This window comes from Halalkalibaculum sp. DA384, assembly GCF_043951955.1.
GTDB lineage: Bacteria > Bacteroidota > Rhodothermia > Balneolales > Balneolaceae > JAMQKA01.
In genome coordinates, this window is the sequence record NZ_JBINJE010000028.1 from 1 (window position 1) to 54650 (window position 54650).

General features: G+C 50.1%; 38 protein-coding genes and 1 pseudogene. 14 read left to right on the top strand and 25 right to left on the bottom strand.

Annotation, left to right across the window (positions count from 1 at the left end; genetic code table 11):
- Both ACG2E4_RS14230 and ACG2E4_RS14235 read right to left on the bottom strand, forming a co-directional pair.
- Nucleotides 1-422, bottom strand: a pseudogene (locus ACG2E4_RS14230) (dehydrogenase); the annotation flags it as partial.
- Nucleotides 423-897: 475 nt separating this feature from the next.
- Nucleotides 898-1944 carry a formylglycine-generating enzyme family protein gene (locus tag ACG2E4_RS14235; RefSeq protein ID WP_395276947.1) on the bottom strand — a complete coding sequence of 349 codons (1047 nt, stop codon included), beginning with the start codon at nucleotides 1942-1944 and terminating at the stop codon, nucleotides 898-900.
- Nucleotides 1945-2838: 894 nt separating this feature from the next.
- On the opposite strand from ACG2E4_RS14235, the gene thrS reads away from it, so the two are divergent.
- The 11 genes from thrS (at nucleotide 2839) to ACG2E4_RS14290 (ending at nucleotide 13202) form a co-directional block, all read left to right on the top strand.
- A complete protein-coding gene (gene thrS / locus ACG2E4_RS14240) occupies nucleotides 2839-4797 on the top strand; it encodes a threonine--tRNA ligase (protein ID WP_395262189.1) in 1959 nt (652 codons plus the stop codon).
- A gap of 18 nt (nucleotides 4798-4815) precedes the next feature.
- Nucleotides 4816-5361, top strand: a complete 546-nt coding sequence (gene infC / locus ACG2E4_RS14245; RefSeq protein WP_395276966.1) for a translation initiation factor IF-3 — start codon at nucleotides 4816-4818, stop codon at nucleotides 5359-5361.
- A gap of 138 nt (nucleotides 5362-5499) precedes the next feature.
- A complete protein-coding gene (gene rpmI / locus ACG2E4_RS14250; RefSeq protein ID WP_395262187.1) occupies nucleotides 5500-5697 on the top strand; it encodes a 50S ribosomal protein L35 in 198 nt (65 codons plus the stop codon).
- A gap of 36 nt (nucleotides 5698-5733) precedes the next feature.
- On the top strand, nucleotides 5734-6081 hold the full coding sequence (rplT, locus tag ACG2E4_RS14255; RefSeq protein WP_395262185.1) for a 50S ribosomal protein L20: 348 nt from the start codon (nucleotides 5734-5736) through the stop codon (nucleotides 6079-6081).
- A 319-nt stretch (nucleotides 6082-6400) separates the two neighbouring features.
- Entirely contained in the window at nucleotides 6401-7408 is a 1008-nt protein-coding gene (pheS, locus tag ACG2E4_RS14260) for a phenylalanine--tRNA ligase subunit alpha (RefSeq protein WP_395262184.1), read from the top strand.
- A gap of 115 nt (nucleotides 7409-7523) precedes the next feature.
- Nucleotides 7524-9932, top strand: coding sequence for a phenylalanine--tRNA ligase subunit beta (gene pheT / locus ACG2E4_RS14265; RefSeq protein ID WP_395276948.1), 2409 nt, complete (start codon nucleotides 7524-7526; stop codon nucleotides 9930-9932).
- Between the two features lie 11 nt (nucleotides 9933-9943).
- Complete coding sequence (locus ACG2E4_RS14270) at nucleotides 9944-10204, top strand: hypothetical protein (protein WP_395276949.1); 261 nt, start codon at nucleotides 9944-9946, stop codon at nucleotides 10202-10204.
- Nucleotides 10201-10506 carry a cell division protein ZapA gene (locus ACG2E4_RS14275; RefSeq protein WP_395262181.1) on the top strand — a complete coding sequence of 102 codons (306 nt, stop codon included), beginning with the start codon at nucleotides 10201-10203 and terminating at the stop codon, nucleotides 10504-10506. Before ACG2E4_RS14270 ends, ACG2E4_RS14275 begins: the two co-directional genes overlap by 4 nt.
- 308 nt (nucleotides 10507-10814) lie before the next feature.
- Nucleotides 10815-11633 carry a TIGR00282 family metallophosphoesterase gene (locus ACG2E4_RS14280; protein WP_395262180.1) on the top strand — a complete coding sequence of 273 codons (819 nt, stop codon included), beginning with the start codon at nucleotides 10815-10817 and terminating at the stop codon, nucleotides 11631-11633.
- Nucleotides 11634-11638: 5 nt separating this feature from the next.
- Nucleotides 11639-12334, top strand: a complete 696-nt coding sequence (locus ACG2E4_RS14285; RefSeq protein WP_395276950.1) for an ABC transporter ATP-binding protein — start codon at nucleotides 11639-11641, stop codon at nucleotides 12332-12334.
- Between the two features lie 175 nt (nucleotides 12335-12509).
- The gene (locus ACG2E4_RS14290; RefSeq protein ID WP_395262178.1) at nucleotides 12510-13202 is read left to right on the top strand and encodes a tetratricopeptide repeat protein; all 693 of its coding nucleotides are present in this window, start codon (nucleotides 12510-12512) and stop codon (nucleotides 13200-13202) included.
- 401 nt (nucleotides 13203-13603) lie between these two features.
- Here the strand turns inward: ACG2E4_RS14290 and ACG2E4_RS14295 are convergent, their stop codons facing one another.
- A complete protein-coding gene (locus tag ACG2E4_RS14295) occupies nucleotides 13604-14767 on the bottom strand; it encodes a Gfo/Idh/MocA family protein (protein WP_395276951.1) in 1164 nt (387 codons plus the stop codon).
- A 201-nt stretch (nucleotides 14768-14968) separates the two neighbouring features.
- On the opposite strand from ACG2E4_RS14295, the gene ACG2E4_RS14300 reads away from it, so the two are divergent.
- Both ACG2E4_RS14300 and ACG2E4_RS14305 read left to right on the top strand, forming a co-directional pair.
- A complete protein-coding gene (locus ACG2E4_RS14300) occupies nucleotides 14969-16675 on the top strand; it encodes a GMC oxidoreductase (RefSeq protein ID WP_395276952.1) in 1707 nt (568 codons plus the stop codon).
- A 105-nt stretch (nucleotides 16676-16780) separates the two neighbouring features.
- Nucleotides 16781-17356 (top strand): gluconate 2-dehydrogenase subunit 3 family protein, encoded by a 576-nt coding sequence (locus ACG2E4_RS14305; protein WP_395276953.1) that lies wholly within the window; start codon nucleotides 16781-16783, stop codon nucleotides 17354-17356.
- 234 nt (nucleotides 17357-17590) lie between these two features.
- On the opposite strand, the gene ACG2E4_RS14310 is transcribed toward ACG2E4_RS14305, so the two are convergent.
- From ACG2E4_RS14310 to ACG2E4_RS14330, 5 genes are all read right to left on the bottom strand, one after another.
- Nucleotides 17591-18316 (bottom strand): DUF1080 domain-containing protein, encoded by a 726-nt coding sequence (locus tag ACG2E4_RS14310; protein WP_395276954.1) that lies wholly within the window; start codon nucleotides 18314-18316, stop codon nucleotides 17591-17593.
- A gap of 64 nt (nucleotides 18317-18380) precedes the next feature.
- Entirely contained in the window at nucleotides 18381-18989 is a 609-nt protein-coding gene (locus tag ACG2E4_RS14315; protein WP_395262173.1) for a gluconate 2-dehydrogenase subunit 3 family protein, read from the bottom strand.
- A 100-nt stretch (nucleotides 18990-19089) separates the two neighbouring features.
- Nucleotides 19090-20802: a GMC family oxidoreductase gene (locus ACG2E4_RS14320; RefSeq protein ID WP_395262172.1), complete on the bottom strand. Its 1713-nt coding sequence runs from the start codon at nucleotides 20800-20802 to the stop codon at nucleotides 19090-19092.
- A gap of 117 nt (nucleotides 20803-20919) precedes the next feature.
- Nucleotides 20920-21831, bottom strand: a complete 912-nt coding sequence (locus tag ACG2E4_RS14325; protein WP_395276955.1) for a sugar phosphate isomerase/epimerase family protein — start codon at nucleotides 21829-21831, stop codon at nucleotides 20920-20922.
- A 279-nt stretch (nucleotides 21832-22110) separates the two neighbouring features.
- Entirely contained in the window at nucleotides 22111-23151 is a 1041-nt protein-coding gene (locus ACG2E4_RS14330; RefSeq protein ID WP_395276956.1) for a phosphotriesterase, read from the bottom strand.
- 375 nt (nucleotides 23152-23526) lie between these two features.
- Here ACG2E4_RS14330 and ACG2E4_RS14335 point away from each other — a divergent pair, with 375 nt between their 5' ends.
- Complete coding sequence (locus ACG2E4_RS14335) at nucleotides 23527-26952, top strand: HEAT repeat domain-containing protein (RefSeq protein WP_395276957.1); 3426 nt, start codon at nucleotides 23527-23529, stop codon at nucleotides 26950-26952.
- Between the two features lie 469 nt (nucleotides 26953-27421).
- Here ACG2E4_RS14335 and ACG2E4_RS14340 read toward each other — a convergent pair whose 3' ends face one another.
- From ACG2E4_RS14340 to ACG2E4_RS14420, 17 genes are all read right to left on the bottom strand, one after another.
- Entirely contained in the window at nucleotides 27422-28294 is an 873-nt protein-coding gene (locus ACG2E4_RS14340; RefSeq protein WP_395276958.1) for a hypothetical protein, read from the bottom strand.
- A 12-nt stretch (nucleotides 28295-28306) separates the two neighbouring features.
- The gene (locus ACG2E4_RS14345) at nucleotides 28307-31030 is read right to left on the bottom strand and encodes an IPT/TIG domain-containing protein (protein WP_395276959.1); all 2724 of its coding nucleotides are present in this window, start codon (nucleotides 31028-31030) and stop codon (nucleotides 28307-28309) included.
- A 157-nt stretch (nucleotides 31031-31187) separates the two neighbouring features.
- Entirely contained in the window at nucleotides 31188-32579 is a 1392-nt protein-coding gene (locus tag ACG2E4_RS14350) for an alkaline phosphatase family protein (protein WP_395260054.1), read from the bottom strand.
- A 68-nt stretch (nucleotides 32580-32647) separates the two neighbouring features.
- Nucleotides 32648-33874 (bottom strand): metabolite traffic protein EboE, encoded by a 1227-nt coding sequence (gene eboE, locus ACG2E4_RS14355; RefSeq protein ID WP_395260052.1) that lies wholly within the window; start codon nucleotides 33872-33874, stop codon nucleotides 32648-32650.
- A 133-nt stretch (nucleotides 33875-34007) separates the two neighbouring features.
- Nucleotides 34008-35195 carry a 3-dehydroquinate synthase gene (locus ACG2E4_RS14360; RefSeq protein ID WP_395260051.1) on the bottom strand — a complete coding sequence of 396 codons (1188 nt, stop codon included), beginning with the start codon at nucleotides 35193-35195 and terminating at the stop codon, nucleotides 34008-34010.
- 202 nt (nucleotides 35196-35397) lie between these two features.
- Nucleotides 35398-36216 (bottom strand): hydroxypyruvate isomerase family protein, encoded by an 819-nt coding sequence (locus ACG2E4_RS14365; protein WP_395260062.1) that lies wholly within the window; start codon nucleotides 36214-36216, stop codon nucleotides 35398-35400.
- 106 nt (nucleotides 36217-36322) lie between these two features.
- Nucleotides 36323-39313: a PVC-type heme-binding CxxCH protein gene (locus ACG2E4_RS14370; protein ID WP_395276960.1), complete on the bottom strand. Its 2991-nt coding sequence runs from the start codon at nucleotides 39311-39313 to the stop codon at nucleotides 36323-36325.
- A gap of 488 nt (nucleotides 39314-39801) precedes the next feature.
- On the bottom strand, nucleotides 39802-41595 hold the full coding sequence (locus ACG2E4_RS14375; RefSeq protein ID WP_395276961.1) for a RagB/SusD family nutrient uptake outer membrane protein: 1794 nt from the start codon (nucleotides 41593-41595) through the stop codon (nucleotides 39802-39804).
- A gap of 11 nt (nucleotides 41596-41606) precedes the next feature.
- Nucleotides 41607-44981: a SusC/RagA family TonB-linked outer membrane protein gene (locus tag ACG2E4_RS14380; protein ID WP_395276962.1), complete on the bottom strand. Its 3375-nt coding sequence runs from the start codon at nucleotides 44979-44981 to the stop codon at nucleotides 41607-41609.
- Nucleotides 44982-45046: 65 nt separating this feature from the next.
- On the bottom strand, nucleotides 45047-46102 hold the full coding sequence (locus tag ACG2E4_RS14385) for a FecR family protein (protein ID WP_395260044.1): 1056 nt from the start codon (nucleotides 46100-46102) through the stop codon (nucleotides 45047-45049).
- Nucleotides 46103-46282: 180 nt separating this feature from the next.
- The gene (locus ACG2E4_RS14390; RefSeq protein ID WP_395260042.1) at nucleotides 46283-46870 is read right to left on the bottom strand and encodes an RNA polymerase sigma factor; all 588 of its coding nucleotides are present in this window, start codon (nucleotides 46868-46870) and stop codon (nucleotides 46283-46285) included.
- 371 nt (nucleotides 46871-47241) lie between these two features.
- Nucleotides 47242-48261: a family 43 glycosylhydrolase gene (locus ACG2E4_RS14395; protein ID WP_395260041.1), complete on the bottom strand. Its 1020-nt coding sequence runs from the start codon at nucleotides 48259-48261 to the stop codon at nucleotides 47242-47244.
- A 139-nt stretch (nucleotides 48262-48400) separates the two neighbouring features.
- Nucleotides 48401-51553, bottom strand: coding sequence for a PVC-type heme-binding CxxCH protein (locus tag ACG2E4_RS14400; RefSeq protein WP_395260040.1), 3153 nt, complete (start codon nucleotides 51551-51553; stop codon nucleotides 48401-48403).
- Between the two features lie 53 nt (nucleotides 51554-51606).
- Nucleotides 51607-52443: a phosphoenolpyruvate hydrolase family protein gene (locus ACG2E4_RS14405; protein WP_395260038.1), complete on the bottom strand. Its 837-nt coding sequence runs from the start codon at nucleotides 52441-52443 to the stop codon at nucleotides 51607-51609.
- A gap of 3 nt (nucleotides 52444-52446) precedes the next feature.
- A complete protein-coding gene (locus ACG2E4_RS14410) occupies nucleotides 52447-53679 on the bottom strand; it encodes a Tm-1-like ATP-binding domain-containing protein (protein ID WP_395276963.1) in 1233 nt (410 codons plus the stop codon).
- Nucleotides 53680-53730: 51 nt separating this feature from the next.
- The gene (locus ACG2E4_RS14415; protein ID WP_395276964.1) at nucleotides 53731-54147 is read right to left on the bottom strand and encodes a cupin domain-containing protein; all 417 of its coding nucleotides are present in this window, start codon (nucleotides 54145-54147) and stop codon (nucleotides 53731-53733) included.
- A gap of 57 nt (nucleotides 54148-54204) precedes the next feature.
- A partial coding sequence (locus tag ACG2E4_RS14420) for a transposase (protein WP_395276965.1) occupies nucleotides 54205-54650 on the bottom strand: 446 nt, incomplete at its 5' end.

Genomic DNA, 54650 nt, shown 5'->3' on the forward strand with positions numbered 1-54650 from the left:
ATCGGGCGGAATCCGGGAGGTGTGGCCAGGATCACCACATCGGCCAGCTCAATGGCATTTTTGTAGGCGTCAAAACCCACAAACTTGTGCTCTTCCGGCACGTTCAGCTTTTCCGGCTGATCGGAAAACACCTTCCCAAGGGTGCTCAGGCTGTCGTCCAGCCGATCGCGGAACGCATCGGCCATGGCCACCAGCTGCACCCCGTCTCCCGTGCTCAGCGCCTGCCGGGCGGCGCCGGTCCCACGCCCGCCACAGCCGATAAGGGCTACCTTCAGCGTAGCACTGCCCCCGGCATAGGCACCCGCTCCCACCGGAAGCGAACTCAGTAATAGGCCGCCCGCCGCCAGCGACGAAGAGGTCTTTACAAAATCACGTCTCGAAATATTCCGTTTGCTGTTGTTCTGATCTTTTTGATTACTCATAATATCCGACTCATGGTTAAAGTTTACACTCCGCGATCCGTAACAGTCCCATCGGCGGGAGCGATATATTTATTTAAAAGAGGTCTTTGTAAAACCGTTCTTTTGTCCAATTTCTGCATTTTTGAACCTGGACAAAACTCCTGGTCTTTCAAAGCCCTCTTGGAAAGACACTGTCATTCCGGTTGTAAATTCAAATTTGGTTACCAACACACAGATATATTTATGTTAAGTATTTATTTTCAATTTGTTCTTGTTGTTCTTGGAAAATCTCAATTACAATAAACGACTGCGAACTAAGGTAACTGATCCAGGGTAACACGGGTAACACAGCAACCTGGATTTCGGCCCTTTCCCACAGAATGCAGATTATGCCGATCATGGAACGTTACTGTTTGAACCGATATTCCGTGGAAGTCTACAGCATCATGACATCTGTCTTTATGGTAAAGCTGAAAGTTCATGGTTGAAATCGGCACTAGTTATAATCCTCAATTGCATCAATCCAGTACTGTTCCATCTCTTCCGGGGGCGGTGGGTCGGCCGGCCGGACTACCCGAAAGCCCACAAAGGGGGCATCCGTCAGCCACCAACGACTTTTGGGCAATTGCGGATCCCTGCGTTTCCACCGCTTGACCGAGTGTTGCCGGCTGGCACATCGAAGTTCCGCGGACTCCTGCGACCACCCGCCCCCGCGCAGTGATCGGGGATACAGCTGGTCCGGGAGAAAAAGCGGGTTTTCAGCACCTTCCTCAATTCGGTCGAAATAGTCTTCGTGATACTGGTCCATCGTCCACTCCGCCACGTTCCCGTGCATGTCGTAGAGTCCCAGTTCATTGGGCTTTTTCTCTCCCACATGGTGATACTGGCCGTCACTGTTGCCTTCGTACCAGCCGTATTCGTCCAGGGCCGCAACATCTTCACCAAAAGAATATGCCGTGTTACTCCCCGCGCGGCAGGCGTATTCCCATTCCGCTTCGGTGGGCAACCGGTAGAAGTGCCCGGTCTTTGCCGTCAGCCACTTGGTATACATAACAGCGGCGTAGTGGGTCATATTAATAGCGGGATATCCTTCGCGACCCATCCCGAAACTCATGTCCACATAAGGCGGGGTGGGAAGCGACACCGCATCCGCCTGCAGGGCAACGTCTCCCGAGGCCGGCAGCTGTCCCTTCAGGTCTTCGATCTCTTCTTTTACAAACAGATCATACTGATCCCATGTAATTTCGTGAATCCCCATCCAGAAGGAATCGACAGACACTTTTTTGGGCGGCCCTTCATCCTCTTCACGCCCCGTCTCCTCCGGGGGACTGCCCATCACAAACGTGCCACCCGGGACCGGTGTCATCTGAATCGCCTGATCAGAGCCGGGTATCGGTTCAGTATATGGCTCAAAATCTTCTGATACCGGCAGATTGCCGGCTTTTTCAGGATAGATGGTGGAAGCCACCAAAATAATTCCGAATACGAGGTACCACGCCCGAGGAAGGAACTGCTTCCGAAAAAAATTGTGAAATGTAGTCAAAATTATGTGTTGCTAGTGGATTGAGATGGTTACGATGGATATCCGTTTTATCGATTTCCATACATTATAATTAAAGCAAGCTGTTAACGCCACAAGTAAAGAGCATGAAAGAGAACCGTTGTAATGGATTTTTTAGAAGAAGCCAACAAGACTGCGATCAACCGTTTGCTTCACGACCAAAAAATAAATAATAAGAAGAAACACATATTAACCCGGATTTTTCACGAAATAGATTATCTGTTTACAGAAATATCCGGTCTTAAAATATAAGAGCAGCATTTAATTTCAACTCGTTGTGAAGTTTTTCATGTGAACCTTAACATTCGGGGCGATAATTCACGTTTCCCATCTTTAACGCGAACTACATGCTAAAAACAGGTGATTACCATACATGCTAATTAACGAGCTCTTTTCGGGGATTCCCATTCCTGATTTCATATTAACATTTTCGTTAAATACCCGCACCCGAAAGTGCACGTTGGAATATCCTTCCTCAAAAAGTCTTTTGGCTTCATCTGATATTGACATACTGATCAGGCCATTTTTCATTTAGCCCGCATTTCTCGCCAAGATATTTGTTTTTCAGCAAGTCGAAGGGCAAATGGCCGTGCAGACGTACGTTGGTACGTTGAGCAGGTGATTTGTCCTTCAACGCAGCTAAAAGGCCCATTTCGCAGCTTGTTACAGACTGTAATGATAATTTGGTAGAAAATTTTTTATAACCTTAAGTTATTGCCATCCATGAAGTTACATGATTTTATCCAAAATACTCGTGAGAAATCCGGGTTAGCGCGACTGAGGTAAAAAATATGGGGTAAAATTCTCTTTAGCTCTCCTCTATTTTTTATATTTTTACCAGCTCTCAAACTTGGTAACAGTTTTTAAATTGAATTCATGTCTGAAGAAAAAATTACGATAACCTTCCCCGACGGTTCCCAAAAAGAATACCGCAAAGGAATTACCGGCTACGAGGTCGCAGAATCTATTTCAAAAGGTCTGGCGCGCGAGGCTCTCAGCATTACGCTTGATGATGAAATTATGGACCTGGACCGGCCCATAGAGAAAGATGGAACCATTACGATTAATACATGGGATAGCGAAGACGGCAAATATACGTTTTGGCATTCTTCAGCCCACCTGCTGGCAGAAGCGATCCAGGAGCTGTATCCAGAGGCAAAATTTGGGATCGGTCCCCCGATCGAAAATGGCTTTTATTACGATATCGACTTTGGCGATCAGGCCGTGGGAAAAGATGATCTTGAAAAGATAGAGCAGAAGATTATTGAAAAGGCTCGTCAGAAATCGGAGTTTGAGCGGCAAAAAGTTTCGAAACAGGAAGCGCTCGAGTTTTACAGGAAAAAAGATAACGAATATAAAGTTGACCTGATCCAGGATCTTGAAGACGGAAATATCACCTTTTACACGCAGGGGGATTTTACGGACCTCTGCCGGGGGCCCCACATCCCGGATACGGGGCGGGTGAAAGCCGTTAAGCTCACCAATGTGGCCGGGGCTTACTGGCGCGGCGACGTGGACAGCAAGCAGCTGACACGGATCTACGGGATCTCTTTTCCAAAACAGAAACTGTTGAAGGAGTATGTCCACCAGATGGAGGAAGCCAAGCGCCGCGACCACCGCAAGCTCGGCAAGGAACTTGATCTATACATGATGGATTCGATGGTGGGCCAGGGCCTGCCGGTCTGGAAGCCCAAAGGCACCGTACTGCGAAGAACACTCGAAGAATTTCTGAAGGAGGAACTGCTAAAAAGAAATTACCAGGAGGTTATAACACCTCATATCGGGAATATTGAGCTGTACAAAACCTCGGGGCACTATCCCTACTACAAAGAGTCACAGTTTGCACCGATTAAAGTTGACGACGAGGAGTACCTGCTCAAGCCCATGAATTGTCCTCACCATCACCGGATCTATTCCTCCAAACTGCGATCATACAGGGATCTGCCGATCCGGCTCGCAGAGTTCGGTTCCGTTTATCGGTACGAGCAGTCCGGGGAGCTGAGCGGGCTTTCCCGGGTCAGGGGCTTCACCCAGGACGACGCACATATTTACTGTATGGAAGAGCAGTTGAAGGACGAACTGCTCAATGCCATCGATCTGACGCAGCTTGTATTCAAGACGTTTGAGATGCCGGTCAAAACCCGCCTGTCTTTCCGGGATCCCGAGGATACCGAAAAATATGCAGGCGATGTTTCCTCCTGGGACAAGGCTGAGCAACAGATCAGGGAAGTTGCCGATGACATGGGGCTGGACTACTTCATCGGTCGCGGGGAGGCCAGTTTTTACGGGCCCAAAATTGATTTTATAATCAAGGATGCCATCGGCCGCAAATGGCAGCTCGGAACGGTTCAGGTAGATTACGTTATGCCGGAGCGCTTCGATCTGACATATATCGGTTCTGACAATGAGAAGCACCGGCCCGTAATCATCCACCGTGCCCCCTTTGGCTCCATGGAGCGTTTCTGCAGTATCCTGATCGAACATTTTGCCGGTGATTTTCCCGTCTGGTTGTCACCGGTGCAGGTCAAAGTCATCCCGATCGCAGATGAGTTTAACGAATATGCCCGCCAATGCGCCTCTGAGCTGAAAAAAAATGATATCCGTGTTGAAGTTGATGAGCGGAGTGAGCAAATTGGCGGAAAAATACGGGATGCTGAAACGAGTAAGATCCCATACATGTTAATAGTAGGTGGAGATGAACAGAAAGAGGGAACGGTCTCCGTTCGCCGTCATAAAGAAGGCGATATCGGAACTTTTGATTTTTCTGAATTTATTTCTAATCTAAACGAGGAGATCGAGAACAAGGAAGTTCCTGATCATTCAAATTCAAACTAAAACCATATAGAGGTAATTATCGGAAGAAGTAGACGACCACGTCCGCGAAAAGATCCGGACAGACCAAATGTAAATGATGAAATACGTTCACGCAAAGTACGCGTAATACGGCCTGATGAAGAACATGAGGTGGTGGATATTGATCGTGCTCTTGAAATTGCGCGTTCTTATGACCTGGACCTTGTTGAGGTGGCTCCCAAAGCCAAACCGCCCGTCTGTAAAGTGATAGACTTCGGCAAGTTCATGTATGAGAAAAAGAAGAAGGAAAAAGAGGCCAAGAAAAAACAACACACGGTACAGGTCAAAGAGCTGCGCTTCCGGCCCAATACTGATGATCACGATCTCGAATTCAAAACGCGACATGCTCGTGGTTTCCTCGAAGATGGTGACAAGGTCAAGGCGACTGTCCAATTCAGGGGTCGTGACATGCTATACACCGAACGGGGCGAAGAGCTGCTGTTGGATTTGGCAGAAGAGCTGAGCGATGTGGGTGAGATTGAATCAAAACCCACGATGGAGGGCCGTCGCATGATTATGATGCTCTCTCCCACTTCTAAAGGATAGCTCCTGCCAACCAGCAATGGGGGCTTCGGCCACTTCTCTGGGTGATAATTAAAGGAAGTTCCAAATATTCCTTTAATCAATTGCCGATAATGCTTATCTTCGAACTCTTTTTGAATCAAAGATAAACAGGTGAATACTATGCCTAAGATGAAAACCAACAGCGGAGCCAAAAAGCGCTTCAAAATTACCGGTACCGGCAAAGTGAAGCGAAAGAAGGCAGGAAAACGACATATCCTCACCAAAAAGACGAGTAAGAGAAAGCGGAATCTTGGCAAACCGACCCTGGTCGACGACACGCAGGTGAAAAATGTCAAGAAAATGCTTCCGTACAAATAATCTTAACACTAACTTTTAACACATAAATCAGATAAAATGCCACGATCAAGAAACAAGGTGGCTTCCCGTCGCCGTCGCCGAAAGATTCTCAAGCAGGCGAAAGGTTACTGGGGCAAGCGAAAAAATGTGTATAAGTTTGCGAAGAATGCGGTAGAAAAAGGGATGCTCTACCAGTATCGCGACCGCAAGGTTCGTAAACGGGAATTCCGAAAACTCTGGATTACACGCATCAATGCAGCTGCCCGCCAAAACGGTACAACCTATTCCAGGCTGATGGGAGCCCTGAAGAAGAAAGACATTGAAATCAATCGCAAAGTATTGGCCGATCTGGCCGTGCGTGATCCGGAAACGTTCTCCGCTATTGTTGAAAAAGCAGCGGCATAAACGGTTCACTCTTTGATGTCAAGCCGGCAGATCTTATTACAACAGATAAGATTTGTCGGTTTTTTTATTATTGGTACCATATTTAGCCGTATTCGGCAATACGACAGGACATGGGAGGTATTACCTGGAGGGGCCGATCTCATTATTCTGAGCTCACCGCAGAACTCCTTATATTCGGGTGATCAGGATAAGATAAAAAGAAGCCCTGTTTATATTAGCAGGATCGGTTTTCAGGTATTGGTACTTCTGGCGGCGATTCTTCCAATTTTCACAGTTGTTGCTACACGCATATTGCACACTTGACAGATAAAAAAATGTGATGCTCGATTACATAGAAACGATAAAACAAGAAGCTGAAGAATTTTCAATTGCAAACGAGGAGGAGCTGGAGGCGTTCCGGCTCGAGTTTCTTTCCCGGAAAGGCAAAGTGCAGGAGATGTTCTCCCGTATGGGGGAAGTGCCCGACGATGAAAAAGCCAGGGTGGGCAAAGCGATGAACGAAGTAAAAACCCTGGCTCAGAACAAGTTTGAGGAAAGCAAAGAACGCCTTAAGCGGGAAGAGGCACGGCAGGTATCGGCCACTGACGATGTAACCCTTCCGGCACCTCCCCAGACAGTGGGCTCCTACCATCCCCTCACCCAGACGCTCAACGAAATGAAGGAGATCTTCTACCGGCTGGGTTTTTCCATTGCTGACGGACCGGAGATTGAAGACGACTTCCACAATTTTACGGCCCTCAACTTCCCCCCGAACCACCCGGCCCGTGATGAACAGGATACCTTTTTCATTCGCAAACACGACGATCCCGACCGGGACGACCTTGTTTTGCGAACCCACACCTCTCCTATTCAAATCCGGGAGATGCAAAAAAGAAAACCGCCTATACGGATTATTGCACCCGGCAAAGTGTACCGAAATGAGGCGGTAAGTCCCAAGTCGTATTTCCTGTTTCACCAGGTGGAAGCGCTATACGTGGATACCAACGTAAGTGTGGCGGAACTAAAAGAAACGCTCATCAGCTTTGCCAAGTTAATGTTTGGCAGCGATGTGAAATATCGGTTGCGCCCCGGATTTTTCCCGTTTACCGAACCCAGCCTGGAGATGGATATCTGGTGGGAGACCAATGGAGAGGGAAAATGGCTGGAAATTCTCGGCTCCGGCATGGTCGATCCCAACGTTTTTAAATCTGTCGGCATTGACCCCGAAAAATATACGGGCTTTGCGTGGGGAATGGGAGTCGATCGGATCGCCATGCTCCGGCACGGTATTGACGATATTCGCACGTTTTATGAAAATGATGTTCGCTTTTTATCACAATTTGATTAATTCTGCAGGAACGCAGGTGGCGCGAGCGAAAAGTACCTTCTGAATTCCTGCGAGGAGCTGCCTCCATCACGCGCGCTCCATCTGGGTTCCTGCCAAAAATTATTGATCTCAGCACATGAAAATTTCTTACAACTGGCTACATGAATTTATAGATCTGGATCTTACCCCGGAAGAAACCGCAGAAAAACTGACCCTGATCGGCCTCGAGGTGGACACACTGAAACCGGTTGGAAGCAAGCTGGACGGGGTCGTGGTTGGAGAGGTGCTGGAGGTGCGGGAACATCCCAATGCCGACCGGCTGCAGCTCTGCCTCGTAAATTTGGGAGATCGGCAGGTTCAGATTGTTTGCGGGGCTGACAATGTTGCCGAAAATCAGAAAGTGCCTGTCGCTACCGTAGGCACAACACTGCCCGTAACCCTGGACAACGGAGAGCCGCTGACTATCCGAAAAGCTGAACTGCGCGGCGAAAAATCCGAAGGGATGATCTGCTCCGAAAGTGAACTGGGCATCAGTGACGATCATTCCGGCATCATGGTGCTTAACAACGGTGCCCGCCCGGGTGAGCCGATCGGCTCTGCCATTGACCTCTATGAGGATACCGTCATTGATATCGAAATTTCTCCCAATCGGCCGGATGCAACTTGCCACCTGGGGGTTGCCCGGGACCTGGCGGCCGCCCTCGACCTGAAACTTGAAAAACCGTTTACCGAAACGTTCGATCCCTCTGCCCCGATCGATAACGAAATTGAGATCGAGATCGAAAATGAAGACAAATGCCATCGCTACACCGGTAAAATGGTCAAGGGCGTTACCATAGAAGACTCACCGGCATGGATTCAAAACAGGCTCAAGGCGCTCGGTGTACGTCCTGTAAATAACGTCGTGGATATCACGAACTATGTGCTGCTCGAACTCGGGCAGCCCCTCCACGCTTTTGATTATGCTACAATCCGTGGAAAAAAGATCGTGGTCAGGGATTTTGACGAAGATATCGAATTTGAAACCCTGGATCACGTAAAACGCACTTGTCCGGCCGGAACGCTGTTTATCTGCGACGGAGAGGGTCCGGTGGCTATAGCAGGCGTCATGGGCGGGGTCGATTCGGAAGTGGATGAGGAAACCACCGATATTTTAATCGAAAGTGCCTATTTTGATCCCGGTACCATCCGCAAAACTGCAAAAGAGCAGAACCTTCAGACCGATGCCTCCTACCGTTTCGAACGGGGCATAGATCCACAGTTGCAACGTATTGCTGCCGAACGCTGCGCGGCACTCATTGCCGAGGTGGCCGGCGGAACAGTGGTAGCGGGATGTACCGATATTCACCCGGTCAAAACGGAGCCTCGCGAAATCTCACTGCGCCTGAGCTACGTCAACCGTCTGCTGGGTACCGATTTAGAACGGGAACAGGTGAATACATTCCTGGAGGCCCTGGAGCTCAAACTAGTGGACCAGCAGCAGGCAACTCTCAAGTACAAGGTGCCGACGTTTCGTCCAGACCTGGAGCGCGAAGTGGACCTGGTTGAAGAGGTGGGGCGCCTGTTTGATTACAACAACATACCGGCTCCCACGCATGCCAAGTTCATTACCCCGGAACCGATCAGCAGCCATGAAAAACTGATGGTTCGCATCCGAGATACGGTTAAAAGCCTGCGTTTTAAAGAGATCTACAGCAACTCGCTGATGCCGGAAGAGGATGCCTCCTACCTTGGTGATCTCGAGCGGATGATCAAAACGCTGAACCCGATCTCCAGGGAGATGACAACGCTCCGCCCCTCCCTTCTTTACGGTTTTCTGAAGGCAGTGGCGTACAACTTCAACCGGAAAAATTCCAGCGTCCGATTCTTTGAGGTCGGCAACACGTTCAATGAAGCCGACGAGGGAACCTACTACGACGGGATAAAGGAAGAAACCAACCTGCTCATGGGTATTGCCGGACTCAAAACGATTGAGTACTGGAACAGCGAACCCCGGGCTTACGATATTTTTGACCTCAAGGCAGAGGTAACCGCCTTTCTCCGGCAGCTCGGACTGCACGAGCACACCCACACCCACAAGCGGGATGAACGGCTGGTGTACACCGTCAATGAGACCGAGATCGGTTCCCTTTACGAGGTCGATAAAAACATGCTTGCAAACCTGGAGATAGAACAACCCGCCTTTGCCGCCGAGTTTTCCATTACCCGAATTGAGCATCAGCTGGAGAACCTGCCTCCCGCAACATACGAACCGGTATCAAAATATCCCTCGTTTGAGTTCGACCTGGCGGTGGTCGTAAACGCTGGCGTACCCGCCGGAGATATGATAACCACCATACGGGAGACAGCCGGGAATTCACTTGAAACCATCGATATCTTTGACGTTTTCGAGGGCGAATCGATCGGCGAATCGAACAAAAGTATTGCCTTCCGGCTGTCATTCCTTGACAAGAATAAGACGTTGACTATCAATGATATAGAGCCTATTATTGATGAAGTATTGACCGTACTGGAGAAACAGTACTCCGCTAAATTAAGAGCATAACTTCGGTAGATGTGCTGACAAACGACAGCCCATATCATCAAAAATTCCATCAGCTCCTTGATCAGATTCGCGGGGAGGTGGAGCATCTGCAAGATCAGGTTGCTGAGCTGGAGCAGGAAAACCAGCGGCTTCGCGAAAAGATCGAGGAGATACAGGAGGGACAAACCGATATCTTTTCTGCCATGGCCGAGAGCGAACGGCTGGCCCTGCGTCACCAGGTGCTGGGTCTTATCTCGAAAATTGATGATCATCTCGAGGAGCAACAGCAATGAAATCGATCAAAATAAACGTACTTGGCAAGCAATATCCCATCAAGGTTGAGGAGTCTGAAGAGGAAACCATGCGCAGGATAGCCCAGTATGTGGATGACCGGTTCATGCAGTACAAGAAAGAGTTAAAAAAACAGCCGGAAAGCACCGTTATGGTACTGGCTGCTCTCAGCCTGGCAGAGGAAATTTTTGAAGAGCGGCGTCGAAACCGTGAGCTCAATCAGCAAGAGGACAAGCTGATGCAGGATGTCAACCAATCGCTTGAAGAATTTATCGAAGAGATCACTTCAAACCGGGAACAGTGACCTCTTTTTTACCATTCGCAATCCCATTTAAACACTGCCGGCCCTTCGCTGCACAATGAAACGGTATCGAACAGACTTCATACCTGGTACCGATCCTTGTGGCCGGATGCTGTTCATTAGTTCTTTTACCGCAACATGATACTTTGCCCAGCCATCAGCACGATGTAGCAACACGCCGGGCAGACTCGGTTTTTCCATTCTGAATACCACTTTATATTCCTTACCTTTGTGCTTCTTATTTATTGATTTACTGAACCGCCAACGGAACCGGCTCCCTATTTGCACTTAGCCGGAGATGAGCCAGAATCATGAGCAAACAACTGAAAATTCTTTTTATAGGAGATATCGTAGGTGAACCCGGGCTTAGCCTTCTCCAAACGTTTCTACCCGGATTAATCGACAAGTATGAAGCCGACTTTGTGATTGCAAACGGTGAAAACTCCCACGAGGGACACGGAATTAATCGCTCAATCATCCGGAACCTGCACGACCTGGGCGTTCACGTGATTACAGGGGGCAACCACTCCTTTGCCAAGTGGAAAGTGTTTTCCTATATGAAAAAAAATCATGAGATACTGCGCCCCCTGAATTATCCGAAAGGAAACCCCGGTTATGGATACGGTATATACGATATTCCGGGCTTTGACCATAAAATCGGCGTGTTAAACCTGCAGGGTCGCACCTTTATGAAGGCGATCGACGATCCTTTTTCGACTGCTGACTGGGCGATCGATCGCATACGGGAGGAAACCGACACCATTTTTATCGACTTTCACGCCGAAGCCACCGCCGAAAAGCTGGCCCTGGCCTGGCACCTGGACGGGAAGGCCAGCGTGTTTGTTGGCACACACACCCACGTTCCGACCAATGACGCCCGTATCTTCCCGGATGGAATGGGATATATCAGTGACGCCGGCATGACCGGTTCTTTTGACTCTGTGCTGGGTATGGACAAAAATGTGTCGATGAAGCGGTTTATGCTCGGCACTCACCAGCGTTATCAGATAGCGAATGGCAATAATCACGTTTGTGCGGTGTATTGCGTGGTGGATCTTGAATCGAACCAGTGTCTCCATATCGAATCTCTTGTTTATCCGTCCTTCAGGAACAGCAAGCTTGAGGAGTGAACTTTATGCCTGTCAAATCCCCCATTTTAACCGGAACCGATATTCTCAAGACCTATCCCGCTAAAACCGGTGAAGGAGCCCTCACCGTACTTGACTACTGCTCAATAACGATCAATTCCGGGGATATTGTTTCGGTGGTTGGTCCCAGCGGCAGCGGTAAAAGCACGTTATTGCACGTACTCGGGGGATTGGACCGCCCCGACTCCGGGGAGGTCGCCTGGAAATCCAACTCCATTTACAACCTGACTGCGGAAGAGCTGGCCGATTTCAGAAACCGCGAACTTGGGTTTGTTTTCCAGTTCCATCATCTGCTGCCTGAATTTTCTGCCCTGGAAAATGTACTCATGCCTGCCCTGATCGCCGGTAGAAGCCTTGAGGCCTCCGAGGAGCGGGCGATGGAACTGCTTAGCCGCTTCGGAATTCCGGATCGTGCCGAACACCGTCCGACCGAATTATCGGGTGGAGAGCAGCAACGGGTATCAATGGCCCGGGCCCTCATGAATAACCCATCCCTGATCCTGGCTGACGAACCCACCGGCAACCTGGATGACGCCAATACCCGCATTGTACTGGATTACCTGTTTCAGCTACGTGAAGAAGATGGGGTCAGCATTCTTCTTATTACTCATGAAAAAGATATCGCCGGGCGCTGTGATTTGACCTATGAACTAAATAAAGGCAGGCTGAATCCGTTTAACTAAAGATCGTTCTGGTATTTCACCACCAAATTCATGAAACCCTATCTGTAAAGGCCGGTTTTACAGTGCTTCAATTTATCCCTGAACTATCGTTCATTTTTGATTTTGGGAAGTGCCAAAACAATACTAATTTTGACCACTTAAAATTTCAGCATAACATTGATATAAGAAGATTACAATGGCTAAACGAAAAATGACCCAGGAAGAACTCGAATCAGATCCCCTGGTTCAGTCTGTTGAAAGGGTCCAGAGTTTGTATGTTCAATATAAGAGCGAAATAATAGGCGGTGCTATTGCTCTGTTTCTAATCATCGCAGGTGGAATAGGGTATTATTATTACTCACAATCCCAGGAACGGCAGGCCCAGCAGTTAATGGGACCCGCAGAAACGGCTTTCCTGCAATCTGACTATCAAACCGCCCTGAATGGGTCTGACGAGGATTTTACTGTTGGTTTTGAGCAGATCATTAATAATTACGGCGGCACTGATGCCGGTAATCTTGCCCGCTATTATGCCGCTGTTTGCGAATATAACCTTGGCAATACCGAGCGTGCACTCAGTTACATGGAAGATTATGAGGTGCCGGAAGGTATTCTTGGGGTCGGTCCCCTCTCCTTTATGGGCGTATTATATACCGACTTGGGTCAGCATGCACAGGCTGCACAAACCTATCTCAGGGCAGCCGAGTGGGATGAAAACGATGCAACAACACCCTACAACTACCTGGAAGCGGCCAGTGCATTTTATGATGCCGGAGATACTGCCCAGGCCCGGGAATACGCCAGCATCGTGGTGCGGGATTATCCCGGCAGCGAGCAGGTACCCGAGGCGGAACGCCTTCTTGGAATGATTGCCGCGGCCTCAGAGTAGTAATAAATTTGGGTTTGTTTTTTGAAAAGCTCCCGCCTTTCCTGCGGGAGCTTTTGCTTTATTACGGGATTCCTCTACAATATTTAATAGGAACCTTTACAGAACCTGCTGTTTTGTTGGGAGGTAGTTGTACTACCGGCCTTGGTGACCTTTTAACGGGAGTACAACTTCCTCTGAACAGGAATTGAGGGTTGTGCAAAGCCCCCTAATATTTAACGTCAGTCCGGGAAAGAAATAATGTTCATACTGTTTATATTGTCCTGAGACACCGTTGGTGGTACACTCCTGATTTTACATTTATCATTACCAAACGGGACTTTTTGATTGAGGACGACTAAATAAAAAAATCCGCCTGTTCTGGCAGGCGGATTTTCCAATATTACAGGTTTTGTTATCTAAAATTAAGCGGGCGGGGTATAATCTACGTCAACCCACTCCCCTTTTTTACCACTCTCAATAACCTTGTGGATAAAATCCACACCGCGGGCTCCATCCTGAACCGTGGGGAAATCCAGGTCAAATTCGCCAGGTTCCTCTACACTCAAACGGGCTTCCAGGGTATTGGCAAAATTCAGGTATATATTGGCGAACGCTTCAATAAAACCCTCCGGATGTCCGGGAGGAATGCGCGTATTGTGCTGCGCTACATCCGACAGGTACTCATTGCCCCGTTTGTAGGTCTCTTCCGGTCCGCCGGGATGAAGCAGATGCAGGTAATTCGGATCCTCCTGCTTCCACTCTATGGCGGCATCAGTACCGTAAGCGCGAATTCGCAGGCTGTTCTCTTCTCCAACCGATACCTGGGAACAGTACAAGATTCCCCGGGCTCCCCCTTTGTAATGGACCAACACATTGGCATCGTCTTCCAGTTCTCGACCTTCAACAAAGGTATTAATGTCTGCAATAAGAGATTCAATCTGAAGGCCGGTAATATACTCCACGAGATTTTCTGCATGAGAACCGATATCCCCGACCGCTGATGAAACGCCGGCCTTCTTGGGATCCGTTCTCCAGTTTGCCTGTTTATTGTCTACCGGCTGGGCCAGCCACCCCTGTGGATATTCCACGACAATCTTGCGTATCTCCCCGAGCTTGCCATCTTTTACCAACTGGCGGGCTTCTTTAACCATCGGGTAGCCGGTATAATTATGAGTTAATGCAAACACCGTATCATGTTCATCCACCAGCCGGCACAACTCTTCGGCTTCTTCAACCGTTTTGGTCATCGGCTTGTCACATACCACGTGAAACCCCGCCTCGATAAATGTTTTGGCAACGGGATGATGCAAGAAATTCGGGGTGACGATAGATACAAAATCGATACGTTCTCCCTCGGGCAGCTGGCTCTCTTTCTCGGCCATCTCTTCGTACGAACCGTAAACCCGTGAAGGATCCAGGTTCAACTCCCGCCCTTTCTGTTTTGATTTTTCCGCAGATGAAGAAAAGGCACCTGCTACAAGTTCAATTCTTCCATCCAGCGCGGCTGCCATCCGGTGTACTTCTCCGATGAAGGCACCCGGACCGCCTCCAACCATACCATATTTCAGTTTTCTGTCTAGTGTCATTGTATCCTCTTTTTTACTTTCGTTGAGAGGCGCAAATACCCAAAAACAACCGTTAAATGCAAGCCATCTTCCCCTTATTTATATCCTCTTACACAAATTTTCCCAAGCTTGTGCAATAAATTTGCAAAATTAATTCAGCTCATCTATGTTAGGGTTTAATTGAACACATTGGACTAGCTTTTCTAAGAACTATATCAGCTTATGCATATCTCAAATCAAGTCAACCAATATGATGCAATCGTAGTCGGTTCCGGGATTTCCGGGGGATGGGCTGCAAAAGAATTAACTGAGAAAGGCCTTCAAACTCTCGTACTTGAACGAGGTAGAAATGTAGAGCACGGGAAGGATTACATTACGGAACACAAGGCTCCCTGGGAGATGGAGTTCAGGGGACGGGGAAATCGCAAATACCTGGAGGAGGAAAAACCGCGACAGCTCCGCTCGGATGTGATCAACGAATACAACGAGCACTTTTTTGTTAATGACAATACCCATCCCTACGAAGTTGACGATGAGGAGAATCCCTTTTTATGGGTCCGTGGTTATCACGTCGGCGGGCGCTCCCTGACGTGGGGCCGGCAATCCTACCGATGGAGTCCAATGGATTTCCAGGCCAATGCTGAAGAGGGTATCGCTGTTGAATGGCCCATCACCTACGAAGAGATAGCCCCGTGGTACGATTATGTTGAACAATTCGCGGGAATCAGCGGGCAAAAAGAGGGGCTGCCTCAGCTGCCGGACGGGCAGTTTTTGCCCCCGATGGCACTCAACTGCGTGGAGCAGGAGGTTAAAACAGCGATAGAGGAAACGTTCCCGGAACGCACTCTTACCATCGGGCGGGCCGCCGTATTAACGGAAGCCCATAACGGGCGCGGAGCCTGCCACTACTGCGGACCCTGTTCCCGGGGATGTTCCGTGGGAGCCTATTTCTCCTCCCAAAGCAGTACCCTGCCGGCAGCCCGCGCCACAGGTAACATGACGCTTCGCCCAAACAGTATCGTTCACAGCGTCATATATGACAAGGAAACCGGCAAAGCCACCGGGGTTCGCGTTATTGACCGTGAATCGAAAGAAAGTATGGAATTTTTTGCTGACGTCATTTTTCTCAACGCTTCTGCACTTGGTTCTACCCAGATCCTGCTTAACTCCAAATCCGAGGTATTCCCGGAAGGCATGGGAAATTCAAGCGGAGTTCTGGGCCACTACCTTATGGACCATCACTTCCGTGTAGGCGCCAGCGGCACCTACGAGGGGCACCTCGACACCTATACATTTGGGAACCGGCCCAACGGCTTTTATATCCCCCGGTTTCGAAATATCAGCCCGGAAACAGATCATCCCGACTTTATCCGGGGATACGGATTTCAGGGGCGGGCCGGCCGGCCAAGCTGGGGTCGCGGTGTTGACATGGATGGATTTGGAAGCGAACTCAAGCAAAAACTAAGGGATCCCGGTCCCTGGCAGGTGGGGATGACCGCCTTCGGAGAAATCCTTCCCGACTATGACAACTACGTGGAGCTGGATGAGGAAAAGACAGACGAGTGGGGTATTCCGCTTCTTCGCATAAAAGCCTCAATCGGAGAAAATGAACGCAACATGCGCAAAGACATGGCAGAAACAGCTGCAGAAATGCTTGAGGCGGCCGGGGCAACCGACGTATCGTCTTATGAAAGCGAATACCTTTTTGGAGAGGGAATCCATGAAATGGGTACGGCCCGCATGGGCAATGACCCAGAGACCTCGGTACTCAATGGACACAATCAGCTGCACGAGGTACCCAACGTATTTGTAACCGACGGGGCGTGTATGACCTCTGCCGCGTGCCAAAATCCGTCACTGACCTATATGGCGTTGACAGCCCGGGCTGTTGACTATGCCGTTGACCAGCTGAATAAAAATAATCTTTAACTACCAGTCGTGGGTCTCGATTTTGATTCGTCAGCCTATCCATCATGAAGCTGATAGTCAACGATGGACCCAACACCCACGACCCAAGATCCAAAGACCATCATTATGAATCGACGTGACGCCTTAAAACAAATTGCCCTGCTGAGTGGAGGAGCTCTTTCCATGTCCACCATTACGGCCGTAATGAGCGGCTGTAGCGCGGAAACCGGCACCGCAGGGTACACCCCTCAAACCTTGTCTTCTCACCAGGATGAGCTGGTCACAGCGATTTCCGAGCTTATTATCCCGGCAACGGATACGCCCGGAGCAAAGGCGGCAAATGTGAACCAATTTATTGACAAGATGCTCACCGACTGGAATTATGAAAATGAACGCGAACACTTTTTGGCGGGTCTCGATGGTATAGATCAAACAAGCCGGGAGTTACACGGTAGTGAGTTCCTGGAATTAACGGAAGAGCAGCAAATTTCTGTATTGCAGCAGAAAGAACAAGAGGCCAAAAACGACTCCATGCCGGACACCGATCTCAAACCGTTTTTTGCGATGATGAAGGAGTATACGCTGGTCGGGTATTACACCTCTGAAATCGGGGCCACACAGGAACTTGAATGGAACCACGTAGCTGGCCGTTATGACGGCTGCTATCCTTATAACGAGGTGGGCCGAGCCTGGTCTTCTTGATATGAAGAATGAATAATTTCTTTACCTCTACATCAGGATTTTTTGACAACTCTTTCCTTTAAAGGGTTTTCAGATCCATCGTTTTGGATAACATCGGCATGTTCGCGGATTTGAATCCTCATCACATTTATGGAAGTATAAACGGCGGCCAAATCCGGACAGGGAGATTGGCCTTGACCGAAATCCCTGGTTTCGCAAAGCTCTCTTTAACAGCCCGCACTCATTCAATAATCCTCAATCCAGCACCTTGATCTTGATATTGCGGAAATCGACCCTGTTGCCGTGATCCTGCAGTCCGATATACCCTTCGTGGGCAGCTCCAAACTCAGGATGGGGAGCAAATTTACTTTGCTGGAGCATCTCATACCATTCATCTGTCCAGCGCTCATATTCAACGACTTTTTCCCCGTTCATCCAGTGTTCCACATGCGCGCCATTGCCGGTGACCTCAATTGTAATTTGATTCCACTCTCCAAAAGGATTGGCATTTTGTGGTTCTGCAGGTATTAGGTCGTACAGGGAGGTTGCCTTCCGGTTTCCATCTTTTCCTCGCTCCGCATCAGGATGGTTGTCGTTGTCAAGGATCTGGATTTCCGGGGCGGACCAGTAGATCGCTTCTTCCGGTTGTTCAACGGCTGCATAAAAAATACCCCCGTTGGCTCCTTTGGCGACTCTCCACTCCAGCTTCAGGATGTAATCTTCGTAAACCTCCGTTGTAATGATGTCACCCCCACCACCACCTTCTATAACAGAGAGCATCCCGTTTTCAACAATCCATCCCTCTTCGGGAAATTGCTCTTTATTATACCCACGCCAGCCTTCGGTGGTTTCCCCGTCAAACAGCAGTTCCCATCCCTCCTGCTTTTCCTGGGTTGTCAATGTGTTATGCTGCTGGGAATAGGCAGTTGAAAAACCTAATGCCAGGCAAACAGTTGTGAGGATAAATAATTTAAGATCCATAAGAAACGTATACATGTATTAATTTTAAAAACGTGTGAATTTCTATTTCCTGCAGGAAGAACCGTCAACTCTTGTTGGGCTCAATTCCGATATGCTCGTGCACCTCTTCGGGACATCCCTGCCAGTCGTTGGGCTGGTTCCCGATATAGCCGATATCCTCTATACCAATCTTGCTGGACCAGAATCCCGAGGCTACCAGGTCCCTGAACTGGTTGAAAAAAGCGACTCCATGCTCCATCTCTGGAGCAGCAATATCGGGGTACGCAATTTGATCGAGCATAGTCGTTTTTTCTTCTTCACTGCAGTCAATAAAGGGCTTGTCAAACTGTTTCTGGCACTGCACGTCCAGCCACCGGAGTCCCCCCCGTATAGGCGTCTGGTACTGCGGGCGATCCAGCATCATAAAGTCAATAAATTCGGGTACGCCGGCCTCCTCGGCATTTCCGGAGCGTTCGTCCGCCGGAATCACCATGTTGGCCAGCTGGCGTACAGTCTCAAATTCATGATCGTTAAAAAACCGGGTTTCCCACTTTTCAATATCCTCGGCGGTTACGTGAGACCAGAATTTTTCTTCCGGGCTGCTCTTTGAAGGCGGTGTCTGGCAACCGGTCATCACAAAGCTGCCGGCCAGGGTTCCGAGCGAAAGAGTTTTTAAGGCTTCTCGTCTGTCCATTATACTAATCGTGAGTTGTGAGTCTTGAGTCGTGAGTGACAAGTCCCAAGCTTTTAAAAACAAAACTCATGACTCAAGACTCACGACCCGTGACTGTCAGTTAAAGATTTCCTTTGTTCATCTGGTCGGCGATGTAGTTGGAGGTACGCATCGACAGGGCCAGTAGCGTCCAGGTGGTATTTTTGTGCGGCTGGGATACGAACGGACCTCCATCGGCGACAAACAGGTTGTCCACGTCGTGGGCCTGGCAGTATTTGTTCAATACCGACGTTGAGGGATCATCCCCCATCCGGGTTGTGCCCACCTCATGGATAATCTCACCGGGTGTGGAGATACCGTATCCCTCCTCTTTGCCGGGCATGTCCCACAGCGGCTGCCCGCCCATCTCGTCGATGATCTGGCGGAAGGTATGCTGCATATGGCGCACCTGGTTGTATTCCTGCTCGCTCCAGGTATAATTAAATCTGAGTGTGGGAATTCCCCACTCATCAACAGAATTGGGATCAATTTCGCAGTAATTGTCCTCATAGCCGATACTCTCTCCACGGCCGGATAATCCAACGATCGAACCATAGTAGCGACGGTAATCATCCTTCAGTTGTTTTCCATATCCCCCGCCCCCTTTGGGACGGTCCTGGTAGAGGTCGCTGTAGTTCTGAATTCCTCCCATAAAGCCGTAACTGGGCATTCCGCGCCCGCCCCACAGCTCCACGTGGTAGCCACGGGCAAAATCCAGCTTGCTGTTATCTTCCCACCACGGGATATAGAGATGCATTCCACCGGTTCCGTCCTCATTGTGGGCCGGGGTATCCATTAGCTGTGGGATAAGTCCGGCCACGGAGGTACCGGTTGTATCCATCAGGTATTTTCCAACTTTGCCACTGGTGTTGGCCAGTCCGTCGGGAAATTCGCTCGATTTGGAATTGAGCAGCAGCCGGGCCGACTCGCAGGCACTGGCAGCCAGTACCACGATGCGCGCCCGCACCTTGTACTCCCGCCCGTCTTCCTTGTTGACATAGGAGACTCCCGTTGCTTTTCCGTCGCGGTGGGTCACCTCCCGGGCCATTGCCCCGGTCCGGATTTCCAGGTTCCCCGTCTCAAGGGCCGGCGGAAGCAGCACAGAGGGACTGGAAAAGTTGGAGTGGGTTGAGCAGCTTCGGTTGCACTGCCCGCAATAGTGACAGGCCGCACGACCGTTTTTGGGTTCGGTCAAAATTGAAAGACGCGAGGGGATGCAGGGGATCCCCATGTCGTCACAGGCGTCCTTGATCAGGTACTCGTAACAACGCGGCTCCGGTGGGGGCTGGAAGATGCCACCCGGCTCATTAGGGATCCCCTCATTAGTACCGAAAACCCCGATCAGCCGGTCGATACGATCATAATACGGTTCCAGCTCCTCGTAGGAAATCGGCCAGTCATCCCCCATCCCGTCGATGCTTCGAACGCGGAAGTCGTCAGGTCCAAACCGAAGAGAAATACGTCCCCAGTGGTTGGTCCGCCCCCCCAGCATCCGCCCGCGAAACCAGTCAAATTCCGTGTCTTCAGTGCTGCTGTAAGGCTCTCCCGGGATGTCCCAGCCGCCAAAACAGGCATCAAACTCCCCGAACGGCTGCCGGCGGGTGCTGGCACCCCTGCGGGGCGATTCATAGGGCCAGGTAAACATCGCAAACTCCTCCGAATCAAACCATTCACCGGCTTCCAGCATCACCACATCCGCTCCGGCCTTGGTGAGTTCATGGGCGGCCATTCCGCCGCCTGCACCGGACCCGATTATACATACATCGTACTGCTTTGGACTTTCTTTTATCTGCATAATATTTACTGCCTTTTAGAACAGACCCATCCACTGAAATTCCATTTTACCTGGAATTCTGTTTATGCTGCAACAGGTCTAATTTTGGTTCAATTTTATTTTATGCGAGATCAGCTATCAGCCGACCATTTCAAGTAATTTTTTGGTCGCCTTTATCCCTTCGTACTCGCTCAGTTCGCTGCCTTCGTATTCAATCCCCACATATCCCGTGTAGCCGGCATCTTTTACAATTGAGATCAGTTTTTCGAAATCGATATTTTTCTCATGCCCATTGGAATCGAAGCTGTAACTTTTGGCACTCACCCCTTTGGCATACGGCATCAGCATACGAGTTCCCTTGTACCGGTCATATGATTCGTTTTCCGAGATGTTGAAGTTCCCAAAATCAGGAAGAGTTCCGCAACGAGGGTGATCTACCTGTTTTATTACGCCCACCAGCCATTCGGCATTGCTGGAAAGTCCCCCGTGGTTCTCAACTATTACGTTAATATCGTGTTGATCGGCAAATTCAGTCAAACTGCGAAGCCCATCCGCCGCAAGGTTCATCTGTTCATCCCAGCTACCACGGCTTTGGGCATTGACACGGATAGAGTGGCATCCCAGGTACTTGGCCGCTGTGACCCACTTGTGATGGTTTTCGACAGCTTGTTGACGTTCCCCTTCATCCGGATCGCCAAGGGCTCCTTCCCCGTCACACATTATGAGCACACTCCGAACGCCGTTATCGTCAGCGCGCTGCTTCATCTCCTTCAGGTACGACTGATCATTTGCCTTGTCGATAAAGAATTGATTCACGTACTCAACAGCACTGATTCCAAACTCATTTTTGGCTGTTGCAGCAAAATCAAGGTTATCAAGATCGCCGCCAAACAGTGCCCTGTGGAGCGACCACTGGGCCAGAGAAATATCAAAAAAGGTATCACTCACTGACTTGGAGAAAAGGCTGCCGGCCGGCAAGCTGGTTAGTGCAGCTGATCCCAACATCGCCTTCCCGACCGTCTTTAAAAACGTTCTTCTATCCTGGTTCATCAATATTCCTATGTTAAATTAATAATTTTCCTTCTGATCCGTCTTAATGTGTAGACTAGTTTGCAAAAAATCCAGTGTGTTTGTGCAAATATCTTTAAAAGTGATTAAATATTTTTCCACGACCCATTTTTTCAATTATTCACAGTTATAAACAGGAGTGTCTCAATTTGCCGAGACTCAAAAAATATCACTACAAATGTAATCTCTTCTCTGTCCGCTTGACTGACCCACAACGACTTAATTATCGGCAGACCCGGACCTGCAAAGCAGTCGTTCAAATTAAGAATCGCTCGTCCTTACTGAAATTGTAAACGCCTGCTGCGGATTTTCCCTGGTCAGCATGTCGATCTCCCGCGGGGTAAAGCCCTCTCTTTTGAGTCGCGGAATAAAATGGTTGATGATGTAGGTATACGGGTCAAAGCTGTTCGGATCACCTCCCGGCTCTCCCACCCGGTACCACCCGGCGTCGTGAGAAATCAGCACCCGGTGCAGCAGATCCGCCTCCTTCATGCTGTTGATCAGTTGAAAATGATAATCCGCCGAAGAGGGACCAATGCCGTCAAACTCTACCCAGGCACCCATACGCGCAACCTGCTGGTGAATTTCACTGTCCGACTCGTTTTGTGCGTGAATCCAGATGAATGCAGCCGGGTCGATTCCTGATTCTGATAATATTTCCAGCTGTTCCAGCGCCGTGGCCCCATCGGGAGTATGGACTCCTATGGTCAACCCACTTTTTTTATGCGTCTCGGCAGCAGCTTCCAACAGCTTTTGTCCCGTTTCAGAAATCGGACTTTTATCCACCCTCAGTTTTATAAAACCTGGACGAATACCAGTCCCGTCAATCCCGTTTTTCCACTCGTCAGTCCACCGGTCAGCCAGTTGACGTGCAGTCTCTTCGTACACATGCGAGGGTAAAAAATTGCCCTTCTCATTCCCATAATAGCCCGTGTTGGTCAACATTTTGATCCCGGACTGGTCGGAAAGACGTCTCAGAAGAACCGGATCTCTTCCCAGGTAGCTGGGAGTACATTCAATCAAGGTTTCACCTCCGGCTTGCTTAAGATCCCGCAGGTAAGGAACCACCAAGGCTGCCACCGAGTCACGGTCGTACCGCTCCCTGCTTACCTGATCCGCCCCGATAAAGTCGACCAGTACGTGCTCATGGGGCAGTGTCAATCCCATTTCAGCTGGTTCGACAGGCCCCTTGACCGTCATAATTTTGCCGTTGAACTGCGCCTTTACAGGCTCTGCCCCGGCAAATACCAGGATAATTACCGGAAAAAACAGGGAGAGCAACATATTTCTGATACAATTCATGATCTATTTTTCTTTTTAAAAAATTAATTGTCCATTAATCCAACAAGTTTATGAGCCACAAATTTTCCCTGGCTAAGAACTCTTTCCAAAACTCTTGCTGCAGAATACAAAAATTTAATATCTATCACTGTTACCAACAATGAGACTCGTTAAATATTCATGCTTTCTTGTATTATGATTTTGCATTTTTATTTTCAGGGTCTGGTTAGGTAAAATACCAGCAAATATAAATCCGGGCAGTTCTGCCAATATTATAATAAGATTGGCTCTGGCTTTACAGAAAAGAGTATGTACATTACAAAACGTCACTTGGCCGCTCTTTAATAGTAGTCGGCACCATTTTGACCTGAAACTCCAATAGTCTAAACCTGATATATGTTATCGAAAATGCGCACTTTCCCTTTTTCAGTGAACCAGTCGTCCCTGTTAATTTTCGCAATATTCGGGCTTCTGGCTCTCTCTTTAGTCGGATGTTCCGGAGAGCAGCCGGATCCCGAAATTATTACGCTCGATGATCAGGAAGCTGCCGAAGATGCCCGTCGAATCAGGCAGGATGTGTCCGTGGAAGTGGCGGAAGGACTGGAACTCAGTTTGTGGGCTTCCGAAAAATTGCTGCAGGATCCCATCGGCATGGATATTGACAACAACGGCCGCGCGTTGATAAATGTCACGAACAGAAGTACCAGCTCCGAGTTTGATATCCGGGGCCATCGCGATTGGATGATCGAGTCTATTACCTGGCAGACGGTAGAAGATCGCAAGGAGTTTCTTCACAGCGAGCTGGCCCCCGAGCGCAGCGATCAAAACGAGTGGCTAACCGATTTCAATGAAGACGGATCCCACGACTGGAGGGATCTGACGGTGGAAAAAGAAGAGGTGTATGCTATCGAAGACCGCTCCGGGGACGGCATCGCCGATCGGTCTCAGCTTTACATCCGCGATTTTCATGAGGAGGTCACAGACGTGGCCGGATCGGTTCTTGAACACGATGGCGATGTCTACATTCCCATTGCCCCGGATATGTGGAAAACCACCGATACCGACGGCGATGGCATGGCCGATACAAAAACCTCGATCAGCGATGGGTACATGGTCCATATCGGGTTCAGCGGCCACGGGATGTCCGGCGCCACGGTGGGTCCCGACGGACGTATTTACTGGGGGATCGGCGATATAGGATCCAACGTAACCGGTCCCGACGGGCAGCAGTGGGCCAATCCCAACCAGGGTGCGATATTTCGCTCCGAACCCGACGGAAGTAATTTTGAAGTATTTGCACGCGGGGTTCGCAACACCCATGAATTTGTTTTTGACAAGTACGGGAACCTGATTTCAGCGGATAATGACGGGGACCACGCCGGCGAACACGAGCGGTTGGTATATCTCGTCAACGGCTCTGACAGCGGCTGGAGGATTAACTGGCAGTTTGGTAAATATGTGGATACCAAAAACAACGAATACAAGGTGTGGATGGACGAGGAGTACTTTAAGCCGCGCTGGGACGGACAGGCCGCGCACCTGCTGCCGCCCGTCGCTGCCTACCACAGCGGTCCGGCGGGAATGGCCTACAACCCAGGGACCGCGCTCTCTGAGCAGTGGGATGATCACTTCTTCATTTCGGAATTTACCGGTTCTCCGGCCCGGTCGGCCATTCACGGGTTTACGCTCGAACCAAGCGGTGCCGGGTTTGAACTAAAAACGGACCAACCCGTTGTTGAAGGTATCCTGACTACCGGTATGGATTTTGGTCCCGGTGGCAGCCTCTATTTTGCCGACTGGATTGAAGGCTGGGGGACCAAGGAAAAAGGTCGAATCTGGAAACTGAACAGTGCCTCCGACAGCCGTTCCCGGATTCAACAGGAAACCAAAGAACTTTTGGAAAAAAGTTTTGGCTCCCTTGCGGAAACCGAACTTACCGAACTTCTGCATCACCAGGATATGCGCGTTCGCATGAAAGCGCAGTTTGAACTTGTCGATCGCCGCTTTAGCCAGGATCTGCTGGGAGCAATTACGCAGACGGAACATCAACTGGCGCGCCTGCACGGTATCTGGGGCATAGGTCAACTGGCGCGTAACAACATTGAACAGGCAGAATCTCTTGTCGAGTACCTGGAAGACAAAGATCCCGAAATTCGCGCCCAGGTTGCCAAAGTGCTGGGGGATGTCCGTTACGAGGCCGCCGCGGATGCCATCATTCCCCTGCTCCGGGATGAATCTCTGCGGGTACGGTTTTTCGCCGCCGAAGCGCTGGGACGCATGGAGCATCAGCCGGCTGTACAGCCCATAATTTCGATGCTTGAAGCCAATAATGACCGTGATGTATATCTCCGTCACGGGGGCGCCATTGCCCTGGCCCGCATCGGGGATATAGACGCACTGGCCGGGTTGTCGGATCATCCCTCCGAAGCGGTCCGCATTGCGGCTGTGGTGGCCCTGCGCCGGCTGGAAGACCCGGCGGTGGCCCAATTCCTGGACGATGAGAGTGAATTTGTCGTGACCAATGCCGCCCGCGCCATCAATGACGATGCTCATATTGAGGAAGCAATTCCGGCCCTTGCCCGCATGCTCGAACAGGATCAAATTGTAAATGAACCGCTCATGCGCCGCGCCATCAATGCGAGCCTTTACAGCGGCACCGCCGAAGATGCGCAGCGGCTCGCCTCTTTTGCCCTGCGCCAGGATGTTCCGGAGGTCCTGCGCCAGGAGGCTGTTGCCACTCTTTCGGTGTGGCCGGATCCATCGACGCTGGATCGTGTTACGGGTCGTTACCGCGGTGATATCCAAAATGACCGTTCGGCGGCCACCGAAGCCCTTGCCTCCGTCATAGAACCGATTTTTGGCAATGGATCCGGGACCCTTAAAGTAGGCGTTGCAGAGGCGATCAGTTCGCTGCAGTACGAGCCAGGAATCCCGCAACTGGTGACACTGGTACAAGCAGACCCATCGTCAGAAGTCAAAATCGCCGCCCTTCACGCTCTTGACAGTCTCAATTACGAAAATATGGACGAGGTCGTTTCCACCGCCCTAGACGACGACCAGCAGTCGGTGCGCATGACTGCGCTCAGCATTATTCCCTCCCTGGATCTTGCCGACAGCCGCAAAGTTGAGCTGCTCTCGTCGGTGCTGGGTGAGGGTTCATTTCAAGAGCAGCAGAGTGCCCTGACTGCACTTGGAGAGCTGGAAAGTGAGGCTGCCCATGCCGTCCTTGAACGTCAATTGACAGACCTCATTGCTGGCGATGTCCCCGAACAGGTGCAGCTCGAACTTATAGAGGCGGCAGAAAATGCCGGTACTGAACGTCTTGAGTCTTTGCTAAATGAATATGAATCACAGAAACCAGAGGGAGATATGCTGGCAAAATACCGGGAATCCCTTTACGGGGGCGATGCACAGCAAGGGGCTCAACTATTCTACAGTAATGAAGCAGCTCAATGCGTGCGCTGCCACGCTGTCGATGGCCGCGGAGGTGACGTGGGACCCCCGCTCGATACCATTGGAGAGGAACTGTCGCGAGAGCAACTGTTATTGTCACTTGTAGAACCAGGTTCTCGAATTGCTCCAGGCTATGGCTCCATCTCGGTTACCCTGCAGAATGGAGAGACCGCACAGGGCGTACTTAAGGAGGAGACCGACGCGCACGTTGTCTTGCAGTCGAGTGACGGGGAGACCCAAAAAATTGAGAAGTCCCGCATTACTGAACGGACCAACTCCCCTTCAGCCATGTTTTCCATGGAGGGCATCCTCTCTCGTGGCGAATTGCGAGACGTAGTCGAATTTCTGAGTCAACTCAACGAAGAATAGCCCGGAACTGTGGACCGGGGGTCCCGTAGTTTTCATGGTTTATTACAAAAGCCCGGTGGTAGATTCACCGGGCTTTTATTATTAGGAACCTTTGCAGAACCTGCTATCTCGTTGGGAGATGGTTGTACCGCCAACTTTTTTGACCGTTTATACGGGAGTACAACTCCCTCAGAACGAGAAATTGAAGGTTTTGCAAAGCAAGCCCTCTGTTAGAGAGCTAACATGCATTCCTCACGATAATTTTTGATGAAATTATGTACGCTAATGGCAGGCAGTATCTTACATCATATTTTACAGGCATTGTATTTAACACAGGGTGTAACGTGCAGCGCGATTTGCCATCCAGCTGCGTTAAAGGGAAAATCGCCTGCTCAATGTACAAAGGTACGTCTGCGCGGCCATTCCCTTCGCCTTGCTGAAGAACAAATTTCTTGGTGAGAAATACGGGCTAAGCTTTTTCACAAAAAATCTACTCAACCTGAACTCTTATACTGCTGGTCGATTTGCCGACCTGCAGAGTTATCGTATGGGGTCCCTCGCTAAGACGTGTTTGCAGCAGTGCCCCTTCTCCCAATTCTCCATCGGCCGAGGATAACCATGTAAAACCCTCTGTAATTTCTTCTCTGGTATTGGGGTTATAGGCCTGGCCGTTAAACAGTACGCTGCGTCCGGTCGACAAGCTCTCCCCTTCCACCGGTGACAAAATAGTGACCTCGTGAGGTTTTCGATCAATTTTTGTTTTGTCGCTCTCGGTCTCTGCATTATTATATCCATCCGTTACCTGGACTAAAAATCGACAGTCATCTCCACCCGCGAGTTCTGTCACCTCTATCTGCATCCTGTTTTTTTCGGTACGGTTTCCCACACGCTGCCAGGTTTCGCCGCCGTTGTTGGTATACAATACTTTATATTGCAAAGGAGCATTCCCGTCGTATGAGGTTTTCCACTCCAGCAAAAATCGCTCGTCTGTAATGCGCTCCGGTATTTTTGTTGTAATCGTTAGCTCGGGTCTGCTCTCAGGAACTCTCAGTTCCTCCAGGACTTTACCCTGGTACTCATACCGTATGCCTTGGGTGCGCTCATCAAAAGGGATATATCCCCGAACAGCCAATTTTGAAAGTCTTCCCGGATCGGTACAATAGTAGCCATATGACAGGGGGACCCGAAGTACGGGTTCACCTTCCCTGTCCAGGAGAACGGCGTGCATATCGCTCTCAGTGGCCATTATTTTTTCAAAATTTACACGCCGTTTTTTTCGAAACAGCGGCATATAGCTCAATTCCAATTCTGTTTCCGTATCCAGTTGCCCAATAAGGGTGAAAAACTGTTGATAATCTGGCATTATGTTCTCCTTCTAAATTCGGTTCCAAAGTCTATTCCACAAATCGATGGACATCCAGCGATCCTGGTAACTTTGCGTGCCATCAATATCCGGCGTACAGTAAGTCATCAGCGTTGGGATGCTATCCGGCATCAACCGGTATGCAGCAACATCCATCCCCACATCTTCAGTCAGTGAGACCAGTGAGTTATCCACCCCGTCGGGATTACCGCAAGAATCTACCCCCGGGTTGGCTCCTGCATTTACGCTGGGTGCGTGATCTACAGAAACCGTATGTGCAAGTTCATGGGCAAATGTGGCCCCCTGGCGGGCACGACTTATCATTCGGGGATGATCGTCCCACCAAAATGGGATAACCCCGTCATTTGCCAGCCCATTCCAGGAGTATGTGCCGCTGTTGGGTATCAGTGCGGTCCATATCTCGTTGTTCTCTTCATAATCATCGGCTATGTCATCGATGCGATCCAGCAGGTTTGACCAGCCGTCTCCCGTAGTTAAATCCTCATCTCCTTGTGTATTGATGGTTCGATGATTCGGCGCCCGAAACAGCAGGAAACCCTGCTCCCGCACCGGCAGCCGTGTTCTGGCTCCCTGCAGTGAGATGTTGTAATCATTCATTGTGGGAGCGGAAATATTATTTATCGTGTCGTTCACCAAAATGGCAACCAGCCTCAAGCGACCGTTATGCCGGAAAATTGCGCTGGTTTGGGTACGGTCCCAACGCCCGCCACCATCTCTGGGTTCGGTGTAGACTTCGGCCTCAATCTCTATGGTTCCGTCGAGATCAGCAACCGGCAGTTCAAAATTCAGGCTGTGGTCCAGTTCTTCGCGATCCACATTACCCGGAGGCTGCGCATTCATCGTGTCACCGGGATTCAATATATTGTTGACTGTAACTGAGTTCCCATCAGGATAAGTCAGCTCCAGATGTCCGGTCACATCGGGCAGAATATTGGCCCCCTCCCCAAAGTCGAAGCCGTCGCTGACGCCACTATCCACATACACCCGGACCATCGTTCGCTTTTCGCTGACTAAACGCACACTGTTGTTTTGCCCGGGGTTGTTCCAGTTAAAACGCTGTATCGGCTGGGTCACTTCGATCCCCAAAATCTCAAGATCAGGAGTGCGCACCGCCTTTGCAGATACAATCTCTGTTACGGTACCGCAGCTGTTGCTTGCTTCAATCCTGTAGGTGGCCGTTACCTCACTGCCGGCGTTGAAAGGCCCGATATTTTGCTGTCCCACAGGGGCGGGATTTGATATATTGGCGGAAGGCCCGACGGATCCAACGCGGGATATCTGAATGCTGTCCGCATTGGTCACGGCCCAGTTCAGCACGATATCGTCACCGGCCTCAACCGTTACACTCTGTCCCCCATTCACCCGGAAATAGATGCTGGGAGCCCCAATATTGATGACATTGATATCACGACATTCCGGGGTATCCGGTCGATAGGGCAACATGCCCACATCCCTGGGCTGTCCCAGGCATACCCGTGCTCCCTCAGAAAACTCCTCAAAGGCCGCTCGGTTAGAATCATAGACCTCTCGGCGCTGCAGCTCCGCCTGTTCATCTCGAATTCCGATGCACCGGCGCCCCGAAATGCCCGACGGCACCCGAACCACGATTTCCGAATCCGACCAGGAGATCACTTCGGCAGGCTGGGTTCCAAACACCACTTCCCGGTCCCCCTGTTCAGTTCCAAAGCCGCTCCCTTTTATGGTTACAGTTTGCCCACTGCAAGCGCGATCAGTACTTATACCATCAATTTCTCCGGTTGATACTGAGTCCGGGACACGGCGTATTCTGCGGCCAGCTCCGCGAACAAAATCCCTGCAATAGTCTCTGATCGGGTTACATTTTTCAGGGAAATCCGGGCCATCAGGTATCGGTCCGTCATCAGGTCCACACCCAACAGGTGGACCTCCTGTACCTGGTCGTGGCGGGCGCCAGGGACCACCTTCTCCAGGCGGAGGCTGTGTCAAGCCTCCATATCCCATATTGGCCTCTGCGCGCTGTTCTCTCAGCCTTTCAACACGACCGAAATATTCGCTCTGTTCCGCATGTCCCCGCAGCCGTGCTTGCAGTCGCCGCCCCCCGTCCAGCTGATCCTGATAAACCAGTGAATTAAAACGGTCGGGACAAAGTGTTCTGTCCCACATTTTGTCGATAGCCGCCAGGCTGTACAAGTGCTGTTTTTCGTCATCCCCCGCCAGAAATACGGCGGTCTGCTGTATCGAAAAAAGCCTGTCAGGTTTCAAGAAGAACAAAGGGCCGCACGGTGCCTCGCCTCCACCGGGTAAAGGGATTTCACCGCGCATCGTCTGCATGCTGCGCTCCGCCCGCTCTTCATAGCTGCGTACATTAATATCTTCGCTGTGCCTGGAGATAATCCGGTTGAATTCTGCTTCAGCTCTACTGTCTCCAGCCCAAATACGTGGGATCAGATCGTACAACTCCAGCAGTGGACGAATACCCTCCAGCGCTGATGCAAGGACGGTGTCATAGACAAATCGTTCATCAGGATCTGATGCTGACTGCACCGCTTGGATCAGTTGTGTCAGCTCGTTACGGTCGTAAGGAGCCGGCAGTTTTGTTCCATCGGGCAGTTCACGAAAATCTCGACTTTCGGGGGGAGGTTTGGGTTCTTCGCGACCCGGCATTTTATCACCGGCCCCAAAAAGATTCAGAATGGCATTGAAAATACGTTTTAACATCTCCATCAACTGCTGCATATCCCTCTTCCCTTTTGTTCAATATTCTTGATAAACCTACCCTACAAGAAAGCAGATCAACGGTTTGTTACAAATTTTTAAGAATCTTCTTAGTTTCCCATTTTTATTAAATGATAATAAACAATTTTTCTCATTTTTTTAATTGTAGCGGATGATATTATCCTTTCAGATGGTTCAGGATAATATCATGGATCGCGGTGGGAGCGACAGAACCATCCCGGCTCGCTTTAACTTCGTCAATCAGTTCCGGCTGCCGGGATGCGATGATGGGACGTATTCCCGCGTCAGATTCTTTGCGGCCGTGCGATCCTTTTACGCCTGAGCCTTCAATCGGGATCAGATCCATAATGTAACGGAAGCCCATTTTTTTCTGCAGCAGCCGAAGTCCCGCTTTAAGTTTCGGAAACGGGATATCCGGGTCCAAAATCATCTCGGCGGGATCGTAGCCAGGCTTGGCATGGATATCAACGGTGGGGGCAAAATCGGGTGCCTTGTTATCATCCAGCCAGTAGTAATATGTAAACCAGGCCTCCGGCTCTGCAATGGCCACCAGTTCGCCCGAACGATTATGATCCAAATCGAACTCTTTCTTTCCTTTCTCATCCAGAATTCGTTCGACACCATCTACCTTTTCCAGCATTTTTTTCAGGGATTGAATATCCGCGGGGTTCTCAATATAGATATGAGCCACCTGGTGGTCGGCCACGGCAAAAGCGCGGCTGGCCCCGGCATCCAGCACCTCTCCGCCCATCTCCTCACGCACCGTGATAAACCCGTTTTCCCGGAGTACCCGGTTCAGGGAAACAGGCTTCTGCACAGACCTGATACCATATTCCGACAGGACAATAACCTGGGTATCTCGCTGCTCATAATAGGTTATTAAGTCTTCACAGACCTGGTCAATCTCCCTGAGATCCTTTTTAATATTGGGGATACTGGGTCCCTCTCGCTGCAGGCAGTAGTCCAAATGAGGCAGGTAAACCAGGCTTAAAGTGGGATCATACTCCTCCGCAATCATTTTGGCCGCGTCGGCAATCCACTGGCTGGAAACGATGGAGGTATTGGGTCCCCAGAAATTGAAAAGAGGAAACTGTCCCAGTTTGTCCTGAAGCTTGTCTCTGAGTGACATTGGGCGGGCATAAATATCCGGCACTTTAACCCCGTCCTTACGGTACATGGGTCGCTCTACTGCAACATAATCGGCGCCCGAATAGGTGGCATACCGCCAAAAAATATTGGCACAGGTAAAATCCGGGTCGTGCCGGCGGGCGGTGTCCCAGATTGCCGGTTGCTGTATCAGCTTGCCGGAACGCATCCAGAAGCGGACTTCACTGGTATCCCTGAAATACCAACCGTTGGCAACAATTCCGTGCTTGTCAGGCATCGTTCCTGTTAAGTAGGTGGCCTGCACAGAACAGGTAACCGCCGGCAGCATCGAATCCACTGACGTGATCTGCCCTTTTTCAAACCAGTCAGAAAGAAAGGGAGTGTGCTCTCCTATCAGATCGGGAGTCAGTCCGACAACATTCAGAACGGCTGTTTTCTTCATGACTGAGCTTTGTTTATGGGGAATTAATAGCTAAATGAGGTATAAAAATACAGGTTGTTCAGTTTTTATTAACCTGCGGTCAACGATTCCACCTGCTCCAGGGTCCATCGAAACTCCCGCTCGATTGAATCCAGCAAATTTTCCTTCAGATCGGCGGGCAGCACATCCCAGGTATAGGTTTCGATCTCAAAATGGGTGCATCCATCACCTGCTAACTGTTCAAGGCTCCGCACGATATCGTCCTGGGTAGAGTGCAAAATCCCATACTCCTTTATAAATATGGGAACGTGAAAATGGATCCGCCACTCATCAGCTTCAGATATATGGCCTGCATTAAGTGCCTCAGACAGGTCGGGATAGTGAAAAAGTTCACTCCCTGATCTTCGCTCAATTACCTGGTGCAGGTAGGTATCCTCCTCAAACTGCTTGAGCTTCGAAACAACATCTTCTGTATATCCAATGGAATCGTTTAAGTCGACCTTCAGTGCTGCGCTGATCTGCACTTTGCCAATGCGGATACCGGCCTGCCTGAACTGCTGAATCGCCTCGGCGGGATCCTCATATTCAACCGCAAAATGGCAGGTGTCGTAACAGACCCTGATATGTCGCCTTATCAATTCAACGGCCTCGTCCTGGGACTGCCCGTGTCCTGCAGCGAGGTGTGCAGCACCCGCCTTGAACAGCCAGTTTTCAAAAAAATCGATCGTCTCGGCGCTATTTTCAATCAGGCAGTCGGGTTCAGGTTCGATATCGATATGCAGCTCTTTACCCTCCTTTTCCCGAATCTCTGCCAGTGCAAAAGCTACTTCCGCAAGGTTGCGGCTGGACACGCGAAAAACATCTTCGCGCTGGGAATCCTTCAGCCACGGTTTATAAGAGATGGGAGAAGTGGATATTCCGCCATCCATATCCCCGGGCAGGAGTTCGGCCAAAACTCTGGCCAGGTTCAGCGTATATTCAAGCCGCTCCTGGTTCGTCCAATCCGGTTTATAGACATTATCCTTGACGCACTCCCCGTGAAAACTGCCAAAGGGAAAACCGTTCATGGTAAATACGTAAAGATCCTCATCGGAAAGCCAGCTCTTGAAATCATCCAGTCGCTTTCCCTCCAGCAGCTCTTCTGCCGCCCGGGCCGACAGGCGCAGTCCCACGCCAAACGATTGCTCGGGAGACAACCTGTTTTTAAGCTCGGGCAGGTTGGATTTTAATTGATTAAATACTTCCTCCCACGTTTCGCCGGGATGAATATTGGTGCAGTAAGTAAGATGGGTGTTCGGTGGGTTACCGAGTTTCATGCATTAAACATTGGTTTTAGAAAAAGTTGGAAATCATCATTTTCGTATTGCGTATTGCGTATTGCGTAATGCGTAATGTTTTAAACTTAGTTTACGGGTTCAAATAAATACGAAATACGCAGTACGCAATACATTATGCTGGTTGTTTCTCGAAGTTTTGTAGCCTGGTTATGGCCTCGGTAAAACGATCCAGATCAACTTCGTGAACCTCTGTTCCCTCGCCAATAGATTCCAGCAGCATAATAGTCAGTTCACCGCCAAGGTGCTCACGGAACTCCTCCAGCCCGTGGAACAGGGAATCTTCGTCTTCCGGCTGATCCAGCTTCGATTTAAGTTCGGGTACGTAGAGATCAAAGCCACAATTTTTAAACGCCTGCAAAACGCGCTCCCACTCCTTCCGGGAGATCATGTCGGACAGGTACGAGTACGTAACATCCAGCGCTATGCCGATGGCTACGGCTTCACCGTGACGCAGATCATAGCCGGTTAGCTGCTCCAGCTTGTGGGCGGCCCAGTGGCCAAAATCAAGTGGACGGGAAGAGCCCATCTCAAACGGATCGCCGGAGGTGGCGATATGCTCCAGGTGGAGTTCGGCGCAGCGATAAATCAGCTTTTGCATCGGCGCTGCTTCCCGGTTATCCAGCCTTGAAGCATTTTCTTCCAGAAAACGGAAAAAGTCGGCGTCCTTCAGCAGTGCAACCTTGATCGCTTCGGAGACCCCCGAACGCCAGTCGCGCTGGTCCAGGGTATCCAAAAATTCGATGTCATTAATCACGGCAAAAGGCGGTACAAACGTGCCCAGAAAATTCTTCTTCCCAAATGCATTAATCCCGTTTTTGACCCCGACGGCCGCATCATTTTGGGCCAGTACCGTTGTTGGGACCCGGATGGTGCGAATGCCCCGGTGAGCGGTTGCGGCCGCATACCCGGCCGTATCAATGACCGCACCTCCCCCGATTACAGTTACATAGGAATGACGGTCGAGATTGGCCTCGTTTATCGCCTCATGGATCATATCCACGTGATCGGGATCATTTTTGGCTGCTTCTCCCCCCGGTACCGTGATGAGTGTATCAACAAGCGTAAACACCTCCTTGTGCAGTCCCGCATACACCTTGACACGCTCAAAGAGATCGGGATGATGCTCATACATTCCCTCGTCAAAAACAAACAGCACTTTTCGGGCGACCTCGGGCGATGCAGATTGAATCAGATTTGCAAACAGGTCGTTGTCCGGATCGAAAAGTCCTTCTGTGAAGCAGACATCATAGGTGAAGGGTACTGAGAACTCCTGTTTTATCGTGCTAAGCTGACGAGGCATATATATTCTATCCGTTTATTTCTGGTCCTGCATTTTATAATGACGATGCAGTATATATTAATTCCAATAACACAAAACAAACGGTTTATTGATGTAAATGATTGTTATAAATATGGAGAATTTGTGGGGTGGGATTACGGCTATTCTGCACCTGTCGGGTTTTGTTACCTGACAGGTGTAGCAATCGTTTGTTAAAACTAACTTAAACATCACAGATTTCGACGCCCTGCTTCAACGCTTCCAGCTCATCGTCCCAGGTGGGGATAAACTCCTGGCCGATAAACCCGGTATAGCCGGTATCCAAAATCGCCTTGACGATGGCCGGGTAGTAGAGCTCTTGTGTCTCGTCAATCTCATTGCGGCCCGGTACGCCTCCTGTATGGTAGTGGGCTATATATTCATGATTATCTCTTATAGTACGAATGACATCCCCCTCCATAATCTGCATGTGGTAGATATCATAGAGCAGCTTGAACCGGTCCGATCCCACTCGCTTGCAAAGTTCCACACCCCAGTCGGTGTGATCACACATGTAGTCAGGGTGGTCCACTTTACTGTTCAGCAGCTCCATCGTTACCGTTACGTTATACTTCTCAGCGGTGGGCATCAGTCGTTTCAGGCCCTTGACACAGTTTTCGAGGCCCTTTTCGTCATCCATCCCGTTTCGGTTGCCGGAAAAGCAGATAATTTTATCGAACCCGGCATCGGCCACCTGTGGAATCACCTCCTCATAACTGGCAATTAGCTCATCATGCAGGTCCGGGTTGTTAAATCCTTCGGGAATCCCTTTTCCCGCTCCCCAAGGCATGGCGCAGGTGAGACCATATTTTTTGAGCGTCGGCCACTCGTCGGGTCCCAGCAGCTCCACCGATTTTAGCCCGATCTCTTTGGCCGCCCGGCAAAACTCATCCAGCGGTATTTCATCATAACACCATTTACACACCGAGTGGTTGACCTTGCCGTTAAGTTCCTTTCCCAGTATCTCTTCTGCCTTTTGGACGTTTCCCAGCCACCCGGCCATCGTACCGGAGCCAGCCAGGAGTCCCAATTTCTTTAATGCGTTACGTCGTGAAATATTCATAATGGTATTCGAATGTGATTTAGCTGTTGCGAAACTATTTAAATAGCTACTCAAGTGTTGACAAGTATTCCACCAGGTCCACCAGTTCCTGCTGGCTCATACCCGCATGCAGATTTTCCGGCATCAGCGAACGCTCCATCTGTTCCCTGGAACTAATTTCTGACTTGTCATAGGTGCTGGTATATCCCCCGGGCGTAAGCAGCACTACTTCCGAAGCGGTCTCACTTTGGATAATGCCGGCGACTTCCGTTCCATCCTCGAGGGTAAGCGTGTACCCTTCATATCCAAAACTAATACCGTTATTAGGATTGAGTATGGCATCATACAAGCCCTCCTTGGGCAGTTTGGCTCCTATCTCGGATAATGCCGGACCAAACTCGGTGCCCTGCCCGTTGACCTGGTGACAGATCTGGCAGGATTGTTTGTATATCTCCTTCCCTCTTTCCGGGGTTCCCTCCATAGCAACCAGCTCCGACACCGGTGCTAATTCCGTCTGGACATCCCGGGCTTCCCCCGTCAGTTCTTTGGCCAGTTGGCGCACATCCCCGCGCCAGGAATCTGCCAGGCCTTCGGCGGCGGCTTCATGAAGTGATTCCGGAATAATCCCGCCATTGACCAGTTCCACCAGTCGCTGCTCTCCACCCCAGGACGTTCCAGCCGCTTTTACTGCCTCGCGGCGCATCTCCAGCTCATTGTTTTCATCGAGGAAAAAAGTCTCAAGCATTTCGATCGATCGCGGGGTAGAAGTATTGCCAAGTACCGCAATCACGCTTTTTTTCTCCTCTTCGTCGCTGCCATCTAAAACAGATTGGATTGTCTCCCGTCCTCCAAAGTCCAATGCGAGTTGTGATGCGCGGATGCCCAGGCTACTGTCCGGGTAGGATTGCATCAGGGTAAGCAGTTCCTGGCTCTGATCCTCCAGCTCAAACTTTTCAACCAAGTCGAGATATCCATGAGTCCCGCTGGCCGCATCCAGCGCCTCCTCGAGCTCCTGCCTGACAATCGCTGACTGCTGCAGGGCCGAGCGATCCAGTTGTTTCAGTGCCAGCGTATTTAATTCATGTTGATTTTCCAGGTCTCCCTGAAGAATATTGACCAGGTGCTGCTGTTTTTCGTGGGAATCATGGAAATGGAAGGCACGGAAATACCGGGCTTTCTCATCAACATCAATACCGGAATCCAGGATGATTTCCGTCAGCAACGGCAGGGCGGCTTCGGCACGCGAACGCCAGACAATATCCCGGCCCGCAGGAGTGTTCCAGTCCGATCCCACTTCATCGAGCCACGCCCCGAAAAAGCGATCCCATTGACCATAGGCACCAATCCCGAGGGCTTCCAGGTACCAGCGATCATGGCCATCATGCCGGGTGGCCAGTTGAGCCCATATATCGGCCGCCTCCGGTGTTTCATTGTGATGCAGCGCTATGGCCACCTCCCGTCGAACCTGTGGAGAAGGATCATCGACCAGCTGCTGCAGGTAGGGAGTGATATCCAGGTCAAGCTGTCGCGCGGCCCGAAGACCCGTAATGCGAATATCCGGGTTTTGATCTTCCAGCGCCTGGTCGATATAATTTTGTCCTTTTTCAGGCAATTTGCTCAACAGCCAGAGGGCGCGGGCGCGGTATCGCTGGGTATCGGAGTGCCAGAGGTCCACCAGCACCTCTTCAGCCTCTGTGCCCCACTCATACAACTGTAACCAGGCAAGGGCTCTGCGATTCAAATTTGGGCTTTTCAGCGCCTCCACTGCACCCGAAGGAGTGCTCAAATCAAAATCGGGGACTGTGTACCCCGTGCCTTCAGGAGCAATGCGGAAAATGCGGCCGCGCTGCTGATCGCCCATCTGGTGTCCGCCCACCCCGGGATCGTACCAGTCAGACACGAAAATGGAGCCGTCCGGGGCTACTGTCACATCAGAAGGCCGGAACCACTGGTCTTTGTCCCCCTTTAAGATATTTTCAATCTGAGCAGAGTATCCCGCCCCATCCTTTTCAACCGGGTATGAACGGACGACATTGGGTCCGGCATCGGTGTGAATCATCTGGTTGTGAAATACTTCCGGCAGGAGTTCTCCTTCGTAAAACACGATACCGGTGGGAGATCCGGCGCCTGTCTGCAGTAAATTTGGTATAGAACCGGGATCATTTTGATACCAGTGGCGCGTGGGAATATCCTCGGCCATGCCCGTGCGACGCGTGCGCCAGCCGGCCCCGGTAATTTCATCGGTGTAGCCGTAGTTTCCATACTCCATAACGTAATTAATGCGCACGGCCTTGTTGCCGTCGTCGTCATTGTCGGACTGCCACAGGGTCCCGTAGGAATCGACCGCCACCTCGTAGTTGTTCCGGAAGTTATGGGCCAGCACCTCTACGTTACTGCCGTCGCGGTCGCTGCGGAACACCATCCCCTGCCGGTAGGGATCGCCTTCATCGGTAATCTCATTTCCAAATATATCTTTAATGATGTTGCCTTCAGCGTCTTTGAGTACCTTCCCCTCGTTTCCGAAATTGAAATATAATTTCCCATCGGGACCAAAGACAAAAGCGTGGACGGCATGATCGTGCTGTTCGCCCTGGATGCCGCTGAACATCACCTCTTTGCGGTCGGCTTTGTCATCACCGTCATCGTCATAAAATACGTACACATAGGGACTTACCGACACGATCACCCTCTCGTCCAGCACCATAATCCCCAGGGCGGCGTTGATGTCGTTCCCCTGGTAAAATACCTTGCTGTCATCTGCCCTGCCGTCCCCATCGGTGTCTTCCAGAATGACAATACGGTCGCCTTCCGGGCGGGTGGGGTTCTCCGGGTTCAGATCCGGCCGATAGTTGTATCCTTCGGTCACCCATACGCGCCCCTCGGCATCAATATCCATATTGGTGGGATTGACCAGCATATCTTCGGCCGCAAACAGGGTGGTTTCCAGGCCTTCCCTGGTTTCCAGACCAGCCAGGGCGTTTTCCGCACTCCGTTTTTCCTGGTCGCTGAGCTGGTCAAAATCTGGTTCATTTTGAGAACAGCCAGCAAAGATTATCAACAAAGCGAGTATTAAAGGCCACAATTTCAGTGGAGTGCAGCCTGAGACAGATTTTCCAACAATTATTTTTTCCATTATTCAAATGACAATAAGGTCAACATTTATTTAACGGTAACTAAAATAGGAAACGAAGCAGATTCATCATAAACCTGCTTCGCGATATTAAAAATATATAGTAAACAGGGTATTGCTAATCACTTAATTTCACAAGCTATAATCCAATTTCAGGTATTTCGCCGCTTGCAAACATGTTTTCTAACCCGGATTTCTCACGAGTATTTTGGATAAAATCATGTAACTTCATGGATGACAATAACTTATATCATTTTTTACTGCCAAATCATCATTACAGCCTGTAATAGGCTGCGAAATTGTCCTTTCAGCTGCGTTGAAGGACAAATCACCTGCTCAACGTATCAACTGTACGTCTGCGCAGCCATTTGCCCTTCGCCTTGCTGAAAAACAAATTTCTTGGTGAGAAATCCGGGCTAGTTATACCCGGGATTTTGCTCAAGATTTTCATTTCTCTCCATTTCGTACCGGGGAATGGGCAGGAAGTAGGCGTTGTCGTTCCATTGACGCTGATCAATTTCAATAATATTATACTCAAAAGTATAGCTGCCGTTATTGTTCAACCTTCCGATAATGTTAACGCCTTCTCCGTTTTCATACACATCGGGAGCAATCATCCAACGGCGTACATCAAAATAGCGATGGTCCTCAAAGGCCAGTTCAATCCGCCGTTCATTTCGGTATCTTTCCACCAGGTCCTGCCCGGTTTCCGTGGCCGGGATATCGGGCATGCCGGCTCGCTCTCGTATGGCATTAAGGGCAGTACGGGCATCCCCCTCTTCGTCGAGTTCAATTGATGCCTCGGCGTAGTTCAACAGAATTTCAGCATACCGGATAAAAATCCACGGTACCTCCTGGCGGAAGAACTGGTGATCGACATTCGGATCCAGGAATTTCCGCATATAGTATCCTGTATAGGTGCCGTTCCAGTCTTCAATAGGTCCGTCCCGGGTATCCAGGCCGGGACGCAGGTCGCTCTGGCCTTCCACCTCAAAAGAGGCGGTCTCCACAATACCTTCCGGGTCCAGATCAATCATATCCGCCGGACGTTCTCTCCACTGCGAGCCATTATAAAAAATAGAGGCATAGAACCTCGGGTCCCGATTTTCATACGGTGATTCCCCGTAAACCGGATCTCCATTACGAAACGCCTGCCAGTTGAATTCGGTGCCATCCTCCATCTCGTAGGCATCGACCATCTGGCCAAGCGGGGTGTCACCGCCCCAGTTGTGCCAGCCATTGGGACCGTGAAACAGGCCCATATCGGCTTCATACCACTCATAACTTTGATTCTGCAGGAAATATCGTGCAAAAATGATTTCTTCGTGATCTTTCTGCAGGAATAGGTCAGCATAGTTTTTAGCAGTTGAATCTCCCGGGGCGGGATCTGCCTGGTAAAGGCTGTAACCGAGATCCATAACCGCTTCAGCGGCCGCTTTAGCTCGTTCCCAGCGTTGTGTTTGATCACCACCGGTATAGCCGGTATAATCGTTACCACTTGGGTTTTGTGCATACAGGTCACTGGCCGCGTAGGTGAGAATACGGGATTTAAGCGCAAGTGCGGCCCCCTTGCTGGCGTGAGCCTTGTCCCCTTCAATTACTGTTGGCAGCAGAGAAGCGGCGGCATCCAAGTCTTCGACGATGAAGTTGATACAATCTTCGAAGGAGTCGCGCTCAACCAAAAAATCGTCATCAAGATTAAAAGACTCTTTAATGATCGGAACCCCGCCATACAGCTTGACCAGGTTATGATAGAAGTAAGCCCGCAGAAAGTGAACTTCACCGGTCAGCCGGTCCTTGAGGCTCTGTTCAACAGGGGATTCTCCGATATTTTCCAGGAACACATTGATGCTCCTGATATTGCCGTACAGGTCATCCCAGTGAAAATGATCAAAAGGGGCTACTGCTCCATCACCAAACAATCCCAGCTCATCTGGTGTCATGTTGCTTTGCTTTATCGGCGTGTCATTCCATCCGTGTGTAATGATCGTTTCATCGACTCCCGAGCTCACATTCACGGCAAAGAACCCGTGACCAACGCCCTGGTATATATCATTTACGTACGATTCCACCAGTGCGGGATCGTTCCACAAATCCTCCTCGGATATCTGATCAAGTGGCTTTTTGTTGAGAATCTGATCATCACAGGATGTGACAATCACTGCAATACAAAAAAGAAAAAAGAACTGTTTGAATATTAAATTCTTCATGACTGTCAAGTTTAGAAAGTTAACGAGATACCGGCGTTAAAGACTCTTTTCTGAGGGTAATATTGTCCCGAGCTGCTCGAGGCTTCCGGATCAAATACCTTGAGTTTGTCGAACGTAAGCAGGTTATATCCACTCACATAGATCCGCATGTTTTGCAAGCCCACTTGTTCACCCAGGCTAGCCGGCAGGTTGTACCCGATTTCAATCGATTTCAACCGGAGGTAGTCCGCGTTTCGGAGGAAGTATGTATTCTGGTTGGACGTCCAGTACTCGTCCGTTCTGTTATACGTCCGCGGATGCTCAGAATCCGGATTTTCAGGTGTCCAGCGTTTTTCGGCATAACTCTGCAGGAAGTTGCCAATTTCACCGGACTCGGTAAATACATACCGAACGGCGCCGGTTGCCCCCTGCAGCAGTGCCGAAAAGTCAAAGTTTTTATAGCCCGCATTGAGCGCCAGACCGGCTGTAAATCTGGGCATCTCATTTTTATCTATACGCACCCGGTCCAGACCGTTAATTTCTCCGTCTTCATTTACATCCACGAATTTTATATCACCGGGACGGGCACCGGGCCAGCTTGGATTTGAGTCGATCTCCTGTTGGTCGTTGTAAACCCCGTCTGCCTGGTAGTAAAGACCGGTATTCATGGGACTGCCCGTTGAGCGCTGATAGTCTGGCACCCCTGGCGCCTCATCCCAGTACTGGATTTTGTTGTAGGCGTATCCGGCATTTCCCGTAACGTCAAATGACAAACCACCCACCTGGTCGGAATAGCTAATTCTGCCATCAACCCCGGAATTTACTACTTCCCCAATATTTTCCCGGGGAAGAGAAAATCCTGCTGTGGTGGGTATGGAGGCGTTGCGCCACCAGAGAATGTCTGACCGGAGGTAATTAAAATAGTCCGCTTCAACCGTCAATCGGCCATCGAGCATCTCTGCATCGATGCCGAAATCAAACTGGTTTGCTACCTCCCAGGTTACATTTGAGTTGGGAATACGTTCTTGTTGCAGACTTTTCACAAGATTGGTCTGGTCAAAAATATATCCATTCCCGAACCCGTAGGTCGTCATATACTGAAACGGCTCAATGCGGTCATTCCCGGTCTGTCCCCAACTGGCACGAATCTTAAAGCCCTCCAGAAATGAGACATTTTCCTTCCAGAACGTCTCCTCCGAAAGGCGCCATCCGACTGAAATACCCGGAAAGAATCCGTATCGTTTACCTTCCGGGAAAATGTAGGACCCGTCATAGCGACCAACAAACTCAATGAGATATTTCTCATTATAGTTGTAGTTGATTCGGCCAAAGTAGTTTTGCCGAGCTCCTTCAAAGGCACTTCCATCGTTATCCTTTTGCGCTTCTGAACCCGCGAAAAGTTGGTCGATGGAATCAGAGAGATACTGCTCTCGGTAGGCGCTGAAGAACTGGTCTTGAAAGGTCTGCCGTTCAACACCGGCAAGCAGGTTGAATGCGTGGTCTCCAAAATCCTGCTGATACCGCCCAATCAGGTTAAGTGTAGCCTGGTAATTGTCGGTGGCCTCCTGTGTCAGCTGGGGTTCATTCAATCCTCTTTTGGCTCGCGTTAATACCGGATCGCCATCAGAGTCATATGTTTGGTAATCCCAGGTATAAAGGTACCACGGCGTCTCCCACAGCTTATTGAACTGATAATCCTTGTCATAGGAAACGTTGCTTTCAAACTCAAGACCTTCAACAAAGGGAACATCAAACTCCACCTTTATATTACTCTGGAGCACATCACGTTTATCCCTATCGTATCCCGTGGCCTGGGTACCGGTAACTACCGGGTTGTCGCCATATTCAATATCGGGACCTGGCTCTCCGCTGGGCCAGTATGCGGGAAGAGTTGGCTTACCCCGCATCAGTGCCCGGAACGTAGGACCCACTCCACGGATGGGCGACTCTTGCAGCTCGCGGCGGCCCGAGAGATTCAATGATATGTTCAGGTTGTCATTGATCTCCCCTTCTATATTACTTCTGAAGTTATACTGGTCATATTTAAACCCGCTGTCTTTAAAGAAACCATTTTCACTAGCTGACCCCAGCGATAAGTAATAGCTAATGGCCTCGCTGCCGCCTGAAACAGAAACATTCATTTTATTCTGTTTGGACAGATCCTTAAAAGCGGCGTCAAACCAATCGGTATTGGGATGCGTCCACGGATTCGTTCCCTCCCGGTATTTTTCAATATCTTCCTCGGAATACCGCTCCTGGCGCCCCCGGTACATGTCAATCTCGTTGATCATCTGTGCATAGGTGGCAGCGTCGGCCATTTCCGGTATCCTGGTAGGTTGCGTAAATCCCTGATTATAGGAGATTGACACCTGTGGTTTTCCTTCCCGGCCTCGCTTGGTGGTTACCAGGATCACACCGTTTGCAGCCTGCGAACCATAAATAGCAGCGGATGCATCCTTTAGTACGGTGATACTTTCAATATCATTGGGGTTCAGGCGGCTCAGACCTCCTGTCCGGTTTGTCACCCCGTCAATTACAACAAGGGGACTGTTATCACCGAGCGTATTACTGCCTCTTATTCGGAGAGTGGACCCGGATTCGCCCGGCTGACCGGTATTGTTAAGGGCAACAACCCCGGGAAGTCGGCCAACCAGATTATTTTCTGCATTGATAACAGGGGCTTTTGCAATGTCATCCCCCTGAACTGTTGAAATGGAGCCGGTACTTGTTGCCTTGGTTTGTGTTTGATATCCTACAACCACCAATTCGGATCCCTGAAAAGTTTCGGGAGTCATCTCCACATCGATCTGAGTGCGACCATCGATAGGAACCGTTGTAGTTTCAAAACCCACAAAGGAAAAAACGAGGGTGTCCTGGAGACTGGGGACATTCAACTCAAAGTTCCCGTTCCCATCTGTGGACGTTCCCGAGGTTGTTCCGCTTACCAGCACGTTAACACCCGGCAGTGTTTCTCCCGTCTGTGAATCCCTTACGGTACCGGTAACCGTTTCAAGTGTTACCATCTTTTGGGGCATCTTGCCTTTTGGCATTATTACGTACGTGCGGTCGGTCTCTTTGCGGTAATGCAGCCCTTTTCTTATAAGCAGTTCACTCAGCACATAGGCAAGGCTGTCGGACTCCAAAATAGCCCGATCTACAAATTTACCCTCCAGGAGCCTGGAATTGTGCAGAAAAGAGACATCGTAGTTATCTTCAATCTCGGAAAGTGCATCGGTCAACGTTATGATGCCCTGCACTCCCAACACCGTGTGACTATTCGAGGAATAGAGTGGACTTTCTACCGTCTGTCCATTTACGCTGTTATGGCTTCCAATCCCTGTAAAGACAACCAACAGCAGCGCAATTACGCCTATTTTAGTTTTAGATATTGTACCTGGTGATCTCATGGCTCATTTGTTTTGTATTATGTTTATTTATTGTATTTGTTACCCTTCCCGTTTCTATCGAAAAATCATTTCCCCAGGTAGACAGTGTCCCCGCTTATTCGATATGAGGTGTCCACTGTTCTCGAAAGAGCGGATGTAATCACTTCTAACCCGGCATTTTCTATCGAACCTGTAATCTTCTGCTTAAACAGGTCCGGCTCTCTCACGATTACATTTACCCCAAAAGTATACTCCAGCCTTTCAATTACTTCGGCCAGCGGTGTCCTGTCGAAAACCAATATTCTTGTTCGCCAAGAGGTGTACACTTCGGGATTGACTGATTTTGTGCGCACCGTTTCCCAGGAGCTGTCCAGCTCTGCCATTTGACCGGGCTTGAGCAGCAGTTGCTGATCCGGCCTCAAAGGATCCACAGACACACTTCCTTTTTTCAGAACCACTCTGGTTTTACTATTCCTGGCGAAAACGACGAACTCCGTGCCCAACACCTCTACTTGTCCCGCTGCCGTACGGACCTTGAAGGGAGCTCGATCTGGCCCTTCCCTCGTAGTCACTGAAAAGTAGGCTTCCCCTTCCAGGTACACTTCTATATCATGGCTGTCCAGGGTGTTTGTTTGGTATATGAGTGTGGAATTGGCATTGAGTGTTATCCTGGATCCATCATTGAGGGAGATGGTTTTTTGTTCACCGTAGTCCGTCTTGACATCATGTTTAACGATATTTTCTTGTGGCCCGGGTTCTTCCACCTGGTAGAAATAGACAGACAAACCGGTTATCGCTGCCACCAATACTGCAGCGGCCAGCCTCCATATCCATCCTGTGGTACCAGTACGCCGGGCCGTGGATATCTCAACTTTTCGGAGCCGTGGTTTTTTTTCAAGGGCCGCCTCTAGCTTTTTCCAATTTTCCCGTGCATTCGTAACTTCCTTTTCCTTGATGGAAATCCCGGTCAACCTCTTCTGAGCTTCAAGGGCAAGTTTACGATTCTTATCACTCGCGCCGACCCATTGATCCCAATAGGCCTTTTCTTCAGTACTGGCATTTCCTTTAGTCCAGTTTCTGAAGGAATCATTGTTCAACAACTCTTCCAAGCTATAATCCGGATGCAGCCAGCTTGTAGTCAAAGCCCTGGTGTTGTGTTAAAATAGTTCCCGTTTTATTGTTCTATTTAATAGACGAGGTGGGATTTCTGTTTGTACTGGATTTTTTCTATCAAAAAAACGGGCTTTACAAGATCAAAAGGAAGGTTCTGCAAATATCTCTTAGTAAAACCCCAAAACCGGAGTATTCTTGTTCGTTGTGTTTCACTTTAAAACATTTTGCAACAAACGGAGTGCTTCGTACACATAATTTCGGGCTGTCTGATAATTTATTGACATCACCTGCTCTATTTCCTCATAGTTTAATCCACTATAAAACTTTAAAATAAGCACTTCTCTCTGACGGTCCGTTAAGGTATCCAGTGCCTTCTTTAACCGCCTGCTGGTTTGACGATCGATTTCACGCTCAATCATCAAATCCTCGGCATTCAGATTTACCGAGTGTCGAATGTCAGAAGCTCTCTTATTCAATATATTTTCCCGGCGATTTATCTTTCTCAATTTGGTAATCATATGATTTCTCAGAGCCTTCCAAAGGTATGTTTTAACTCCGCTTACCGGTTGTAATTCTCTGCGGGATTCCCACAATTTTAAAAACAGCTGCTGGATCGCATCCTCGGCAAAGTCCCTGCAGCTGCACATACGTACCGCGTACTGAACCAAATCATTGTAATGGCGCATAAAAAGTCGTTCCAGCGCCCTTTTATCCCCATCAATCAGTTTCAGCCACAATTCCGAATCTTTACCATATTTATCTTCACAAGCATATACAGTCTGTGACTTTTTGCCCATTATCCCAGATATAAGATATTTATCAGTCTTGCGTGGTTACCAAAGGTTGTATTAACCCTCTTTTGCCATGAAACCTATTTTATCCTCGACCAAGAAGTAATCCCGTTTTTACTCCAAATGAAAGGAGCCGCCGATCCCAGATAAGAATAAAGATTTCCCCTTTTTTGCAATTATAAAATAGCTGTAAAAATAACACTTGCAAATTAAATAGGACTGCCTGTAAAATGTGTCGGATTCAAATTAAGGCGAAAGAGTCAAATTGGATAGTAGCAAATAATTCAGTGGCTTTTAAAAAATAAACAGGGTAAATAGCATTGTTGAACTCAATGTTAGGCACAAATCTTATTCCGTTATCTCCAAAGCCGGTAAGCTTACTGCATTTTTCTATCACATTGACCAGAAGGTACGGGCATCGGCACGCCGGTGTTTGCAGGCGTGCCGAAGTCAGGTGAACCATCCTCATTCCAGCTAAACGGCTGCATGCGGATGTCCCGGTTCCAGCCGGGCTCGGTCGATTTTTTGGAATGGTAAATAATCCAGTGTTCGATGCTGTCCGGAGATGTGGTAAAGCTGGCATGCCCGACGCCGTGGACACTCTCTGTTCCCTGGAATACCGGTCCTGTCTTGGTCCAGTTTTCAGGATTCATGGGATCTGCATCGGTTCCTGCCAGCCTTAGCTGGCCCAGCCTGTATTGGGGCAGCCATGATTCACGCGTGGAATAGATCACGAAAACATCATCGCCATGTCTCAGCACTTCGGGCCCTTCGTTGATGCCAAAATCCACTTCGTTCCCCCGCTCCCAGGATTCTTCAGGCGATGAGATCAGCACGCGGCTCGAGCTTATCGTCCACGGGTTTTCCATTTTGGCGATATACAGGTGCTGGGTGGTGGCATCGTCGTTCCTGTTTTGCTTCCATCCCGACCAAATTCCGTATAACTGATCACCCAGCTTCAAGGGTGTCAGATCTATGGCCCAGGTATTATTCGTTCGATTTGAGATATCATCGCCGGTGTAGAGCTGTCCCTTCTCCTCAAAGCTTTCCTGCGGGTCTTGGCTGGAGCCTTCCAGTACTCCAGACCGCTGATGAATAAACGGTGGTCCGGCCTCTCCGGCTGTATAATAAACATACCATTTCCCCTGGATATAATGCAGCTCCGGTGCCCACAAGTGGGAGCTGTTCCACCCCTCAGCAGGCTGCTGCCAAACCCGGGTCCAGTTTTGGGGCTCCGTCAGTTTCCTGGATTTGGCGATATGGATGCCTCCCTCCCTGGACTCACAGAAGTAGTAGTACCCATCTTTTTTGATTACCCACGGGTCGGCACCGTCCATCACAGGATTCGTAAAGGTTGAGTTACAAGATGTGGTTTCCTGTTTATTTTCTGATCCCATGTCCGTTTTCGTTGTTGAACAACTGTTCAACAGAAATAAGGAAACGCAAAAAAATACGAGCAGCCTTGCCATATTGGATTTATTCGGATCTACCTATTCGAGATTCTTTTTCATAAAGTGGGTTATCAATCACTTAATGTTAAGAAGGCTCGACAATGAGCGTGGTCTGCATGGTACGCCAGTGGCCGGGAATCGTGCAAATCAGCGTGTACTCCCCCGGCTCGGAGGGAACCGTAAATGTAATATCATAGGATTCACCCGGTTGCAGTATCGGGGTGCTTTCAAGGACTTTCGGTGAATCGGGCACATAATCCCGCTGGCGACCTTCCATATTGGCGACAAGTTCATCGGCGAGGGTGCCTACCTCCTGGACAGAACCGGGTGTCACCAGCAGCATATTATGCTCCATATTACCGGTGTTGGTAAACGTCAGCCGAATAGTCTGTCCCACCGTGGCGCGCAGTTCCTCCTTGTTGAATTTCAGCACATTTGGAGTCACTCCAAGCTGCAGCACGGCATCTACCTGTTCAGCTGTATCCTCGCTTTGTGTTACGGAACTGCCGCTGCCTTCCAGCGCATTGGGATGCTGCTGCAGCACCATGGCAATAATGTTTTCCAGCCCAAGGTCATCTTCCTCCACACTTACATTATTTGGCAGCATACCCGCGGCATCTGCGGCACCCAGGAATCCCCCGTTATGGGTGGAGGCGGCCAGTGCCCCCGCTTCCATCAGCCAGCGATCCTCTTGTTCCTGCACAGCCTCCAGCAGGTCAAATATCGCCTGCCCGGCCTGCACCGATACCGGCATATCGATTAATGTGAGAAGGGCCTGCTTTTGTACTTTGGGATCTTCGTCCCGCAATATCCCGCTGTCCAGAATAATCTGCAGTACATCCCGCGTCTCAGGCAACACCTGCAGGGCATTTTTGCGAACATCAGCGGAGGGGTGATCGAGTGCACCGATGGCAGCCTGCAATGCCTCTTGATTGCTGCCGTCCATCTGATCGAGCCCGTGCAGTGTCCACATTCCATGGATAACCCCGGGATTTAGTCCTATTTGATCCGCTCCTTTATCATTGACGAGTTCAATAAGCTGGGGAACCACATCCCCCTCGCCGCGGTCTACCAGCAGGCGCTGGGCATGCCTGCGCCACAGCATGTTCTCATGCGTTAACGTCTCGACCAGCTTTTCAGCAGAAGCCCCTTTGAGGGACATATTCTCGGTTGACGCTCCATCCTCATATACGATGCGATAGATGCGGCCATGCTGGCGATCCCGCAAGGGGTTGGCATATGCGTTACCCGGCGTGGGTTCCTGCCGGTCACTTTCGGCATTATGCTGGTTGATATAATTGTACCAGTCGGCCATCCAGACCTGACCGTCGGGCCCCACATCTGCAACTACCGGCGAAAACCACTCATCATCACTCGCCACCAGGTTTCGCGGATTATGAGCGCTGTAACCAGAACCTTCTTCTTCCAGAATAAATTCGCCTACCATCTGCATAGTCGGATCCATAACGAAAGCGCGTTTGTTCCAATATTTTTCCGGGTAGCTGCGTGCCGTGTAAACCGCGTGTCCCGATCCGGCCGTGTATGCTCCCACCCAGTCCACCTGGCGGAACAGGTTCGTTAATGTAATGGCTCGGGCTGTATTTGTAAGGCGATCCGTATTGGAATCACTCAGTGAAGAGAGCTTACTGTAATGCCGTTGAGGGATTGTAAAATGTGTGCTGGGGTTCCCGTTGGCCGTCGATATAAAGGCATCGCCCCCTTCGTTAAAGCCGAACCCCCAGGTATTGTTATTGGTTCGCTGCAAAAACTCAAACTCCGAACCATCCTTTTTAAACCGATAGGTCCCCATGCGGAATTCATGCCTTTCTCCACCGATAGTCCCTTCAAAACCGGAGTACCCCACGACACCCCAAATCCAGTTATCCAGTCCGTAGCGAAGGTGATTGGGACCGGCATGAGTATCATACTGGCTCCATCCTTCGAAGAGAACACGGCGGACATCGGCCTTGTCGTCACCATCGGTATCCTTCAAAAACAAGGTTTGTGGCGCCTGGTGTACAATCACCCCTCCGTTGGCAAAAGTGATACTGGTGGGAATGTTGAGACTGTCGGCAAATTCGGTAAACGTATCCGCTTTGCCGTCATCGTTAGTATCTTCAAGAATCATGATTCTATCCTTGCCGCCACCATCCGGCCAGAATTCACGGGGATAGGGATACTCAATGGACTCCACCACCCAAAGCCGTCCCTGCTCGTCCCAGTTCATGGCGATGGGATTCACAATATCCGGTTCCGAGGCAAACAGTTCCACCTTGAAGCCCGGCGGCAGAATCATCCGCTCCATGGACTTTTCGGGGGAAAGCGCCTTCTGCTGCTTATAATACATCGGGTAGTTGGAATCGCGGTCCATCGGCCCGACCTCCTCCTCATAGCGCAGGCGCTCTTTGTGGGGCGGCGGATAAGGCACATCCAGCACTACATATTCAAAAGGATTCTCAATTTTACGGTTGGCCAGCTCCTGTTGCACGTCCTGTCCGGCTGCCCAGCGAATACCACGCTCAAGCAGCTCGTGAAAGCCCGGATTTTGCCAGGTGCGCTCATCATGCCCCCAGGCGGTGTAAAATACCCGGCCATCACCTTGCGTACGGACCCAGGTCCACGGTTCATCATCCCTATAGCTCAGTACCGTACGATTTTCGGTGTTATGCTTTTGGTGCACATAGGTTTCATCCCAGCTTTCAAATCCTTCAAAACCCTGCATCACCGGGTGGTCGGGTTCGGCGATCCGCGTGCTGAATACGCCTGTACCGTGGCTTTCAAAAGCCGCCCCGACCAGGTTGATATAAGCCTCAGAGTTGCGAAAGTTACCGGAGGCAGCATGGACAGGCACAAAGCCCCCGCCCTGTTCCACATAATGTACCAGCGCCTGCTCTTTTTCTTTCGGGAGTTCCGGATAGTCCGGGGCGTGGTAGTTAGCATAGAGTAGTAATGCGTCATATTGCTGTAGATTTTCGAATTCCAGTTCATCAATATCGCTGGAATAAAACAATTCGATGCCCCGGTCCAGCATCGGCCGGGTTACATCACGCAGCCGAACGTGGGGCTGGTGGCCGCGGTCATCCCCCAAAAACAATACTTTGAGGCGACCATCCGACTGGGATGCGTCTTGCTGCGGCTGACTACATGCGCTTATTAATATCGCAATGCCTACTAATGTTATAACTCCCAACAATCCCTTCATTACTTTTTCCCAAACCATCATATTTAGCTCTTTCATTAAAAACTGTGAAGGGCTCCGGGAGTTTCTCCCCAAGCCCTGTATTTTTGCTCCTATATTTTGAGTTCTTTGAACGTTCGTGCCTGCTTCTCAATAGCCGGCTCCGTGGCCAGCCGCTCGATGCTTGATGCTCCAAAAAAGCCAGCGGTTCCCTCGGTATGATCAAAGATATACTGGGCATCTTGCGGCTCGGCAATCGGTCCGCCGTGACAGAGCACAATGACATCGTCCCGAATCGCTTTGGCGGCGTCATGAATGGCCTGCACCCGCTCGGCGGACTCTTCAAGTGATGGGGCTACATCCGAGCTGACCCCGATCGAGCCTTTGACCGTAGTATTCATGTGAGCCACAATAACATCGGCCCCCGCTTCGGTCATCTTTTCGGCCTGTTCCACGTCAAACACGTACGGGCAGGTCAGCATATCCATCTCATGGGCAATACGGACCATCTCAATTTCCAAATCAAAACTCATTCCTGTTTCTTCCAGAATTTGCCGAAAGTTACCGTCAATGACGCCCACCGTGGGAAAGTTCTGGACACCGTCAAAACCCATCTCTTTCAGCTCTTTAAGAAATGCGGGCATCAACCGGAAGGGGTCCGTCCCGTTCACCCCGGCCAATACCGGCGTATCCTGTACCACAGGTAGTACCTCACCGGCCATATCGACAACGATTTCGTTGGCATCCCCGTAGGCCAGAATTCCAGCGGCGCTGCCCCGCCCCGCCATGCGGTAGCGACCCGAGTTGTAAATAATGATGATATCCACACCGCCGCGCTCGGCAAACTTAGCCGAAATTCCGGTGCCTGCACCGGCCCCGATAATCGGTTTTTTTTGGTCAATCTGGGAGCGCAGTCGTTTCAAGCATTCCTGGTAAGGTATAAATGGCATGACTTATTCCTGGTTAAGTTCGGTTTGTTGATGATTTAAAAAAGTAAGCAGCTGATCCGCTATGGCATCAGCAAATTCCTTGTCATTAATATGCAGGTTCAGCTCTTTAAGTAAAATATTCTCATTGGTATGCTCTTGTAATGCATCAAAGAGGGCTTTATCGGCTTCGGGATCAAAAAAAGCTTCTCCCTCGTTATCAATTTTACTGACGCCCTTCAACGGTATCATCAAGGCCGTAGGCCCGGTGGACTGATTCAGTTTCCCGGCGATGCGTTTCCCGATCTCACGGCATTCCTCCGGACTGGTTCGCATTAACGTTACCGTGGAGGTATGATTAAAGAGATTTCGTGACCGGTATTTTTCGGGCACGGTATCGGGTGCAAAAAAATTCACCATGTCCAACGCCCCGCAGGATACCACCTGGGGGATACCCGCCTGTCCCGCGGCACTGAGCCTGTCCGGGCCGGCAGACAAAAAACCACCGGCCACTTCATCGCACCATTCTGTAGTGGTCACATCGGCAACGCCCGTTACCAGTCCTTCGCGAATCATCAGCTCCATGGTTCGTCCCCCCGTACCCGTAGCGTGGAACACAACCACCTCATACCCCGCATCCTCCAGCTTTCCCCGGACTCGGGTTACGCAGGGCGTGGTCACGCCAAACATGGTGGCAGCAACGAGGGGCTGATCTTTCTGATCCACTTCTTGTCGCTGCACCATTCCACAAATTGCTCCCGCGGCATTCGCCAAGATGTTCCGGGTGAGGCGATTGAGCCCGGCAATATCTGCCACGGAATACATAAAGGTCAGATCCTTAATATCCACGTACGCGCTGATATCCCCGGAAGCCACCGACGACACCATCAGTTTCGGCACACCAAGCGGCAGTTCGCGCATGGCGGCCGTAGCCATCATGGTGCCGCTGCCGCCGCCCAGGCTCAACACCCCGTCAAACGCGCCTTCTTCATAGAGCCGGGGAGTCATTTTTTTAATTCCCTCGGTCATCACTTCAAAAGCCTCGGTGCGGTCCGCCTGCCTGCGCAGGCTGGTAAGGGAGCTCCCCCCTGCCTGTGCCACTTCTTCAGCTGAAATATCAGGTGCAATCGTTGGATCCTCCAGCACACCGATATCCATGAGCAGCACAGAACAGCCGTTGGCTTCAATTTGATCCCGGACAAAGGCAAACTCCTCCCCCTTGGTATCAAAGGTGCCAATAAGTAATACCGTTTTAGCCATTCGGATCGATCTTGCTAAGTTAGCATTCCTGGTTCAGGGTTCACTGGGTACCTATATTTTGGACAGGCTTTTCCACGGCTCCTGCCCGCTCACATCCACCATTCCGTCCCCGTCCAGGTCATGGGCCGGGGAAAGGATGGCCAGGAACTCCAGCGGCTCCTCGGCAGAGGCATTAAAGGTGGCATGGATCACATTTTCAGGGATAAAAACCGCTTCATTTCTTTTCAGAATTTTGGATTCCTGCTCCAGCCACTGCTCGGCCTGGCCGGAAAGTACATATATAATCTCCTCCATATTGGGATGTCGGTGGAACGGATGCCCGTTGCCCGGCTGCACTTCCACCCGGACCGTGATAAGCTGGTTGCTGCCGGTCGTTTCTGTTGAGGACAACCAGTGGTGGATACCCCGTTCCAGTTTTTCCGGTGTTACCTTATCCCTGGTTAAAAATTTTGAGGAAATATCTGCCATTGTAATTAGATCTCTTTTAATATTGATTATCTATAATAACGCGTTTAGGGGTTAACATTAAGCAGCTAATGCATGTTTAATATGATTAATAGGTTGCCCGTTTTGCCAGTTGATATACTGCAGCAGCGTTACTGAGGCCACTTTGCTGATCAATCTGGCTCGCAGCCCGGCAAATGTTTTGGCATAGTTTCGTTTGAGCATCATCTGGTCGCAGTGCTGCGAAAAGACCGTTTCTACCCGACGTCGGGCGGTTTTAAAAACCACTGCCCACGGTTGGTACCCGCTTTGATTGCGACGCATCGGCGTTTGGAGTTCGATGCCGGCACTATAAAACAAATCAATCTGCTGTTTGCTTGACAGGTACCCCTTGTCGGCCAGCAGCAGACAGTCGCTGAGCCCGCTGCGAGCAATATCTTTCAAATAGTGAACATCATGGACACTGGCTTTGGTCAGATCCATGCTCTGATAGACCCCGTCCAAACTCACTACCAAATGCAGCTTGT

Coding starts and splice junctions, on each gene's coding strand:
- ACG2E4_RS14395 (WP_395260041.1), bottom strand. CDS start 48,261: ATGGGATCAGAAAATAAACAGGAAACCACATCTTGTAACTCAACCTTT.
- ACG2E4_RS14335 (WP_395276957.1), top strand. CDS start 23,527: ATGTTATCGAAAATGCGCACTTTCCCTTTTTCAGTGAACCAGTCGTCC.
- ACG2E4_RS14390 (WP_395260042.1), bottom strand. CDS start 46,870: ATGGGCAAAAAGTCACAGACTGTATATGCTTGTGAAGATAAATATGGT.
- ACG2E4_RS14285 (WP_395276950.1), top strand. CDS start 11,639: ATGCCTGTCAAATCCCCCATTTTAACCGGAACCGATATTCTCAAGACC.
- ACG2E4_RS14300 (WP_395276952.1), top strand. CDS start 14,969: ATGCATATCTCAAATCAAGTCAACCAATATGATGCAATCGTAGTCGGT.
- ACG2E4_RS14350 (WP_395260054.1), bottom strand. CDS start 32,579: ATGAAGAAAACAGCCGTTCTGAATGTTGTCGGACTGACTCCCGATCTG.
- ACG2E4_RS14290 (WP_395262178.1), top strand. CDS start 12,510: ATGGCTAAACGAAAAATGACCCAGGAAGAACTCGAATCAGATCCCCTG.
- ACG2E4_RS14330 (WP_395276956.1), bottom strand. CDS start 23,151: ATGAATTGTATCAGAAATATGTTGCTCTCCCTGTTTTTTCCGGTAATT.
- ACG2E4_RS14305 (WP_395276953.1), top strand. CDS start 16,781: ATGAATCGACGTGACGCCTTAAAACAAATTGCCCTGCTGAGTGGAGGA.
- ACG2E4_RS14345 (WP_395276959.1), bottom strand. CDS start 31,030: ATGCAGCAGTTGATGGAGATGTTAAAACGTATTTTCAATGCCATTCTG.
- ACG2E4_RS14340 (WP_395276958.1), bottom strand. CDS start 28,294: ATGCCAGATTATCAACAGTTTTTCACCCTTATTGGGCAACTGGATACG.
- ACG2E4_RS14365 (WP_395260062.1), bottom strand. CDS start 36,216: ATGGCCGGGTGGCTGGGAAACGTCCAAAAGGCAGAAGAGATACTGGGA.
- ACG2E4_RS14320 (WP_395262172.1), bottom strand. CDS start 20,802: ATGCAGATAAAAGAAAGTCCAAAGCAGTACGATGTATGTATAATCGGG.
- thrS (WP_395262189.1), top strand. CDS start 2,839: ATGTCTGAAGAAAAAATTACGATAACCTTCCCCGACGGTTCCCAAAAA.
- ACG2E4_RS14275 (WP_395262181.1), top strand. CDS start 10,201: ATGAAATCGATCAAAATAAACGTACTTGGCAAGCAATATCCCATCAAG.
- pheT (WP_395276948.1), top strand. CDS start 7,524: ATGAAAATTTCTTACAACTGGCTACATGAATTTATAGATCTGGATCTT.
- pheS (WP_395262184.1), top strand. CDS start 6,401: ATGCTCGATTACATAGAAACGATAAAACAAGAAGCTGAAGAATTTTCA.
- ACG2E4_RS14325 (WP_395276955.1), bottom strand. CDS start 21,831: ATGAACCAGGATAGAAGAACGTTTTTAAAGACGGTCGGGAAGGCGATG.
- ACG2E4_RS14405 (WP_395260038.1), bottom strand. CDS start 52,443: ATGCCATTTATACCTTACCAGGAATGCTTGAAACGACTGCGCTCCCAG.
- ACG2E4_RS14410 (WP_395276963.1), bottom strand. CDS start 53,679: ATGGCTAAAACGGTATTACTTATTGGCACCTTTGATACCAAGGGGGAG.
- ACG2E4_RS14400 (WP_395260040.1), bottom strand. CDS start 51,553: ATGAAAGAGCTAAATATGATGGTTTGGGAAAAAGTAATGAAGGGATTG.
- ACG2E4_RS14315 (WP_395262173.1), bottom strand. CDS start 18,989: ATGGACAGACGAGAAGCCTTAAAAACTCTTTCGCTCGGAACCCTGGCC.
- ACG2E4_RS14415 (WP_395276964.1), bottom strand. CDS start 54,147: ATGGCAGATATTTCCTCAAAATTTTTAACCAGGGATAAGGTAACACCG.
- eboE (WP_395260052.1), bottom strand. CDS start 33,874: ATGAAACTCGGTAACCCACCGAACACCCATCTTACTTACTGCACCAAT.
- ACG2E4_RS14380 (WP_395276962.1), bottom strand. CDS start 44,981: ATGAGATCACCAGGTACAATATCTAAAACTAAAATAGGCGTAATTGCG.
- ACG2E4_RS14280 (WP_395262180.1), top strand. CDS start 10,815: ATGAGCAAACAACTGAAAATTCTTTTTATAGGAGATATCGTAGGTGAA.
- rplT (WP_395262185.1), top strand. CDS start 5,734: ATGCCACGATCAAGAAACAAGGTGGCTTCCCGTCGCCGTCGCCGAAAG.
- ACG2E4_RS14310 (WP_395276954.1), bottom strand. CDS start 18,316: ATGGATCTTAAATTATTTATCCTCACAACTGTTTGCCTGGCATTAGGT.
- ACG2E4_RS14375 (WP_395276961.1), bottom strand. CDS start 41,595: ATGAAGAATTTAATATTCAAACAGTTCTTTTTTCTTTTTTGTATTGCA.
- ACG2E4_RS14360 (WP_395260051.1), bottom strand. CDS start 35,195: ATGCCTCGTCAGCTTAGCACGATAAAACAGGAGTTCTCAGTACCCTTC.
- rpmI (WP_395262187.1), top strand. CDS start 5,500: ATGCCTAAGATGAAAACCAACAGCGGAGCCAAAAAGCGCTTCAAAATT.
- ACG2E4_RS14295 (WP_395276951.1), bottom strand. CDS start 14,767: ATGACACTAGACAGAAAACTGAAATATGGTATGGTTGGAGGCGGTCCG.